Source organism: Rhodoplanes elegans (assembly GCF_016653355.1).
GTDB lineage: Bacteria > Pseudomonadota > Alphaproteobacteria > Rhizobiales > Xanthobacteraceae > Rhodoplanes > Rhodoplanes elegans.
The window spans coordinates 1-56,124 of sequence record NZ_NHSK01000067.1 but is presented as its reverse complement, the minus strand read 5'-3'; the positions used below and the strand labels follow the sequence as shown (position 1 = coordinate 56,124).

57 protein-coding genes (1 of these 57 only partly in view) are annotated in these 56,124 nt (G+C 68.7%); 54 read left to right on the top strand and 3 right to left on the bottom strand.

What is annotated here, in order from left to right; translation table 11 throughout:
* From CCR97_RS06895 to CCR97_RS06700, 40 genes are all read left to right on the top strand, one after another.
* Window positions 1-1,231: the 3' portion of an ATP-binding protein gene (locus CCR97_RS06895; protein WP_201159402.1), read on the top strand. It extends 224 nt beyond the left edge of the window; only the last 1,231 of its 1,455 coding nucleotides appear in the window; the start codon falls outside the window, past its left edge; it ends in the stop codon at window positions 1,229-1,231.
* Window positions 1,232-2,120: 889 nt separating this feature from the next.
* Window positions 2,121-2,636 (top strand): 50S ribosomal protein L10, encoded by a 516-nt coding sequence (gene rplJ, locus CCR97_RS06890; RefSeq protein ID WP_111357862.1) that lies wholly within the window; start codon window positions 2,121-2,123, stop codon window positions 2,634-2,636.
* A gap of 45 nt (window positions 2,637-2,681) precedes the next feature.
* Entirely contained in the window at window positions 2,682-3,056 is a 375-nt protein-coding gene (rplL, locus tag CCR97_RS06885; protein ID WP_111357860.1) for a 50S ribosomal protein L7/L12, read from the top strand.
* Between the two features lie 293 nt (window positions 3,057-3,349).
* Window positions 3,350-7,471: a DNA-directed RNA polymerase subunit beta gene (gene rpoB, locus CCR97_RS06880; RefSeq protein WP_111357859.1), complete on the top strand. Its 4,122-nt coding sequence runs from the start codon at window positions 3,350-3,352 to the stop codon at window positions 7,469-7,471.
* 168 nt (window positions 7,472-7,639) lie between these two features.
* Window positions 7,640-11,833, top strand: coding sequence for a DNA-directed RNA polymerase subunit beta' (gene rpoC, locus CCR97_RS06875; protein WP_201159401.1), 4,194 nt, complete (start codon window positions 7,640-7,642; stop codon window positions 11,831-11,833).
* Window positions 11,834-12,067: 234 nt separating this feature from the next.
* Window positions 12,068-13,747: an alpha-amylase family glycosyl hydrolase gene (locus CCR97_RS06870; RefSeq protein WP_244670314.1), complete on the top strand. Its 1,680-nt coding sequence runs from the start codon at window positions 12,068-12,070 to the stop codon at window positions 13,745-13,747.
* Window positions 13,748-14,218: 471 nt separating this feature from the next.
* The gene (rpsL, locus tag CCR97_RS06865; RefSeq protein ID WP_008385443.1) at window positions 14,219-14,590 is read left to right on the top strand and encodes a 30S ribosomal protein S12; all 372 of its coding nucleotides are present in this window, start codon (window positions 14,219-14,221) and stop codon (window positions 14,588-14,590) included.
* An 18-nt stretch (window positions 14,591-14,608) separates the two neighbouring features.
* A complete protein-coding gene (rpsG, locus tag CCR97_RS06860; RefSeq protein WP_111355893.1) occupies window positions 14,609-15,079 on the top strand; it encodes a 30S ribosomal protein S7 in 471 nt (156 codons plus the stop codon).
* 39 nt (window positions 15,080-15,118) lie between these two features.
* Complete coding sequence (fusA, locus tag CCR97_RS06855; protein ID WP_111355891.1) at window positions 15,119-17,191, top strand: elongation factor G; 2,073 nt, start codon at window positions 15,119-15,121, stop codon at window positions 17,189-17,191.
* A gap of 64 nt (window positions 17,192-17,255) precedes the next feature.
* Window positions 17,256-18,446, top strand: coding sequence for an elongation factor Tu (gene tuf, locus CCR97_RS06850; RefSeq protein ID WP_111355890.1), 1,191 nt, complete (start codon window positions 17,256-17,258; stop codon window positions 18,444-18,446).
* 109 nt (window positions 18,447-18,555) lie between these two features.
* On the top strand, window positions 18,556-18,864 hold the full coding sequence (rpsJ, locus tag CCR97_RS06845; RefSeq protein ID WP_008385434.1) for a 30S ribosomal protein S10: 309 nt from the start codon (window positions 18,556-18,558) through the stop codon (window positions 18,862-18,864).
* 37 nt (window positions 18,865-18,901) lie between these two features.
* The gene (gene rplC / locus CCR97_RS06840; protein ID WP_111355888.1) at window positions 18,902-19,654 is read left to right on the top strand and encodes a 50S ribosomal protein L3; all 753 of its coding nucleotides are present in this window, start codon (window positions 18,902-18,904) and stop codon (window positions 19,652-19,654) included.
* 1 nt (window position 19,655) lies between these two features.
* Complete coding sequence (rplD, locus tag CCR97_RS06835; RefSeq protein WP_111355886.1) at window positions 19,656-20,276, top strand: 50S ribosomal protein L4; 621 nt, start codon at window positions 19,656-19,658, stop codon at window positions 20,274-20,276.
* Window positions 20,273-20,572, top strand: a complete 300-nt coding sequence (locus CCR97_RS06830) for a 50S ribosomal protein L23 (protein WP_111355884.1) — start codon at window positions 20,273-20,275, stop codon at window positions 20,570-20,572. Before rplD ends, CCR97_RS06830 begins: the two co-directional genes overlap by 4 nt.
* 10 nt (window positions 20,573-20,582) lie before the next feature.
* Window positions 20,583-21,419: a 50S ribosomal protein L2 gene (gene rplB, locus CCR97_RS06825; protein ID WP_111355883.1), complete on the top strand. Its 837-nt coding sequence runs from the start codon at window positions 20,583-20,585 to the stop codon at window positions 21,417-21,419.
* Between the two features lie 11 nt (window positions 21,420-21,430).
* Window positions 21,431-21,709 carry a 30S ribosomal protein S19 gene (gene rpsS / locus CCR97_RS06820; protein WP_111355882.1) on the top strand — a complete coding sequence of 93 codons (279 nt, stop codon included), beginning with the start codon at window positions 21,431-21,433 and terminating at the stop codon, window positions 21,707-21,709.
* A 16-nt stretch (window positions 21,710-21,725) separates the two neighbouring features.
* Window positions 21,726-22,109, top strand: coding sequence for a 50S ribosomal protein L22 (gene rplV / locus CCR97_RS06815; protein ID WP_111355880.1), 384 nt, complete (start codon window positions 21,726-21,728; stop codon window positions 22,107-22,109).
* Between the two features lie 10 nt (window positions 22,110-22,119).
* Window positions 22,120-22,830 (top strand): 30S ribosomal protein S3, encoded by a 711-nt coding sequence (rpsC, locus tag CCR97_RS06810; RefSeq protein WP_111355879.1) that lies wholly within the window; start codon window positions 22,120-22,122, stop codon window positions 22,828-22,830.
* Window positions 22,831-22,868: 38 nt separating this feature from the next.
* On the top strand, window positions 22,869-23,282 hold the full coding sequence (gene rplP / locus CCR97_RS06805; RefSeq protein WP_111355877.1) for a 50S ribosomal protein L16: 414 nt from the start codon (window positions 22,869-22,871) through the stop codon (window positions 23,280-23,282).
* Window positions 23,283-23,296: 14 nt separating this feature from the next.
* Window positions 23,297-23,503 carry a 50S ribosomal protein L29 gene (gene rpmC / locus CCR97_RS06800; protein WP_111355874.1) on the top strand — a complete coding sequence of 69 codons (207 nt, stop codon included), beginning with the start codon at window positions 23,297-23,299 and terminating at the stop codon, window positions 23,501-23,503.
* Window positions 23,504-23,514: 11 nt separating this feature from the next.
* Window positions 23,515-23,760, top strand: coding sequence for a 30S ribosomal protein S17 (gene rpsQ / locus CCR97_RS06795; RefSeq protein WP_111355873.1), 246 nt, complete (start codon window positions 23,515-23,517; stop codon window positions 23,758-23,760).
* A 39-nt stretch (window positions 23,761-23,799) separates the two neighbouring features.
* Window positions 23,800-24,168: a 50S ribosomal protein L14 gene (gene rplN / locus CCR97_RS06790; RefSeq protein ID WP_111355871.1), complete on the top strand. Its 369-nt coding sequence runs from the start codon at window positions 23,800-23,802 to the stop codon at window positions 24,166-24,168.
* Complete coding sequence (rplX, locus tag CCR97_RS06785) at window positions 24,168-24,485, top strand: 50S ribosomal protein L24 (RefSeq protein ID WP_111355869.1); 318 nt, start codon at window positions 24,168-24,170, stop codon at window positions 24,483-24,485. The genes rplN and rplX overlap by 1 nt, the downstream gene beginning before the upstream one ends.
* Window positions 24,478-25,188 carry a 50S ribosomal protein L5 gene (gene rplE / locus CCR97_RS06780; RefSeq protein WP_111355868.1) on the top strand — a complete coding sequence of 237 codons (711 nt, stop codon included), beginning with the start codon at window positions 24,478-24,480 and terminating at the stop codon, window positions 25,186-25,188. The genes rplX and rplE overlap by 8 nt, the downstream gene beginning before the upstream one ends.
* A gap of 44 nt (window positions 25,189-25,232) precedes the next feature.
* The gene (gene rpsN, locus CCR97_RS06775) at window positions 25,233-25,538 is read left to right on the top strand and encodes a 30S ribosomal protein S14 (protein ID WP_111355866.1); all 306 of its coding nucleotides are present in this window, start codon (window positions 25,233-25,235) and stop codon (window positions 25,536-25,538) included.
* A 13-nt stretch (window positions 25,539-25,551) separates the two neighbouring features.
* On the top strand, window positions 25,552-25,944 hold the full coding sequence (rpsH, locus tag CCR97_RS06770) for a 30S ribosomal protein S8 (protein WP_111355864.1): 393 nt from the start codon (window positions 25,552-25,554) through the stop codon (window positions 25,942-25,944).
* An 11-nt stretch (window positions 25,945-25,955) separates the two neighbouring features.
* Window positions 25,956-26,489 (top strand): 50S ribosomal protein L6, encoded by a 534-nt coding sequence (rplF, locus tag CCR97_RS06765; RefSeq protein WP_111355862.1) that lies wholly within the window; start codon window positions 25,956-25,958, stop codon window positions 26,487-26,489.
* Between the two features lie 11 nt (window positions 26,490-26,500).
* Window positions 26,501-26,863, top strand: coding sequence for a 50S ribosomal protein L18 (gene rplR / locus CCR97_RS06760; protein WP_111355861.1), 363 nt, complete (start codon window positions 26,501-26,503; stop codon window positions 26,861-26,863).
* 39 nt (window positions 26,864-26,902) lie between these two features.
* Window positions 26,903-27,457 (top strand): 30S ribosomal protein S5, encoded by a 555-nt coding sequence (gene rpsE / locus CCR97_RS06755; protein ID WP_111355859.1) that lies wholly within the window; start codon window positions 26,903-26,905, stop codon window positions 27,455-27,457.
* A 17-nt stretch (window positions 27,458-27,474) separates the two neighbouring features.
* Window positions 27,475-27,666, top strand: coding sequence for a 50S ribosomal protein L30 (gene rpmD / locus CCR97_RS06750; protein ID WP_111355858.1), 192 nt, complete (start codon window positions 27,475-27,477; stop codon window positions 27,664-27,666).
* Between the two features lie 94 nt (window positions 27,667-27,760).
* Window positions 27,761-28,267 carry a 50S ribosomal protein L15 gene (gene rplO, locus CCR97_RS06745; RefSeq protein WP_111355856.1) on the top strand — a complete coding sequence of 169 codons (507 nt, stop codon included), beginning with the start codon at window positions 27,761-27,763 and terminating at the stop codon, window positions 28,265-28,267.
* A gap of 62 nt (window positions 28,268-28,329) precedes the next feature.
* Complete coding sequence (secY, locus tag CCR97_RS06740) at window positions 28,330-29,661, top strand: preprotein translocase subunit SecY (RefSeq protein WP_111355855.1); 1,332 nt, start codon at window positions 28,330-28,332, stop codon at window positions 29,659-29,661.
* Window positions 29,658-30,278 (top strand): adenylate kinase, encoded by a 621-nt coding sequence (locus CCR97_RS06735; protein WP_111355853.1) that lies wholly within the window; start codon window positions 29,658-29,660, stop codon window positions 30,276-30,278. The genes secY and CCR97_RS06735 overlap by 4 nt, the downstream gene beginning before the upstream one ends.
* A gap of 245 nt (window positions 30,279-30,523) precedes the next feature.
* Window positions 30,524-30,892: a 30S ribosomal protein S13 gene (gene rpsM / locus CCR97_RS06730; RefSeq protein WP_111355851.1), complete on the top strand. Its 369-nt coding sequence runs from the start codon at window positions 30,524-30,526 to the stop codon at window positions 30,890-30,892.
* A gap of 69 nt (window positions 30,893-30,961) precedes the next feature.
* Complete coding sequence (gene rpsK / locus CCR97_RS06725; RefSeq protein ID WP_111355850.1) at window positions 30,962-31,351, top strand: 30S ribosomal protein S11; 390 nt, start codon at window positions 30,962-30,964, stop codon at window positions 31,349-31,351.
* A gap of 103 nt (window positions 31,352-31,454) precedes the next feature.
* Complete coding sequence (locus CCR97_RS06720) at window positions 31,455-32,492, top strand: DNA-directed RNA polymerase subunit alpha (RefSeq protein ID WP_111355848.1); 1,038 nt, start codon at window positions 31,455-31,457, stop codon at window positions 32,490-32,492.
* 137 nt (window positions 32,493-32,629) lie between these two features.
* Window positions 32,630-33,049: a 50S ribosomal protein L17 gene (rplQ, locus tag CCR97_RS06715; protein WP_111355847.1), complete on the top strand. Its 420-nt coding sequence runs from the start codon at window positions 32,630-32,632 to the stop codon at window positions 33,047-33,049.
* 226 nt (window positions 33,050-33,275) lie between these two features.
* Entirely contained in the window at window positions 33,276-34,124 is an 849-nt protein-coding gene (locus CCR97_RS06710; protein ID WP_111355846.1) for a c-type cytochrome, read from the top strand.
* Between the two features lie 99 nt (window positions 34,125-34,223).
* Window positions 34,224-35,624 carry a Do family serine endopeptidase gene (locus CCR97_RS06705; protein WP_111355844.1) on the top strand — a complete coding sequence of 467 codons (1,401 nt, stop codon included), beginning with the start codon at window positions 34,224-34,226 and terminating at the stop codon, window positions 35,622-35,624.
* A gap of 43 nt (window positions 35,625-35,667) precedes the next feature.
* Complete coding sequence (locus CCR97_RS06700; protein WP_111355843.1) at window positions 35,668-36,999, top strand: replication-associated recombination protein A; 1,332 nt, start codon at window positions 35,668-35,670, stop codon at window positions 36,997-36,999.
* Here CCR97_RS06700 and CCR97_RS06695 read toward each other — a convergent pair.
* Complete coding sequence (locus CCR97_RS06695) at window positions 36,950-38,167, bottom strand: winged helix-turn-helix domain-containing protein (RefSeq protein WP_111355841.1); 1,218 nt, start codon at window positions 38,165-38,167, stop codon at window positions 36,950-36,952. The two genes, CCR97_RS06700 and CCR97_RS06695, sit on opposite strands and share 50 nt — an antisense overlap.
* 653 nt (window positions 38,168-38,820) lie before the next feature.
* On the opposite strand from CCR97_RS06695, the gene CCR97_RS06690 reads away from it, so the two are divergent.
* The 11 genes from CCR97_RS06690 (at window position 38,821) to CCR97_RS06640 (ending at window position 50,939) form a co-directional block, all read left to right on the top strand.
* Entirely contained in the window at window positions 38,821-40,164 is a 1,344-nt protein-coding gene (locus CCR97_RS06690) for an RluA family pseudouridine synthase (protein WP_338049061.1), read from the top strand.
* 227 nt (window positions 40,165-40,391) lie between these two features.
* Window positions 40,392-40,649 (top strand): hypothetical protein, encoded by a 258-nt coding sequence (locus CCR97_RS06685; RefSeq protein ID WP_170145762.1) that lies wholly within the window; start codon window positions 40,392-40,394, stop codon window positions 40,647-40,649.
* A gap of 147 nt (window positions 40,650-40,796) precedes the next feature.
* Complete coding sequence (locus CCR97_RS06680; protein ID WP_201159399.1) at window positions 40,797-41,318, top strand: YeeE/YedE thiosulfate transporter family protein; 522 nt, start codon at window positions 40,797-40,799, stop codon at window positions 41,316-41,318.
* Between the two features lie 33 nt (window positions 41,319-41,351).
* A complete protein-coding gene (locus CCR97_RS06675) occupies window positions 41,352-41,972 on the top strand; it encodes a YeeE/YedE thiosulfate transporter family protein (protein WP_111356534.1) in 621 nt (206 codons plus the stop codon).
* A 190-nt stretch (window positions 41,973-42,162) separates the two neighbouring features.
* Window positions 42,163-43,134, top strand: coding sequence for a sensor histidine kinase (locus CCR97_RS06670; RefSeq protein ID WP_170145761.1), 972 nt, complete (start codon window positions 42,163-42,165; stop codon window positions 43,132-43,134).
* Window positions 43,131-43,526 carry a response regulator gene (locus CCR97_RS06665; RefSeq protein WP_244670313.1) on the top strand — a complete coding sequence of 132 codons (396 nt, stop codon included), beginning with the start codon at window positions 43,131-43,133 and terminating at the stop codon, window positions 43,524-43,526. Before CCR97_RS06670 ends, CCR97_RS06665 begins: the two co-directional genes overlap by 4 nt.
* 190 nt (window positions 43,527-43,716) lie before the next feature.
* Window positions 43,717-46,566 (top strand): bifunctional transaldolase/phosoglucose isomerase, encoded by a 2,850-nt coding sequence (locus CCR97_RS06660; protein WP_111356532.1) that lies wholly within the window; start codon window positions 43,717-43,719, stop codon window positions 46,564-46,566.
* A 275-nt stretch (window positions 46,567-46,841) separates the two neighbouring features.
* Complete coding sequence (gene gnd / locus CCR97_RS06655; protein WP_111356537.1) at window positions 46,842-47,870, top strand: phosphogluconate dehydrogenase (NAD(+)-dependent, decarboxylating); 1,029 nt, start codon at window positions 46,842-46,844, stop codon at window positions 47,868-47,870.
* Window positions 47,867-49,390, top strand: coding sequence for a glucose-6-phosphate dehydrogenase (gene zwf / locus CCR97_RS06650; RefSeq protein ID WP_111356531.1), 1,524 nt, complete (start codon window positions 47,867-47,869; stop codon window positions 49,388-49,390). Before gnd ends, zwf begins: the two co-directional genes overlap by 4 nt.
* A gap of 170 nt (window positions 49,391-49,560) precedes the next feature.
* Window positions 49,561-50,307, top strand: coding sequence for a 6-phosphogluconolactonase (gene pgl, locus CCR97_RS06645; RefSeq protein ID WP_111356530.1), 747 nt, complete (start codon window positions 49,561-49,563; stop codon window positions 50,305-50,307).
* The gene (locus tag CCR97_RS06640) at window positions 50,304-50,939 is read left to right on the top strand and encodes an MBL fold metallo-hydrolase (RefSeq protein ID WP_111356529.1); all 636 of its coding nucleotides are present in this window, start codon (window positions 50,304-50,306) and stop codon (window positions 50,937-50,939) included. The genes pgl and CCR97_RS06640 overlap by 4 nt, the downstream gene beginning before the upstream one ends.
* Window positions 50,940-50,979: 40 nt before the next feature.
* Here the strand turns inward: CCR97_RS06640 and CCR97_RS06635 are convergent, their stop codons facing one another.
* Window positions 50,980-51,591 carry a DedA family protein gene (locus CCR97_RS06635; RefSeq protein WP_201159398.1) on the bottom strand — a complete coding sequence of 204 codons (612 nt, stop codon included), beginning with the start codon at window positions 51,589-51,591 and terminating at the stop codon, window positions 50,980-50,982.
* A 185-nt stretch (window positions 51,592-51,776) separates the two neighbouring features.
* Here CCR97_RS06635 and CCR97_RS06630 point away from each other — a divergent pair, with 185 nt between their 5' ends.
* The 3 genes from CCR97_RS06630 (at window position 51,777) to CCR97_RS06620 (ending at window position 54,906) form a co-directional block, all read left to right on the top strand.
* On the top strand, window positions 51,777-52,445 hold the full coding sequence (locus CCR97_RS06630) for a protein-L-isoaspartate O-methyltransferase family protein (protein WP_111356528.1): 669 nt from the start codon (window positions 51,777-51,779) through the stop codon (window positions 52,443-52,445).
* Between the two features lie 130 nt (window positions 52,446-52,575).
* Window positions 52,576-54,000 carry a TolC family outer membrane protein gene (locus tag CCR97_RS06625; protein WP_244670312.1) on the top strand — a complete coding sequence of 475 codons (1,425 nt, stop codon included), beginning with the start codon at window positions 52,576-52,578 and terminating at the stop codon, window positions 53,998-54,000.
* 171 nt (window positions 54,001-54,171) lie between these two features.
* Window positions 54,172-54,906, top strand: coding sequence for a PopZ family protein (locus tag CCR97_RS06620; protein ID WP_111356526.1), 735 nt, complete (start codon window positions 54,172-54,174; stop codon window positions 54,904-54,906).
* A gap of 32 nt (window positions 54,907-54,938) precedes the next feature.
* Here the strand turns inward: CCR97_RS06620 and CCR97_RS06615 are convergent.
* Window positions 54,939-56,124: MFS transporter (locus CCR97_RS06615; protein ID WP_201159397.1), on the bottom strand; the 1,186-nt coding region annotated here is incomplete at its 5' end.

The window sequence follows — 56,124 nt, the reverse complement described above, 5'->3', positions numbered from 1 at the left end:
CGCGACCGCGTTCCCGAAGTTCGACCTCGTGCGCACCGGGGCGCCGCCGCCGCCCGACCTCCCGCCGCCACCCGGTCCCGCGCAACGGCCCGGTGCCGCACCCCCAGCCGGCGGGCCGCCGCCCGAGGCGTCGCCCTGGGGGCTCGATCGCGAGCTGCGCGCCTTGCCGGCCGGCGTCACGGTCGTGGCCCTGGCGCCGGCGGAGCCCGGCGCGCCCCGGCGCGTCACGGTCCGGCTGCGGGACGGAACGGCCCTGTCGGCGACCGTGGCCCCGCGGCGGCGGCCGCCCTTCGGCCCCCTGCAGGTCTCGATCCTCATCCTGGCGAGCCTGGTCACCGTGCTGAGCGGCTGGGCGGCGCTCGCCCTCACGCGCCCGCTGCGCGCCTTCGCCACGGCGGCCGAGGCCTTCAGGCCCGACGGCGAGATCGTCCCGCTGCCCGAGCGGGGGCCGCAGGAGATTCGGATCGCGGCTCGTACGCTCAACGAGATGCGAGCGCGTGTTAAAGCGATGGTGGAGGAACGCTCCCGGATGCTGGCGGCGGTCGGGCACGACCTGCGCACCCCGATCACCCGGTTGCGGCTGCGCAGCGAGTTCATCGAGGACGACAGCCTGCGGACGCAGGCGCTGGCCGACCTCGACCAGATGCGGGGGATGGTCGAGTCGCTCCTCGTCTTCATGCGCAGCGGCCAGTCGGCGCGGGCCCCCGTCATGGTCGACCTGACCGCCAGCCTGACCACGGTGTGCGACCAGTTCGCCGATCTCGGCCACGCCGTCACCTATTCGGGGCCGGACCACGCCGCGATCATGGGACACCCCGACGACCTGCAGCGCGCGGTGACGAATCTCGTCGACAACGCAGTCCGTTACGCCGGACGGGCGACGGTGCGGTTGAACCTCGCGAGGGACCGGGTCGAGATCGACGTGGAGGACGACGGCCCCGGCATTCCGGCCGCCCAGAAGGCCGCGATGCTGCGTCCGTTCGCCCGCGGCGAGAGTGCCCGCAGCATGGACGGCACCACCGGGTTCGGGCTCGGCCTCTCGATCGCCCAGGTGGTGGCGGTGGCGCATGGCGGCACGCTCGCGCTCCTTGATGCGTGCCCGCACGGGCTCGTCGCTCGGATCACCCTGCCGGGCGAGACCATCGGTCCACCCCGGCCGGCCGCCCCGAGAGCCGGACACCCGGAGCTGCGGGACACGATCGCGACGTCGAAGGCCGCATTTCCGGATTAGCGCGGTGCGGGCATTCCTCCGGATGCGCAACTGAAACAATTCGACGGACTTCGGAAAGACCGGGACAAGGGGTGGCGTGCTAGACCGTACTCATACGCCTCCGGCGTTCCCGTGGCCACGCGCGGGTCGAGAGACTGGCCCCCGCCGCCTGCTCCGGCGGGGGCCGGTCCTTTTCGTGAGGTCGCGACACGCCCCTGCGCCATGCGCCGCTCATGCGCCCCTGCGCTCCCGGGCGAAAATCCCGCTCACACTCTATACATAATGGGCGCGTAGAAGGGGCCGGACGGGTGCAAGGCGCACGGCACGCGACACGCGCGGTCCGACGTGCTCGTCTCGATAGACCCCCGCCGGCTCGTCTGGTTGCCGTCCGGGTTCGATGTTTTGCGCCTCCGTCCGGTTCTCTCGGGAACCGGGGAGGAGGGGCTTGGCAAACCGCTTTCGACTCGTTAAATAGCCCCCACGGGCGTGCCGGCCCTTTGTCGGCGCGCCCTTGCGTGTTCTCGGAAAATCTGGCGGTACAGGACTCTGTTCCTTTTGGGCATCCGACGGGATCGATCTGAAGGGACCAGGGGACGGATCTGCCAACTCTCCGCGGCACGCGGCCGTTCCGTTCGAACGGTTGGTCCTGTCCGAGACTGCAGGTGCTTCCGCCCGCGCCCCACGGCAACGGCAGACGCTTAATTCCGCTCTGTAAGGGCCTGCACAGACGGGGAAGATCGGTTTCGGGGGAGACCCCGTACGGTTCCGACTCGGGTTGACCCGACGGCGCGCTCGCGCCCGAGGGGGACAGGGCAAGAAGCGCCGTCCCGGTGCCGCTTCGCGAGAGGCGGGGCAGGGGCGGTCGATGCAACCGGTGGCCCTCGCGGCCATCAACCAGAGAGAGCAAGACGTGGATCGAGCGGCAAAGAAAGAGCTCGTCACGACGCTGAACGAGGTCTTCAAGGCCTCCAACGTCGTGGTCGTGGCTCACTATGCCGGCCTGACCGTCGCCCAGATGCAGACCCTGCGCAAGCAGGCCAAGCAGGCTGGCGCGTCCGTGAAGGTCGCCAAGAACCGTCTCGCCAAGATCGCTCTTGATGGCACCGACGCGGCGATCGTCGCGCCCCTTCTGAAGGGGCCGACCGTGCTCACCTACTCGGGTGATCCGATCGCAGCGCCGAAGGTCGTCTCCGACTTCGCCAAGGCGAACGACAAGTTCGTCATCCTCGGCGGAGCGATGGGGAAGACCGCCCTGAACCCCGACGGCGTCAAGGCTCTCGCCACGCTGCCGTCCCTCGACGAACTCCGCGCGAAGATCGTCGGCCTCGTGCAGGCCCCGGCGACCAAGGTGGCCCAGCTCGTCAACGCGCCGGCCGGCAAGCTCGCGCGGGTGGTTCAGGCTTATGCCAGCAAGGGCGAGGCGTGACGCTCGCCAACCCGAACTAGTCGAAACCAACAAGGACTGACTGCAATGGCTGATCTGCAGAAGATCGTTGACGACCTGTCGAGCCTCACCGTGCTCGAGGCGGCCGAGCTGGCCAAGCTGCTCGAGGAGAAGTGGGGCGTGTCGGCGGCTGCCGCCGTCGCCGTCGCGGCCGGCCCGGCTGCCGCTGCCGCCGCTCCGGTCGAGGAGAAGACCGAGTTCAACGTCATCCTGGCCGCCGCCGGTGACAAGAAGATCGAGGTCATCAAGGAGGTGCGCGCGCTCACCGGTCTCGGCCTGAAGGAGGCCAAGGACCTGGTCGAGGGCGCCCCGAAGGCGGTCAAGGAAGGCGTCAACAAGGACGAGGCCGAGAAGATCAAGGCGACCCTCGAGAAGGTGGGCGCCAAGGTCGAACTCAAGTAATCGTGAGCTTTGTCAATCGATTCCGTTCCTATATTGCGGAGTCGACGCCGTCCGCACGGGTGGCACGAGGTTTGCGTGATCCGGGTCGCGCCGCGCTCCAGGGCGCTCCCGGGTCGACATGACGATCGAGCGGTCCGGGCAAGCCCGGGCCGCCCCACCTGAACGGCGGGCGCGCGGACGAGTCGCGGGAGACGTCGCGAAGAGCCCCCCGGCATGCCGCTTCCGGCAGCGCTCGCATGCGCCCGGAAGCCCCCCGCGGCCATTTCGGCCGGCGGAGGAAGCGAGAGGCCACGATGGCAGAGACGTTCACCGGTCGTAAGCGGGTTCGCAAGTTCTTCGGCAAGATTCAGGAAGTGGCGGAGATGCCGAACCTCATCGAGGTTCAGAAGGCGTCGTACGACCAGTTTCTGCTGATCCAGGAACCGAAAGGCGGGCGGCCGGACGAAGGGCTGCAGGCCGTCTTCAAGTCGGTTTTCCCGATCTCCGATTTCTCGAACACGGCGCAGCTCGAGTTCGTGCGCTACGAGTTCGAGCCGCCCAAGTACGACGTGGACGAGTGCCGCCAGCGCGGCATGACCTACGCGGCGCCCCTCAAGGTGACGCTGCGGCTGATCGTGTTCGACGTGGACGAGGAGACGGGCGCCAAGTCGGTCAAGGACATCAAGGAGCAGGATGTCTACATGGGCGACATCCCGCTCATGACCAACAACGGCACCTTCATCGTCAACGGCACCGAGCGCGTCATCGTCTCCCAGATGCACCGTTCGCCGGGCGTGTTCTTCGACCACGACAAGGGCAAGACCCACTCGTCGGGCAAGCTCCTGTTCGCCGCCCGCATCATCCCGTATCGCGGCTCCTGGCTCGACATCGAGTTCGACGCCAAGGACATCGTCTATGCGCGCATCGACCGGCGCCGGAAGATCCCGGTGACGTCGCTCATGTACGCGCTCGGCATGGACGGCGAGGAGATCCTCAACACCTTCTACAATCAGATCGTCTACAAGAAGACCAAGGACGGCTGGCGCGTGCCCTTCGACGCCAACCGGCTCAAGGGCTACAAGGCGATCAACGACCTCGTCGATGCCGACACCGGCAAGGTGGTGGTCGAGGCCGGCAAGAAGATCACGGTCCGCCAGGCGCGCCTGCTCCAGGAGAAGGGGCTGAAGGCGCTGCGGATGACCGACGAGGAGCTGATCGGCTCGTACATCGCCGAGGATCTCGTCAACGCCAACACGGGCGAGATCTACGTCGAGGCCGGCGAGGAGATCACCGAGAAGACCCTGAAGCTGCTCTCCGAGGTCGGCTACAAGGACGTCCCGGTCCTCGACATCGACCACGTCAACATCGGCGCCTACATCCGCAACACGCTCGCAGTCGACAAGAACATGCGGCGCGAGGACGCCCTGTTCGACATCTACCGGGTGATGCGGCCGGGCGAGCCGCCGACGATCGACACCGCGAGCGCCATGTTCCAGTCGCTGTTCTTCGACAGCGAGCGCTACGACCTCTCGGCGGTCGGCCGCGTGAAGATGAACATGCGCCTCGATCTCCAGTGCCCGGACACCATCCGGGTGCTGCGCAAGGACGACATCCTCGGCGTGATCAGGACGCTGGTGGATCTGCGCGACGGCAAGGGCCAGATCGACGACATCGACCATCTCGGCAACCGGCGCGTCCGCTCGGTCGGCGAGCTGATGGAGAACCAGTACCGCATCGGCCTCCTGCGCATGGAGCGCGCCATCAAGGAGCGGATGAGCTCGGTCGACATCGGCACCGTGATGCCGCAGGACCTGATCAACGCCAAGCCGGCGGCGGCGGCGGTGCGCGAGTTCTTCGGCTCGTCGCAGCTCTCGCAGTTCATGGACCAGACCAACCCGCTGTCGGAGATCACCCACAAGCGGCGCCTCTCGGCGCTCGGCCCGGGCGGTCTGACGCGCGAGCGCGCCGGCTTCGAGGTGCGCGACGTGCACCCGACCCACTACGGCCGCATCTGCCCGATCGAGACGCCGGAAGGCCCGAACATCGGCCTGATCAACTCGCTCGCCACCTATGCGCGGGTGAACAAGTACGGCTTCATCGAGGCCCCGTACCGGCGCGTCAAGGACGGGCGGGTCAGCGACGAGGTGATCTACCTGTCGGCCATGGAGGAGGGGCGCTACTACGTCGCCCAGGCCAACCAGCCGGTCGACGCCGAGGGCAAGTTCACCGAGGATCTGATCGTCTGCCGTCACGCCGGCGACGTGCTGATGATGCCGCCGGACCGCGTCGACTACATGGACGTGTCGCCCAAGCAGCTCGTCTCGGTCGCCGCGGCGCTCATCCCGTTCCTCGAGAACGACGACGCCAACCGCGCCCTCATGGGCTCGAACATGCAGCGTCAGGCCGTGCCGCTGGTGCGCGCCGAGGCGCCGTTCGTCGGCACCGGCATGGAGGGCGTGGTCGCGCGTGACTCGGGCGCCGCCATCGCGGCGCGCCGCACCGGCGTGATCGACCAGGTGGACGCCACCCGTATCGTGGTGCGCGCCACGGAAGATCTCGATCCGACCAAGTCGGGCGTCGACATCTACCGGCTGCAGAAGTTCCAGCGCTCGAACCAGAACACCTGCATCAACCAGCGTCCGCTGGTGAAGGTGGGCGACTCGGTGGCCAAGGGCGACATCATCGCCGACGGTCCGTCGACCGAGCTCGGCGAGCTCGCGCTCGGTCGCAACGTGCTCGTCGCGTTCATGCCGTGGAACGGCTACAACTTCGAGGACTCGATCCTGCTCTCCGAGCGGATCGTGAAGGACGACGTGTTCACGTCGATCCACATCGAAGAGTTCGAGGTGATGGCCCGCGACACCAAGCTCGGGCCGGAAGAGATCACGCGCGACATCCCGAACGTCTCGGAAGAGGCGCTGAAGAATCTCGACGAGGCCGGCATCGTCTACATCGGTGCCGAGGTCCATGCCGGCGACATCCTGGTCGGCAAGATCACGCCGAAGGGCGAGAGCCCGATGACGCCGGAGGAGAAGCTCCTGCGCGCCATCTTCGGCGAGAAGGCCTCCGACGTGCGCGACACCTCGCTGCGAGTGCCGCCGGGCGTCCAGGGCACGGTCGTCGAGGTGCGGGTGTTCAACCGCCACGGCGTCGAGAAGGACGAGCGCGCGCTCGCCATCGAGCGCGAGGAGATCGAGCGTCTCGCCAAGGACCGCGACGACGAGCAGGCGATCCTCGACCGCAACGTCTACGGCCGCCTCGCCGAGCTGCTCGACGGCAAGACCGCGATCGCCGGCCCGAAGGGCTTCAAGAAGGACTCCAAGATCGTCCGCGCCTCGCTCGACGAGTATCCGCGCTCGCAGTGGTGGCTGTTCGCCACCGCCGACGACCGGCTGATGAGCGAGATCGAGGCGATCCGGAAGTCCTACGAGGAGAGCAAGAAGGGCCTGGAGCAGCGCTTCCTCGACAAGGTCGAGAAGCTGCAGCGCGGCGACGAGCTGCCGCCCGGCGTGATGAAGATGGTCAAGGTCTTCGTCGCGGTGAAGCGCAAGATCCAGCCCGGCGACAAGATGGCCGGTCGTCACGGCAACAAGGGCGTGGTGTCGAAGATCGTGCCGGCCGAGGACATGCCCTTCCTGGGCGACGGCCAGCCGGTCGACATCGTGCTCAACCCGCTCGGCGTGCCGAGCCGCATGAATGTCGGGCAGATCCTCGAGACGCATCTGGGCTGGGCCTGCGCCGGCCTCGGCAAGCGCATCGGCGAGGCGATCGACGCGTATTACGGGCGCGCCGACCTGAAGCCGCTCAAGGAGACGCTCGACAAGGTCTACGGCGACGACAAGACCATCCAGTCGCTGGGCGAGGGCGAGCTCGTCGAGCTCGGCTCCAACCTGCGCAAGGGCGTGCCGATCGCCACCCCGGTGTTCGACGGTGCCAAGGAGCACGACATCGAGACCATGCTGAAACTTGCCGGGCTCGACAGCTCCGGGCAGGTGACGCTGTTCGACGGCCGTACCGGCGACCAGTTCGATCGCAAGGTGACGGTGGGCTACATCTACATGCTGAAGCTCCACCACCTGGTCGACGACAAGATCCACGCCCGCTCGATCGGCCCGTACTCGCTCGTCACCCAGCAGCCGCTGGGCGGCAAGGCGCAGTTCGGCGGACAGCGCTTCGGCGAAATGGAGGTCTGGGCGCTGGAGGCTTACGGGGCCGCCTACACGCTGCAGGAGATGCTCACCGTGAAGTCGGACGACGTCGCCGGCCGCACCAAGGCCTACGAGTCGATCGTGCGCGGCGACGACACCTTCGAGGCGGGCATCCCCGAGTCGTTCAACGTGCTCGTCAAGGAGATGCGCTCGCTCGGCCTCAACGTCGACCTGCACAACTCCAAGAACCAGCGCGGCCCGAACGACACCGCGGAGGCGGCCGAGTGACGGTTCAGCGGGCCGGGTGACACCCGGCCCTCCCGCCGCCGCGGCCCCCGCCGCGGCGCGGTGCCCGCGTGCGTTCGTCACGGGCGGTTTTCAAAGGAACGACTCGGCGGCGGCGGAACGATCTGCGGATCGGTTGTCGGTCGAACCCCACCAAGTGTGGAGACAGCTATGAATCAAGAGGTCATGAATCTTTTCGGGCCGCAGGTGCCGGCCCAGGTGTTCGACCAGATCCGTATCTCGATCGCGAGCCCGGAAAAGATTCTGTCGTGGTCCTACGGCGAGATCAAGAAGCCGGAGACCATCAACTACCGGACCTTCAAGCCGGAGCGCGACGGCCTGTTCTGCGCCCGCATCTTCGGTCCGATCAAGGACTACGAGTGCTTGTGCGGCAAGTACAAGCGCATGAAGTACAAGGGCATCATCTGCGAGAAGTGCGGCGTCGAGGTGACGCTGTCGCGGGTGCGGCGCGAGCGGATGGGCCACATCGAGCTCGCCGCTCCGGTGGCGCACATCTGGTTCCTGAAGTCGCTGCCGAGCCGCATCGGCCTGCTGCTCGACATGACGCTGAAGGATCTCGAGCGGATCCTGTATTTCGAGTACTACGTGGTGCTCGAGCCCGGCCTCACGCCGCTGCAGAATCGCCAGCTGCTCTCCGAGGAGGAGTATCTGCGGGCGCAGGACGAGTACGGGGCGGACAGCTTCACGGCGATGATCGGCGCCGAGGCGATCCGCGAGCTGCTCAAGGGCATGGACCTCGACAAGCTCGCGACGGATCTGCGCAAGGAGATCGCCGAGTCGACCTCCGACCTGAAGCCGAAGAAGCTCGCCAAGCGGCTCAAGCTGATCGAGGCCTTCACCCAGTCCGGCAACAAGCCGGAGTGGATGATCCTGACCGTCGTGCCGGTGATCCCGCCGGATCTGCGCCCGCTCGTCCCGCTCGACGGCGGCCGCTTCGCGACCTCGGACCTGAACGACCTCTATCGCCGCGTCATCAACCGCAACAACCGCCTCAAGCGGCTGATCGAGCTGCGCGCGCCGGACATCATCATCCGCAACGAGAAGCGGATGCTGCAGGAGGCCGTCGACGCGCTGTTCGACAACGGCCGCCGCGGCCGCGTCATCACGGGCGCCAACAAGCGCCCGCTGAAGTCGCTCGCCGACATGCTGAAGGGCAAGCAGGGCCGGTTCCGTCAGAACCTGCTCGGCAAGCGCGTCGACTATTCGGGCCGCTCGGTGATCGTCGTCGGTCCCGAGCTCAAGCTGCACCAGTGCGGCCTGCCCAAGAAGATGGCGCTCGAGCTGTTCAAGCCGTTCATCTACTCGCGGCTCGACGCCAAGGGCCTGTCGACCACGGTGAAGCAGGCCAAGAAACTCGTCGAGAAGGAGAAGCCGGAGGTCTGGGACATCCTGGACGAGGTCATCCGCGAGCATCCGGTGCTGCTGAACCGCGCCCCGACCCTGCACCGCCTCGGGATCCAGGCGTTCGAGCCGGTGCTGATCGAGGGCAAGGCGATCCAGCTGCATCCGCTGGTCTGCGCGGCCTTCAACGCCGACTTCGACGGCGACCAGATGGCCGTGCACGTCCCGCTGTCGCTCGAGTCGCAGCTCGAGGCGCGCGTGCTGATGATGTCGACCAACAACATCCTGCACCCCGCCAACGGCTCGCCCATCATCGTGCCGTCGCAGGACATCGTTCTCGGCCTCTACTACCTGTCTCTCGTTCGCGACAACGAGCCGGGGCAGGGCAAGGCCTTCTCCAACATGGCCGAGATCGAGCACGCGCTCGGCGAGCGCGCCGTCACGCTGCACACCAAGATCAAGTACCGCTGGATCGGCCTCGACGAGAACGGTGACGAGGTCGTGCGCATGTACGACACCTCGCCGGGTCGCGTGATCCTCGGCCAGGTGCTGCCGCGCCACCGCAAGGTTCCCTTCGACGTCGTCAACAAGCTGATGACGAAGAAGGAGATCTCCAACATGATCGACACGGTCTACCGCCACTGCGGCCAGAAGGAGACCGTGATCTTCTGCGATCGCATCATGGCGCTCGGCTTCCACCACGCGTTCAAGGCCGGCATCTCGTTCGGCAAGGACGACATGGTGGTGCCGCGCAAGAAGTGGGAGATCGTCGACAAGACCCGCACCGAGGCGAAGGACTTCGAGCAGCAGTTCCTCGAGGGCCTGATCACCCAGGGCGAGAAGTACAACAAGGTCGTCGACGCCTGGTCGAAGTGCACCGAGCAGATCGCCGACGAGATGATGCGCGAGATCTCGGCGGTCCGGAAGGACGAGACGACGGGCCGCGAGGTGCCGATCAACTCGATCTACATGATGGCCCACTCCGGAGCGCGCGGTTCGCCCGCCCAGATGCGCCAGCTCGCCGGCATGCGCGGCCTGATGGCCAAGCCGTCGGGCGAGATCATCGAGAGCCCGATCATCTCGAACTTCAAGGAAGGCCTGTCGGTTCTCGAGTACTTCAACTCGACCCACGGCGCCCGCAAGGGCCTCGCCGACACGGCGCTCAAGACCGCCAACTCGGGCTACCTGACCCGGCGTCTCGTCGACGTCGCGCAGGACTGCATCATCACGACCGACGACTGCGGCACGACGGGCGGCATCAAGGTGCGAGCGATCATCGACGCCGGCACCGTGGTGGCGTCGCTCGGCAGCCGCATCCTCGGCCGCACCGTGGCCGAGGACGTCCGCGACCCGGCCTCGGGCGACCTGATCGTGCCGCGCAACACGCTCCTCGACGAGCGTGACGTCGAGAAGATCGTGACGGCGGGCGTGCAGGAGCTGAAGATCCGCTCCGTGCTCACCTGCGAGACCACCTCGGGCGTGTGCGGCGCCTGCTACGGGCGCGATCTCGCCCGCGGCACGCCGGTCAACATGGGCGAGGCGGTCGGCGTCATCGCGGCGCAGTCGATCGGCGAGCCGGGCACCCAGCTCACCATGCGCACGTTCCACATCGGCGGCGCGGCGCAGATCTCGGAGCAGTCCTTCATCGAGTCGAACTTCGAAGGCACGATCCGGATCAAGAACCGCAGCATGGCGCGGAACTCCGACGGCGAGCTGATCGCCATGGCCCGCAACATGGCCGTGGTGGTGGTGGATCAGGACGGCACCGAGCGCGCCGTCCACCGCATCCAGTACGGCTCGCGCGTCAAGGTCGACGAGGGCGACAAGATCAAGCGCGGTCAGCGCATCGCCGAGTGGGATCCCTACACCCGGCCGATCCTGACCGAGGCGGAGGGCACCATCGGCTTCGAGGATCTGGTCGAAGGCCAGTCGATGTCCGAGACGCTCGACGAGTCGACCGGCATCGCCAAGCGCGTCGTCATCGACTGGCGGGCTTCCGGCCGCGGCCAGGATCTGCGTCCCTCGATCGTCATCAAGGACGACGAGGGCAAGGTGATGAAGCTGGCCCGCGGCGGCGACGCCCGCTACCAGCTCGCCGTCGATTGCATCCTCTCGGTCGATCCGGGCACCAAGGTGAAGGCCGGCGACGCCATCGCGCGCATGCCGACCGAGAGCGCCAAGACCCGCGACATCACCGGCGGTCTGCCGCGGGTGGCGGAGCTGTTCGAGGCGCGGCGTCCGAAGGAGGCCGCGGTCATCGCCGAGATCTCCGGCACGGTGCGGTTCGGGCGCGACTACAAGAACAAGCGCCGGCTCACCATCGAGCCGAACGAGAAGGACGTCGAGCCGCGCGAGTACCTGATCCCGAAGGGCAAGCACGTCCATCTGCAGGACGGCGACCTCATCGAGAAGGGCGACTACATCGTCGAGGGCAATCCCGCCCCGCACGACATCCTCGCCGTCAAGGGCGTCGAGGAGCTGGCGGCCTATCTGGTCAACGAGATCCAGGAGGTCTACCGGCTGCAGGGCGTGCAGATCAACGACAAGCACATCGAGGTGATCGTTCGCCAGATGCTGCAGAAGGTCGAGGTCGACGATTCGGGCGAGACCGACCTGATCCAGGGCGAGCAGATCGACTGGGTCGAGTTCGACGAGGTCAACGCCCGTGCCCACGAGGAGGGCAAGAAGGAGGCGAAGGCGCATCCGGTCCTGCTCGGCATCACCAAGGCCTCGCTGCAGACGCGGTCGTTCATCTCGGCGGCGTCGTTCCAGGAGACCACCCGCGTGCTCACCGAGGCGGCGGTCGCCGGCAAGGCGGACACGCTGGACGGGCTCAAGGAGAACGTCATCGTCGGCCGCCTGATCCCGGCCGGCACCGGCGCCCAGATGAATGTGCTCCGCGAGATCGCCAGCAAGCGCGACTCGCTGATCCTCGAGGAGCGCGAGAAGGTGTCGTCGGACAAGCCGCCGGAGCAGCCGGCGGCACTGCCCGCCGCCGAGTAAGCTACGCCGAGAAAGAGCCGCCCCTCGGGGCGGCTCTTTTGCTTCGGGGGTGGGCAAAGGCGCGGAACGCGCCGTGCCCACGCGGTCTCATATTGGCGCTGGAGTTTCGGTGGAGTCGACAGCGTGGGCACGGCGCGCCTGTGGCGCACCTTTGCCCACCCTACGAAACTGTGCTGCTCTGCAAAAATGCGGCGAACCGGGTGGCCCCGGCTGCGTTCGTCTACCGGTATGCCGATGGACGAAGAGGGGGCCGCCATGGACGCGCTGGCCGAGCACACCACATCCGAACACAGCACAGCCGGGCTCGCGCCCGGACGGCCGCCGTCGTGGTGGCAGACCGGGATTCTCTACCAGATCTACCCGCGCTCGTTTCAGGACTCGAACGGCGACGGGATCGGCGACCTCGCCGGCATCCTGCGGCGGCTGCCGCACCTGGTCGAGCTCGGCGTCGACGCGCTGTGGCTGTCGCCGATCTTCCCGTCGCCGATGGCGGACTTCGGCTACGACATCTCCGACTACACCGGCATCGATCCGATCTTCGGCTCGCTCGACGACTTCGACGCGCTGCTAAGGGCGGCGCATGCGCACGGCCTCAAGGTGCTGCTCGACCTCGTCCCCAATCACACCTCCGACCGCCACCCTTGGTTCGAGGAGAGCCGGTCGTCGCGCGACAACCCGAAGCGCGACTGGTACATCTGGCACGATCCAGCGCCCGACGGCGGGCCGCCGACCAACTGGCTGTCGGAGTTCGGCGGCAGCGCCTGGGAGTTCGACCCGGCGACCGGCCAATACTACTACCACGCCTTCCTGAAGGCTCAGCCCGACCTCAACTGGCGCAACCCGGCGGTGCGCGAGGCCGTCCACGACGTCATGCGGTTCTGGCTGAAGCGCGGAGTCGACGGCTTCCGGGTCGACGTGATCTGGCACCTGATCAAGGACGACGCCTTCCGCGACAACCCGCCGAATCCCGACTGGCAGCCGGGGCGGCCGCCGGTCGAATCGGTCGTGCCGCTCTACACCACCGACCGTCCCGAGGTGCACGACGTCATCGCCGGGATGCGCCGGGTGGTGGAGGAGTTCGACGAGCGGGTCCTGATCGGTGAGATCTACCTGCCGATCGAGCGCCTGGTCGCTTATTACGGGACGGACCTCTCGGGCGCCCATCTGCCGTTCAACTTTGCGCTACTGAACGCGCCCTGGGACGCCCGGCGAATCGCCCAGCTCGTCGAGGAGTACGAGGCGTCGTTGCCGAGCGGCGGCTGGCCGAACTGGGTGCTGGGGAATCACGACCGCCCGCGGGTCGGCAGTCGAATCGGTCGGGAGCAGCTCCGGGTCGCCGCGATGCTGCTGCTCACCTTGCGCGGGACGCCGACCATCTATTACGGCGAGGAGATCGGGATGGTCGACGTCGCCATCCCGCCGGACCGGGTGCGCGACCCGTACGAGAAGAACGTGCCGGGAATCGGCGTCGGCCGCGACGGCTGCCGCACGCCGATGCAGTGGGAGCGGGGCGAGTCGGCCGGCTTCACGGAGGCCGAGCCGTGGCTCCCGACGGCTGCCGATTCGGAGATTGAAAATGTTGAAAATCAACGGGATGACGCCGGTTCTTTGTTCAATCTCTACCGCCGCCTGATCGCTCTGCGCCGGCGCCGGCCGGCGCTGACCCGCGGCAGCTACGAGCCGATCGCGGCGAGCGGCGATCTCCTCGTCTATGTCCGCTCGCTCGACGCCGATCGCGTCATGGTCGCCCTCAATCTCGGCGCCGAGCCGGTCAGCCTCACGGTGCGGGGTGCCGTCTCGAACGGACGGATTCTGGTGTCGTCGTCGGCCGATCGTGACGGCGAGGAGGTCGTCGGAGAAATATACTTGCGCAGCCACGAGGGCGCCATCGTCGGTCTCGATCCGGCGCCGTGACGGGATCGCCCAGGATACGGGCAGCGCGGGGAAAAACCTCGCAGGCGTGAAGCCGTTGGCGCTTGACTTCACCCGGTGTGGCCGTTAAAACCCGCCCACTTTTCGGCAGGCGGTGAGCTTCGCTGATCGGAACGGCTTGTCTCGCGAATACGAATTCGGCGCCTTTAGGTCCGGGTTCGACGGCGAGACACTGCAGCCTCGACGATTGACGCTCAAACGCTGCCGCTGACACACGACTGTCAGTCCTGGGTACAAGACCGCGAGGCGGTGACGCCACGTGGTCCTCTGTCGATGGGGCGTCATCCCCTCCAGCGGGGGTTGGCGCGCGGTGCGTTTGCGCGTGAGCGCGAACGCGAACGTTTCGACGCGGGCGGGCATCCCGGCAACGGGGGCCTGTTAGGCGGGGAAACCCGCGATGTCGGGAAAAACCCGCTGGGCGGGGAACACCCGCAGGGAGACTGAAGGCGAGCGATGCCGACGATCAATCAGCTCATCCGTAATCCGCGGGTCCCGCAGCGGGCGCGCAAGAAGGTGCCGGCCCTCCAGCAGAGCCCGCAGAAGCGCGGCGTTTGCACGCGCGTCTACACGACGACGCCGAAGAAGCCGAACTCGGCGCTCCGCAAGGTCGCCAAGGTGCGCCTCACCAACGGGTTCGAGGTGATCGGCTACATCCCGGGCGAGGGCCACAATCTGCAGGAGCACTCGGTCGTCATGATCCGCGGCGGCCGCGTGAAGGACCTGCCGGGCGTGCGCTACCACATCCTGCGTGGCGTGCTCGACACCCAGGGCGTCAAGAACCGCAAGCAGCGCCGTTCGAAGTACGGCGCGAAGCGGCCGAAGTAAGAACCGGGAGAACACGACATGTCTCGTCGTCACCGTGCAGACAAGCGCGAAATCCTCCCGGATCCGAAGTTCGGGAACGTCGTCGTCACGAAGTTCATGAACTCGATCATGTACGCCGGCAAGAAGTCGGCCGCGGAGGCGATCGTCTACGGCGCCTTCGACATCATCGAGGGCAAGACCAAGAGCAACCCGCTGTCGGTCTTCCAGACGGCGCTCGACAACGTGATGCCGGCCATCGAGGTGCGCTCGCGGCGCGTCGGCGGCGCCACCTACCAGGTGCCGGTCGAGGTCCGCACCGACCGCCGCCAGGCGCTCGGCATCCGCTGGCTGATCTCGGCGGCGCGCGACCGCAACGAGAAGACCATGACGGAGCGGCTCTCGGCCGAGCTGCTCGACGCCTCCAACAACCGCGGCAACGCGGTGAAGAAGCGCGAGGACACGCACCGCATGGCGGAAGCGAACCGCGCGTTCTCGCACTACCGCTGGTGATGCGGGCGAAGCTCGAGAGACATTGAAGGAGATCCCCCCGTGGCGCGCCAGCATCCGATCGAGGACTACCGCAATTTCGGCATCATGGCCCACATCGATGCCGGCAAGACGACGACCACGGAGCGGATCCTCTACTACACCGGGAAGAGCCACAAGATCGGCGAGGTCCATGAGGGCGCCGCCACCATGGACTGGATGGAGCAGGAGCAGGAGCGCGGCATCACGATCACGTCGGCCGCGACGACCGCCTTCTGGCGGGGCAAGCGCCTGAACATCATCGACACGCCCGGGCACGTCGACTTCACCATCGAGGTGGAGCGTTCGCTCCGCGTGCTCGACGGCGCCGTATGCGTGCTCGACTCCAACCAGGGCGTCGAGCCGCAGACCGAGACGGTGTGGCGCCAGGGCGACAAGTACAAGGTCCCGCGGATCGTCTTCGCCAACAAGATGGACAAGATCGGGGCCGACTTCTTCAAGTGCCTCGACGACATCAAGACCCGCCTCGGCGCCAAGCCGGTGGCGATCCAGCTGCCGATCGGTGCCGAGAGCCAGTTTAAGGGCCTCATCGACCTGATCCGCATGGTCGCGGTGGTGTGGGACGACGAGACGCTCGGCGCCAGCTACAAGGACGTCGAGATCCCGGCCGACCTGCTCGACCAGGCCAAAGAATACCGCGAGATGATGATCGAGGCCGCCGTCGAGCTCGACGACGACGTGATGACGGCCTACCTCGAGGGCAACGAGCCCGACGAGGCGACGCTGCGCCGCCTGATCCGCAAGGCGGTGATCACCGGTGCGTTCTATCCGGTGCTGTGCGGCTCGGCCTTCAAGAACAAGGGCGTGCAGCCGCTGCTCGACGCCGTGGTGGACTTCCTGCCGTCGCCGATCGACGTGCCGGCCATCAAGGGCATCGACCCCAAGGGCAACGAGGTGGTGCGTCCGCCCGAGGACACCCAGCCGCTCGCCGCGCTCGCCTTCAAGATCATGGACGACCCGTTCGTCGGCACCATCACGTTCTGCCGGATCTACTCGGGCATCCTCCAGTCGGGCACGGGCGTCGTCAACTCGACGCGCGAGCGCAAGGAGCGCATCGGCCGCATGCTGCTGATGCACGCCAACAACCGCGAGGACATCAAGGAGGCCTATGCGGGCGACATCGTCGCGCTGGCCGGCCTGAAGGAGGCTCGCACCGGCGACACGCTGTGCGATCCGAACAACCAGGTCATTCTCGAGAAGATGGAGTTCCCGGACCCCGTCATCGAGATCGCCATCGAGCCGAAGTCGAAGGCCGACCAGGAGAAGCTCGGCGTCGCGCTCGCCAAGCTCGCGGCCGAGGACCCGTCCTTCCGCGTGTCGACCGACCAGGAGTCCGGCCAGACCATCCTCAAGGGGATGGGCGAGCTGCATCTCGACATCAAGGTCGACATCCTCAAGCGCACCTACAAGGTCGACGCCAATATCGGCGCGCCGCAGGTGGCCTATCGCGAGAAGCTGACCAAGTCGGTCACGATCGACTACGTCCACAAGAAGCAGACGGGCGGCTCCGGCCAGTTCGCCGGCGTGAAGATCCAGGTCGAGCCGGGCGAGCCGGGCTCCGGGTTCGCGTTCGAGAACGCGATCATCGGCGGCGCGGTGCCGAAGGAGTACATCCCGGGCGTCGAGAAGGGCCTCAACTCGGTCCTCGGCTCCGGCGTGCTCGCCGGCTTCCCGGTGGTCGACCTCAAGGTGTCGCTCATCGACGGCAAGTACCACGACGTCGACTCGTCGGCGCTCGCGTTCGAGATCGCGTCGCGCGCCGCGCTGCGCGAAGCCCTGCAGAAGGGCGGGTCGGTGCTGCTCGAGCCGATCATGAAGGTCGAGGTCGTGACGCCCGAGGATTACACGGGCTCGGTCATCGGGGATCTCAATTCCCGCCGCGGCCAGATCCAGGGCCAGGACATGCGTGGCAACGCCAACGTCGTGAACGCGATGGTGCCGCTCGCCAACATGTTCGGCTACGTCAACACCCTGCGGTCGATGTCGCAGGGACGTGCCACGTTCACGATGCAGTTCGACCACTACGAGCAGGTTCCGAACAACGTGGCTCAGGAGGTGCAGGCCAAGTTCGCCTGAGGGCGCGCGGCCTGACCACCACGACCGCAACGACAGAGACGACCAGAGGCAACGGAGAGTCCCGATGGCCAAAGAGAAGTTCGAACGTAACAAGCCCCACTGCAACATCGGCACGATCGGGCACGTCGATCACGGCAAGACGACGCTGACGGCCGCGATCACGAAGGTCCTCGCCGAGACGGGCGGCGCGACGTTCACGGCTTACGACCAGATCGACAAGGCTCCGGAAGAGAAGGCGCGCGGCATCACCATCTCGACCGCGCACGTCGAGTACCAGACCCAGAAGCGCCACTACGCGCACGTCGACTGCCCCGGGCACGCCGACTACGTGAAGAACATGATCACGGGCGCGGCCCAGATGGACGGCGCGATCCTGGTCGTGTCGGCCGCCGACGGTCCGATGCCGCAGACCCGCGAGCACATCCTGCTCGCCCGCCAGGTCGGCGTGCCGGCGCTGGTCGTGTTCATGAACAAGGTCGACATGGTCGACGATCCGGAGCTGCTCGAGCTCGTCGAGCTCGAGGTTCGCGAGCTCCTCTCCAAGTACAACTTCCCGGGCGACAAGATCCCGATCATCAAGGGCTCGGCCCTGATGGCGCTCGAGGGCAAGGACGAGAAGCTCGGCAAGAACGCGATCCTCGAGCTGATGGCGGCGGTCGACGACTACATCCCGCAGCCGGATCGTCCGAAGGACCAGCCCTTCCTGATGCCGGTCGAGGACGTGTTCTCGATCTCGGGCCGCGGCACCGTGGTGACCGGCCGTATCGAGCGCGGCGTCGTGAAGGTCGGCGAGGAAGTCGAGATCGTCGGCATCAAGCCGACCGTCAAGACCACGGTCACCGGCGTCGAGATGTTCCGCAAGCTGCTCGACCAGGGCGAGGCGGGCGACAACGTCGGCTGCCTGCTGCGCGGCACCAAGCGCGAGGACGTCGAGCGCGGCCAGGTGCTGTGCAAGCCGGGCTCCGTGAAGCCGCACACCAAGTTCAAGGCCGAGGCCTACATCCTCACCAAGGAGGAGGGCGGCCGCCACACGCCGTTCTTCACCAACTACCGCCCGCAGTTCTACTTCCGCACCACCGACGTGACCGGCGTCGTGCACCTGCCGGAAGGCACCGAGATGGTGATGCCGGGCGACAACATCGCCATGACGGTCGAGCTCATCGTGCCGATCGCCATGGAGGAGAAGCTGCGCTTCGCCATCCGCGAGGGTGGCCGCACGGTCGGCGCCGGCGTCGTCGCCAGCATCATCGAGTGAGCGGCGAATAGCGAATGGGGAGTAGCGAACGGCGTTCGCTACTCGCTACTCGCTACTCACTATTCGCCCCTCGCAGTCACTACTCGCGCCTATCGAGGCAGAGAAGACCATGAACGGCCAGAACATCAGAATTCGCCTCAAGGCGTTCGACCACCGGATTCTCGACGCCTCGACGCGCGAGATCGTGGCGACGGCCAAGAGGACGGGCGCGCAGGTTCGCGGGCCGATCCCGCTGCCGACCAAGATCGAGAAGTTCACCGTCAACCGCTCGCCGCACGTCGACAAGAAGAGCCGCGAGCAGTTCGAGATGCGCACTCACAAGCGGCTGCTCGACATCGTCGATCCGACCCCGCAGACCGTGGACGCCCTGATGAAACTCGACCTCGCCGCTGGCGTCGACGTCGAGATCAAGCTCTAAGGCGCGACACGGTAGAGCGCAGAAAGGGACGAGAACGATGCGTTCCGGTGTGATCGCACAGAAGCTCGGGATGACCCGCGTCTACACCGACGCGGGCGAGCACGTGCCCGTCACGGTGCTCCGGCTGGCCAAGTGCCAGGTCGTGGCTCACCGCACCATGGACAAGAACGGCTACGTCGCCATGCAGCTCGGCTCGGGCGCGAGGAAGCCGAAGAACACGCCCAAGGCCGAGCGTGGCCACTTCGCCGTGGCGAAGGTCGAGCCGAAGCGCAAGGTGGTCGAGTTCCGCGTGAACGACGACGCGCTGATCCCGGTCGGCGCCGAGATCACGGCCGATCACTTCGTGGTCGGGCAGTTCGTCGACGTCACCGGCACCTCGACCGGCAAGGGCTTCGCCGGACCGATGAAGCGGTGGAACTTCGGCGGCCTGCGCGCCTCGCACGGCGTGTCGATCTCGCACCGCTCGCACGGTTCGACCGGCGGCCGTCAGGATCCGGGCAAGACCTTCAAGAACAAGAAAATGGCCGGCCATCTCGGCGTCGAGCGGGTGACCACGCTGAACCTCAAGGTGGTTCAGACGGACGTCGACCGCGGCCTCATCCTCGTCGAGGGTGCGGTGCCGGGCGTCAAGGGCGGCTGGATCACGGTGCGCGACGCCGTGAAGAAGTCGCTGCCGAAGGACGCTCCGCGTCCGGGCAAGTTCCGTCTGCCGACCGAGGACGGTGCGGTGAATGGCGCGATCCCGGCCGGCGAGGCGACCGAGGCTGCGGCACCGGGCGAGGGAGCGTAAGATGGAATTCACGGTCACCACCCTCGACGGCGACACCGCTGGCTCGATCGATCTGTCGGCCGAGATCTTCGGTCTCGAGCCGCGCGCCGACCTGATCCAGCGCTGCATCGTCTGGCAGCTGTCGCGCCGCCAGGCCGGCACCCACGCGGTCAAGAACCGCGCGGAGATCTGGCGCACCGGCAAGAAGATGTACAAGCAGAAGGGCACCGGCAGCGCCCGTCACGGCTCCGCCCGCGTGCCGCAGTTCCGCGGCGGCGGCCGCGCCTTCGGCCCGCAGCCGCGCAGCCACGCGATCGACCTGCCCAAGAAGGTGCGCTCGCTGGCTCTGCGCCACGCGCTCTCGGCCAAGGCGAAGGACGGCGGCATCGTCGTGCTCGACAAGGCGGCACTCGACGACGGCAAGACGAAGACGCTCAAGGCGCGGTTCGAGAAGCTCGGGCTCGCCAACGCGCTGATCATCGACGGCGCCGAGCTCGAGTCGAAGTTCTCGCTGGCGGCCCGCAACATTCCGAACATCGACGTGCTGCCGATCCAGGGCATCAACGTCTACGACATCCTGCGTCGGAACAAGCTGGTGCTGACGCGGGCCGCGGTCGATGCGCTGGAGGCGCGCTTCAAATGAGCACCCGAGACCCGCGCCACTACGACGTGATCGTCAGCCCGATCATCACCGAGAAGGCCACCGTCGCGTCCGAGCACAACCAGGTGCTCTTCAACGTCCGCAAGACCGCCACCAAGCCGCAGATCAAGGACGCGGTGGAGAAGCTCTTCGACGTCAAGGTGAAGGCCGTCAATACGCTGATCCGCAAGGGCAAGCTGCGGCGCTTCCGCGGCGTGAAGGGCGAGACCTCGGACGTCAAGAAGGCGATCGTGACCCTCGAGGAGGGGCACCGGATCGACGTGACCACCGGGCTCTGAGGAAACGGCGATGGCACTCAAGACATACAAGCCGACCACTCCGGGCCAGCGTCAGCTCGTTCTGGTCGACCGTTCGGGCCTCTACAAGGGCAAGCCCGTCAAGGCGCTCACCGTCGGCAAGAGCTCGTCGGGCGGCCGCAACAACACCGGCCGCACCACGGTGCGGTTCCGCGGCGGCGGCCACAAGCAGTCGCTGCGTCTCGTCGACTTCAAGCGGGCGAAGCACGACCAGCCGGCGACCGTCGAGCGGATCGAGTACGATCCGGGCCGCTCGGCCTTCATCGCCCTGATCAAGTATCAGGACGGCGAGCTCGCCTACATCCTGGCGCCGCAGCGCCTCGCGCCCGGCGACACGGTCGTCTCCGGCGAGAAGGTCGACGTGAAGCCGGGCAACGCGATGCCGCTCTCCTCGATGCCGATCGGCACGATCGTGCACAATGTCGAGCTGAAGATCGGCAAGGGCGGCCAGATCGCCCGCTCGGCCGGCACCTACGCGCAGATCGTCGGCCGCGACCGCGACTACGTCATCCTGCGCATGAACTCGTCCGAGCAGCGCCTCGTGCACGGCCGCTGCATGGCGACCGTCGGTGCGGTGTCGAACCCGGACCACATGAACACCTCGATCGGCAAGGCGGGACGCTCCCGCTGGCTCGGTCAGCGGCCGCACAACCGCGGCGTCGCGATGAACCCCGTCGATCACCCGCACGGCGGCGGCGAAGGCCGCACCTCGGGCGGCCGGCATCCGGTGTCTCCGTGGGGCTTCCCGACCAAGGGCAAGAAGACCCGCAAGAACAAGAGCACCACCAAGTTCATCGTTTCCAGCCGCCACGCGCGGAAGAAGAAGTAAGGAAGCACGAGATGGCGCGCTCCGTCTGGAAAGGCCCGTTCGTCGACGGCTATCTGCTCAAGAAGGCGGAAGCCGCCCGCTCGTCCGGCCGTCACGACGTGATCAAGATCTGGTCCCGGCGGTCGACGATTCTGCCGCAGTTCGTGGGGCTGACCTTCGGGGTCCACAACGGCCACAAGCACGTCCCCGTGCTGGTGACCGAGGAGATGGTCGGGCACAAGTTCGGCGAGTTCTCGCCGAGCCGTACGTTCCACGGCCACTCCGGCGACAAGAAAGCCAAGCGGGCGTGAGGCGAGGGAACGAGAGATGAGCAAGACAGCACGTCCCCGCAGCCTCCCGGACAACGAGGCGAAGGCGGTGGCCCGGATGCTCCGGGTCTCCCCGCAGAAGCTCAATCTGGTCGCGCAACTCATTCGCGGCAAGAAGGTGCAGACTGCGCTCGCCGACCTCGAGTTCTCGCGCAAGCGCATCGCCCGCGACGTCCGCAAGTGCCTGCAGTCGGCGATCGCCAACGCCGAGAACAACCACGACCTCGACATCGACGACCTGGTCGTGTCGCAGGCCCACGTGGGCAAGGCGCTGGTGATCAAGCGCTTCGTTCCGCGCGGCCGTGGTCGCTCGGGCAAGATTCTGAAGCCGTTCTCGCACCTGACGATCGTCGTTCGTCAGGTCGAAGCCGCCGCATCCTGAGGAGAGCCCCATGGGTCAGAAGGTCAATCCGATCGGGCTGCGCCTCGGGATCAACCGTACCTGGGATTCGCGCTGGTTCGCCGGCAAGAACGAGTACGGCAAGCTGATGCACGAGGACATGGCGATCCGGACCGAGCTGCTCAAGCAGCTCAAGCAGGCCGCCGTCTCCCGCATTGTCATCGAGCGGCCGCACCGGAAGTGCCGCGTCACCATCCACTCGGCCCGGCCGGGCGTGGTGATCGGCAAGAAGGGCGCCGACATCGAGAAGCTCCGCCGCAAGGTCGCGGCGCTGACCAACTCGGACGTCGTGCTCAACATCGTCGAGATCCGCAAGCCCGAGCTCGACGCGCAGCTCGTGGCCGAGTCGATCGCCCAGCAGCTCGAGCGTCGCGTCGCCTTCCGTCGCGCCATGAAGCGCGCCGTGCAGTCGGCGATGCGTCTCGGCGCCGAGGGCATCCGCATCAACTGCTCCGGCCGACTCGGCGGCGCCGAGATCGCCCGCATGGAGTGGTACCGCGAGGGCCGCGTGCCGCTGCACACGCTGCGCGCCGACGTCGACTACGGCGTCGCCACGGCGTTCACCACCTACGGCACCTGCGGCGTGAAGGTGTGGATCTTCAAGGGCGAGATCCTCGAGCACGATCCGATGGCGCAGGACAAGCGCGCGGCCGAGGCCGACGCCAGCGGCGGCTCGAGCCGTCCGCGGCGCGACGCGGCGTGACGCGCGGTCGCACAAGGACATAAGAAAGGCGACGATCCATGCTGCAACCAGCGCGCACGAAGTTCCGCAAGGCGCACAAGGGCCGCATCAAAGGTGTTGCGACCAGCGGGACGACCCTGGCCTTCGGCCAGTTCGGCCTGAAGGCGATGGCGCCGGAGCGGATCACGGCCCGCCAGATCGAGGCGGCCCGCCGGGCCATGACGCGCCACATGAAGCGCGCCGGCCGGGTGTGGATCCGCATCTATCCGGACGTGCCGATCTCCAAGAAGCCGCTCGAAGTCCGAATGGGCTCCGGCAAGGGCGCGCCCGAGTACTGGGTGGCGCGCGTGAAGCCCGGCCGCATCCTGTTCGAGGTCGACGGCGTGACGAGCGAGATCGCCCGCGAGGCGCTCACGCTGGCGGCCGCCAAGCTGCCGATCAAGACGCGCTTCATCGAGCGCATCGCCGAGTAGGGAGCGGACACGCCATGGCCAAGATCGAAGACTTCCGCACCATGACGGTCGACCAGCTCGACGACGAGCTCCTGAAGCTGAAGAAGGAGCAGTTCAACCTGCGCTTCCAGAAGGCGACGGGTCAGCTCGAGAACACCTCGCGGGTGCGGCAGGTCCGCCGCGACATCGCCCGGATCAAGACGGTGGCGCAGACCAAGCGCGCAGCCGCCGGTACGAAGTAAGGAGAACGACGATGCCGAAGCGCATGCTGCAGGGTGTCGTGGTGGGCGACAAGCAGGACAAGACCGTCATCGTGCGGGTCGAGCGTCGTTTCACTCACCCCGTCATGAAGAAGACCGTCCGGCGCTCCAAGAAGTACCACGCGCACGACGAGACCAACCAGTACGCCGTGGGCGACACCGTGTGGATCGAGGAGCATCGTCCGATCTCCAAGCTGAAGCGGTGGTCGGTCGTCCAGGGCGAGAAGCGCGCGAAGTAAGGCCGCGCGCTCCATAACGAAAGAACAAGGCGGCTCATCATGATCCAGATGCAGACCAATCTCGATGTGGCGGACAATTCCGGCGCGCGCCGCGTCATGTGCATCAAGGTGCTGGGCGGCTCGAAGCGCAAGTACGCGACCATCGGGGACGTCATCGTGGTGTCCGTGAAGGAGGCGATCCCGCGCGGCCGCGTGAAGAAGGGCGACGTCATGAAGGCGGTCGTCGTCCGTGTGGCGAAGGACATTCGTCGTGCCGACGGCTCGGCGATCCGGTTCGACCGGAACGCCGCCGTCCTGATCAATGCCCAGATGGAGCCGGTCGGCACCCGCATCTTCGGACCGGTGCCGCGCGAGCTCCGCGCCAAGAACCACATGAAGATCATTTCGCTCGCCCCGGAGGTCCTGTGATGGCTGCGAAGATCCGCAAGGGCGACAAGGTCGTCGTTCTCACCGGACGCGACAAGGGCCGAACCGGCGAGGTGATCGAGGTCCGTCCGACCGAGAACCGCGCGCTCGTGCGCGGCGTCAACATGGTCAAGCGGCACCAGCGCCAGTCCGCCCAGCAGGAGGGCGGCATCATCTCCAAGGAGGCGCCCGTGCACCTGTCCAATCTCGCGGTCGCCGATCCGAAGGACGGTAAGCCGACCCGCATCGGGTTCAAGATTCTGGCGGACGGCAAGAAGGTCCGTTTCGCGAAGCGTTCGGGAGCCGAGATCAATGGCTGAGGACAAGAAGGACGCCAAGAAGGGCGCCAAGCCGGACGCGAAGGGCGCCAAGGGCGCGCATCCGGCCGCTCCGAATCCGAAGGCCGAGAAGGCCGCCGCCAAGGCCGCCAAGAGCGCCGCCCCGAAGGCGGCCGCCGCCGGCGAGGTCGAGGCGTCGAAGGGCCCGTCGCGCCTGCGGGTGCAGTACGACCAGACGGTCAAGCAGAAGCTGACCGAGCAGTTCGGCTACAAGAACAAGTTCGAGGTCCCGAAGATCACCAAGATCGTGATCAACATGGGCGTCGGCGAGGGTGTCGCGGACCGCAAGAAGGTCGAGCAGGCGGCCGCCGACCTGGCGATGATCTCGGGCCAGCGCCCGGTCATCACCAAGGCGCGCAAGTCGATCGCGACCTTCAAGGTCCGCGAGGGCCAGGCGATCGGCTGCAAGGTCACGCTGCGCAAGGACCGGATGTACGAGTTCGTCGACCGGCTGATCAACATCGCGCTGCCGCGCGTCCGCGACTTCCGCGGGCTCAATCCGAAGAGCTTCGACGGCGGCGGCAACTACACGCTCGGGGTGAAGGAGCACATCATCTTCCCCGAGATCGACTACGACAAGGTCGCCGAGGTGTGGGGCATGGACATCACGGTCTGCACCACGGCGCGCAGCGACGCGGAGGGCCGCGCCCTCCTGGCCGCTTTCAATTTCCCGTTCCGGCAGTGAGACGGACCGACAGCCCGTCTCAGACGCGGAGTTAGGAGCATCGAATGGCGAAGAAGAGCTCTGTCGAGAAGAACGAGCATCGGCGCAAGCTCGTCGCCCAGCAGGCGGCGAAGCGGGCCCGGCTGAAGGCCGAGGCCAACGACAAGGACAAGCCGATGGAGGAGCGGTTCGCCGCGACCCTGAAGCTCGCCGAGATGCCGCGCAACGGCTCGAAGACCCGCATCCGCAACCGTTGCGAGGTCACGGGGCGTCCGCGCGCCTATTATCGCAAGCTGAAGATGAGCCGCATCGCGCTGCGCGAGCTCGGTTCCAAGGGCCTGATCCCGGGCCTCCTCAAGTCGAGCTGGTGAGGAGGGCGTCGCCATGAACGATCCGATCGGCGATATGATCACCCGCATCCGCAACGCTCAGCTGCGCGCCAAGTCGAAGGTGTCGACTCCCGGCTCGAAGCTGCGCGCCAGCGTGCTCGAGGTCCTCAAGAGCGAGGGCTACATCCGCGACTTCTCGACCACCGAGCACGCCGACGGGCGGACCGAGTTCGAGATCGAGCTGAAGTATTTCGACGGCACCCCGGTGATCCGCGAGATCGCCCGCGTGTCGAAGCCCGGCCGCCGCGTCTACGCCTCCGTCAAGGCGCTGCCGCGGGTCAACAACGGTCTCGGTGTCGCCATCGTGTCGACCCCGAAGGGCGTCATGGCCGACCACGCCGCGCGCGACGCGAACGTGGGCGGCGAGATCCTCTGCACCGTGTTCTAAAGGGAGCCGGAATGTCTCGCATCGGCAAGAAGGCGGTGCCGGTCCCCTCCGGAGTGACCGCCAATATCGAAGGCCAGACCGTCAAGGTGAAGGGCCCCAAGGGTGCCCTCCAGCTCGTGCTTCCCGACGACGTCGTCGTGAAGATGGAGCAGGGCGCCGTGAAGGTCGATCCGCGCAACGAGACCAAGCGGGCGCGCTCCATGTGGGGCACCTCGCGGACCCTCGTGTCGAACATGTTCACGGGCGTGAGCAAGGGCTTCGAGCAGAAGCTCGAGATCGTCGGCGTCGGCTATCGCGCCGCCGTGCAGGGCAAGAACCTGCAGATCGCCCTCGGCTTCAGCCACGACGTCCTGTATCCGATCCCCGAAGGGATCGCGATCGTGACGCCCAAGCCGACCGAGGTCGTGATCAGCGGCATCGACAAGCAGAAGGTCGGGCAGGTCGCGGCCGAGATCCGCGCCTACCGGCCGCCGGAGCCCTACAAGGGCAAGGGCGTCAAGTACGCGGGCGAATACATCTTCCGCAAGGAAGGCAAGAAGAAATAGCGGAGCGCACGATGTCCAGGCTCAATATCAAGACGGCGCGGCGCACCAGCCGCGTCCGCCGGGCCATCAAGGCGGCGGCCGGCGACCGGCTGCGGCTTTCGGTGTTCCGCTCGTCCCAGCACATCTACGCGCAGGTCATCGACGACCTGAAGGGTGTGACCGTGGCCTCCGCCTCGACGCTGGAGAAGGACCTCCGGTCGAGCCTCAAGACCGGGGCCGACAAGGAGGCCGCCAAGGTGATCGGCAAGCTCGTCGCCGAGCGGGCCGTCGCTAAGGGCGTCAAGGACGTGGTCTTCGATCGCGGCGGCTACATCTATCACGGCCGCGTCAAGGCGCTGGCCGACGGCGCCCGCGAGGGCGGGCTGAATTTCTAAGGGCGATGACGGGCGATCGCCCGAGGGAGACGGTTTCACATGGCTCGTGAGCACGGACGCGACCGCGAGGAGCGGGACAGCGAGTTCACCGACAAGCTCGTCCACATCAATCGCGTCGCCAAGGTGGTGAAGGGCGGCCGGCGCTTCGGCTTCGCGGCGCTGGTCGTCGTCGGCGATCAGAAGGGCCGGGTTGGCTTCGGCCACGGCAAGGCCCGCGAGGTTCCGGAGGCGATCCGCAAGGCGACCGACGCGGCCAAGCGTGGCCTCATCCGGGTGCCGCTGCGCGAGGGCCGGACGCTCCACCACGACGTGGCGGGTCGCCACGGCGCCGGCAAGGTGTTCTTGCGCGCCGCGCCTGCGGGCACCGGCATCATCGCGGGCGGCCCGATGCGCGCCGTCTTCGAGACGCTCGGCATGCAGGACGTGGTGGCGAAGTCGCTCGGCTCGTCGAACCCGTACAACATGGTGCGGGCGACCTTCGACGCGCTCAAGCACCAGGACTCGCCGCGCTCCGTCGCCGCCCGGCGCAACATCAAGGTCTCGGCCCTGCAGTCGCGTCGCCGCGAGGGCGCCGACGAGACCGTCACCGATTGACGGCCGGGAGAACCAGCATGGCGAGCGAAACCAAGACCATCAAGGTCGAGCAGACCGGCAGCCCGATCCGCCGCCGGCATGATCAGCGCGAGACGCTGATCGGCCTCGGCCTCAACCGGATCGGCCGGGTGTCCGAGCTGAAGGACACCCCGTCGGTGCGGGGCATGATCAACAAGGTCCACCACCTGGTCCGGGTGGTCGAAGAGTGATTTCGGTCGCGGCCGGGGCAGGTCCCCGGCCGGTCCGGCTGCCCGGCGAGGGCGCCGCAGCACCCGCGCGACCCCGAAGACTTGAGGAATCGTCATGAAGCTCAACGAGATCGCCGACAAGGCCGGGGCCCGCAAGTCGCGCATCCGCGTCGGCCGCGGCATCGGCTCCGGCAAGGGCAAGACCGGCGGCCGCGGTGGCAAGGGCCAGACCGCGCGCACCGGCGTCGCCATCAAGGGGTTCGAGGGCGGCCAGATGCCGTTGCATCGGCGCCTGCCGAAGCGCGGCTTCAACAACATCTTCGCGCTCGACCTGAACGAGGTGAATCTCGGCCGGGTCCAGCTCGCGGTCGACAAGGGCCGGCTCGATGCGGGCGCGGTCGTCGACGTCGCGGCGCTGGTCAAGGCCGGCGTGCTGCGGCGCGCCCGCGACGGCGTCCGGCTGCTCGGCAACGGCGCCGACACGCTGACCGCGAAGCTCCAGTTCGAGGTCTACGGCGCCACCGCCTCGGCGGTCGCCGCGGTCGAGAAGCTCGGCGGCACCGTCAAGGTGCTGGCGCCGCGCCAAGAGGCCGCTGAATCGACGGGCGAACAGGCCGGCTGATCCCCATATAGCGGGACGCGCCGACCGGTCGTACCGGCAAGGGCGGCAACCGGAGCCTCGACATGGTTTCTGCAGCAGAGCAACTCGCGGCGAACATCAACTTCTCGGCCTTCGCCAAGGCCGAGGAGCTCAAGAAGCGTATCTGGTTCACGCTCGGGGCGCTGCTCGTCTACCGGCTCGGCACCTACATCCCGCTGCCCGGCATCGATCCGGGGCAGTGGGAGCAGATCTTCCGCACCCAGGCGGGCGGCATCCTGGGCATGTTCAACATGTTCGCGGGCGGCGGCATCCACCGGATGGCGATCTTCGCGCTGAACATCATGCCGTACATCTCGGCCTCGATCATCGTCCAGCTGCTGACGACGGTCTCGCCGACGCTCGAGAACCTGAAGAAGGAAGGCGAGCAGGGCCGCAAGGTCATCAACCAGTACACCCGCTATCTCACCGTGATCCTGTCGGTCTTCCAGGCCTACGGCATCTCGGTCGGGCTCGAGGGCGCCGGCTCGGTGGTGACCGATCCGGGCTGGTTCTTCCGCATCTCCACGGTGATCACGCTCACCGGCGGCACCATGTTCCTGATGTGGCTCGGCGAGCAGATCACGGCGCGCGGCATCGGCAACGGCATCTCGCTGATCATCATGGCCGGCATCGTCGCCGAGCTGCCCGGCGCGCTCGTCGGCATGTTCGAGCTCGGCCGCCAGGGCGCGATGTCGACCGGCGTGATCCTGCTCATCATGGTCATGTCGGTCGTCGTGATCGGCTTCATCGTGTTCATGGAGCGGGCGCAGCGCCGGCTGCTGATCCAGTATCCGAAGCGCCAGATCGGCAATCGCATGTTCGAGGGGCAGACCTCGCATCTGCCGCTCAAGCTCAACACCTCGGGCGTCATCCCGCCGATCTTCGCCTCGTCGCTGCTCCTGCTGCCGACCACGGTCGCCAACCTGAACGCGGGGCAGGGGCCGGAGTGGCTCAACGTGATCACCACGCAGCTCGGCCACGGCCGTCCGCTGTTCCTGGTGATGTATATCGGGTTGATCGTCTTCTTCGCCTTCTTCTACACGGCGATCGTGTTCAACCCGACCGAGACGGCCGACAATCTCAAGAAGCACGGCGGCTTCATCCCGGGCATCCGCCCCGGCGAGCGCACCGCCGAGTACATCGACCACGTCCTGTCGCGCATCACCGTGGTCGGCGCCGCCTATCTGTCGGTCGTCTGTCTGATCCCGGAGATCCTGATCTCCTACGCCGCGGTGCCGTTCTACTTCGGCGGCACCTCGCTGCTGATCGTCGTCTCGGTCACCATGGACACGGTCGCCCAGATCCAGGGCTATCTTCTGGCCCACCAGTACGAAGGCCTGATCAAGAAATCCAAGCTGAGAGGTCGACGTCGATGAGACTGATTCTTCTCGGACCGCCGGGCGCCGGCAAGGGAACCCAGGCCCAGCACCTGGTCGAGGCATGGAAGATCGTCCAGCTCTCGACCGGCGACATGCTGCGCGCCGCGGTCAAGGCGGGCACCCCGGTCGGCCTCAAGGCCAAGGACATCATGGCGCGCGGCGAGCTGGTGCCGGACGAGGTCGTGGTCGCCATCGTGGCCGACCGGATCGGTGAGCCCGATGCCGTCAACGGCTTCATTCTCGACGGCTTCCCGCGCACCGTGCCGCAGGCCGAGGCGCTGGAGACGATGCTGGCCGAGAAGGGCCTGCAGCTCGACGCCGTGGTCGAGCTGAAGGTCGACGAGAAGGCGCTGCTCGACCGGGTCGAGAAGCGGGTTCGCGAGATGACGGCGCGCGGCGAGCCGCTGCGGGCCGACGACAATGCCGAGGCTCTCAAGACCCGGCTGGAGGCCTACCGGTCCCAGACGGCACCGCTCGCGGCGTACTACGAGGGCAAGGGCAAGCTGCGGACGATCGACGGCATGGCGCCCATCGCGGACGTCAGCAAGGCGATCGACGCAGTGTTGAAGACGGCGGCCGGGGACAGCCGATCCACCCCGGCGGCGGTACGATAAGGCGGGCCGGACGGTCCGGATCCGGCGGCGGCCGGGCCGGTGGCGTCCGGACACGCGCCGGTTGGCGCGCAGTGGTTGACGGGTTCCGCAGGAATCCTTACATACTGCGTTCCCAGTCGGAAGAACTCATGGACGGCGCCGCGCCCCGGAGGTCGGGGAATGGCGTCGTTTTCGCGCTTATCGGCGGCGCGTGACCGAATCGGAACAGACCGGCCGGTGAGCCGGGGGAAGAAGGAGCTGCGGCCTTGGCCCGTATCGCTGGCGTCAATATTCCGACCAACAAGCGCGTGCTGATTGGTCTGCAGTACATCCACGGGATCGGGCCGGCGAAGGCCCAGGAGATCATCGAGAAGGTCGGGATCCCGGTCGAGCGCCGGGTGTCGCAGCTGACCGACAACGAGGTCCTGCAGATTCGCGAGGTGATCGACCGCGACTACCTCGTCGAGGGCGATCTGCGGCGCGAAGTCTCCATGAACATCAAGCGGCTGATGGATCTCGGCTGCTATCGCGGCCTGCGCCATCGGCGCGGCCTGCCGGTGCGCGGCCAGCGCACCCACACCAATGCGCGGACCCGCAAGGGCCCGGCGAAGCCGATCGCCGGCAAGAAGAAGTAAGCGAGACCGCAGGTCTTCAGGGATACTTGACGGGCCGGGCGTCGAGGCCGGGCCGCAGAAGGATCGACAATGGGAAAAGAAGCCACGCGCGTCCGCCGTCGCGAGCGCAAGAACATCGCCTCGGGCGTCGCGCATGTGAACGCCTCGTTCAACAACACGATGATCACGATCACGGACGCCCAGGGCAACGCGATCGCGTGGTCGTCGGCCGGCACGATGGGCTTCAAGGGCTCGCGCAAGTCGACCCCGTACGCGGCCCAGATCGCCGCCGAGGACTGCGCCCGCAAGGCCCAGGAGCACGGCATGCGCACCCTCGAGGTCGAGGTCGCCGGTCCCGGCTCGGGCCGTGAGTCGGCGCTGCGCGCGCTGCAGTCGGCGGGCTTCACGATCACCTCGATCCGCGACGTGACGCCGATCCCGCACAACGGCTGCCGCCCGCGCAAGCGGCGTCGCGTCTGACGTCTTTTCATCGCTCCGGCGGGCCGACGCGGTCCGCCGCCGCCATTTTCGTCCCGCGGGCGGAGCGGGACGCGCGGCGTGAATGCCCCCGCGCCACCTACCGATGGGTGATGACGTGACAATTCAGAAGAACTGGCAAGAGCTGATCCGGCCGAACAAGCTGCAGGTCACCCCGGGCGCCGATCCCAAGCGCCTCGCGACCGTCGTCGCCGAGCCGCTCGAGCGTGGTTTCGGCCTCACCCTCGGCAACGCGCTGCGCCGCATCCTGCTGTCCTCGCTGCAGGGCGCGAGCGTGCAGTCCGTGCACATCGACGGCGTTCTGCACGAGTTCTCCTCGATCGCCGGCGTGCGCGAGGACGTCACCGACATCGTGCTGAACATCAAGGACATCGCCATCAAGATGCAGGGCGAAGGCCCGAAGCGCATGGTGGTGAAGAAGCAGGGCCCGTCGGTCGTCACGGCCGGCGACATCCAGACCGTCGGCGACGTGGTGATCCTGAACCCCGAGCTGATCCTGTGCCATCTCGACGAGGGCGCCGAGATCCGCATGGAGTTCACGGTCAACACCGGCAAGGGCTATGTCCCGGCCGAGCGCAACCGGCCCGAGGACGCGCCGATCGGCCTGATCCCGGTCGACAGCCTCTACTCGCCGGTCAAGAAGGTCTCCTACAAGGTCGAGAACACCCGCGAGGGCCAGATCCTCGACTACGACAAGCTCACCCTGTCGATCGAGACCAACGGCGCGGTGACGCCCGAGGACGCGCTCGCCTATGCGGCCCGCATCCTGCAGGACCAGCTCAACGTCTTCGTCAACTTCGAGGAGCCGAAGCGGGCCGAGCAGCCGATGCTGCTGGCCGACGATCTCGGCGGCATCCCGCCGGCCTTCCTCAAGAAGGTCGACGAGCTCGAGCTGTCGGTGCGTTCGGCCAACTGCCTGAAGAACGACAACATCGTCTATATCGGCGACCTCGTTCAGAAGACCGAGGCGGAGATGCTCCGCACGCCGAACTTCGGGCGCAAGTCGCTCAACGAGATCAAGGAGGTGCTGGCGCAGATGGGCCTGCATCTCGGCATGGAAGTGCCCGGCTGGCCGCCCGAGAACATCGAGGAGCTCGCCAAGCGCTTCGAGGACCACTACTGACAACCGCCCGTCATGGCCGGGCTCGTCCCGGCCATCCACGTTCTTCCGTCGACGTCGAGACTCGTTCGAGGCCAAGACGTGGATGCCCGGCACAAGGCCGGGCATGACGACCGAGAGACCGAGAGAAGGAAAAGGCCATGCGCCACGGCTCCGCCCACCGGAAGCTCAACCGCACCTCCGAGCATCGGCGCGCCATGTTCGCCAACATGGCGGCGGCGCTGATCAAGCACGAGCAGATCGTCACCACGCTGCCGAAGGCGAAGGACCTGCGTCCGATCGTCGAGAAGCTGGTCACGCTCGGCAAGCGCGGCGACCTGCACGCGCGCCGCCAGGCGGTCGCCGAACTGCGCGACATCGCCATGGTGAAGAAGCTCTTCGAGGTGATCGGCCCGCGCTACAAGGACCGCCAGGGCGGCTACACCCGCGTCCTCAAGGCCGGCTTCCGCTACGGCGACTCTGCCCCGGTCGGGGTCATCGAGTTCGTCGACCGCGACGTCACGGCCAAGGGCAAGGACTCCGGCCCGACCGCCGAGGTCGGCGAGGCCGAGGCGGCCTGATCATTTCGGACGGGCGCGCGTCGTCGCGCCTCTCGTCTCGACGAAACGAACGCGCCCAGACCTCGTCCGCGGCGCGTTTTTTCGTGCCTGCGCGGCTTTTCCCGCGCCACACCGTCGCCGGCCCGCACGGCTGGAGCGGAAAGGCATTTACGAACGAAGCTCGATCGCCGAACCTCTCGGTCATAAGCCGCACAAATGAATCATTGCGGCACAGGGGAGATCAGCGATGCTCGGACGACAGACGGTGCTTGCCGTCGCCGTGTTGGTGGCTGGGACCTCCGGGGCGGCGACGCAGGGCGCGGTCGAGCGCGGCGCCTACCTCGTCAACACCGTGATGACCTGCCACAACTGCCACACACCGATCGGGCCGAACGGCCCCGACTTGGCGCGGGCCTTCTCGGGCGGCACGCCGGTCTTCGACACGCCGGCGTTCAGGGTGCGCGGCTCCAACATCACCCCGGACAAGCAGAACGGCATCGGCACCTGGAGCGAAGCCGACATCGAGAAGGCGTTGCGCGACGGTGTCCGGCCGAACGGCGTCCCGCTCGCCCCGCCGATGCCGACCGGCTTCTACGGCGTGCTGACGTCGGCCGACGGCAAGGCGATCGCCGTCTATCTCAAGAGCCTGAAGGCGTCGCCCAACAAGGTCGAGGCCCCCGTCTACAATTCGCATTTCGAGCGCGAGCTCTTCCCGGGCGCCGACAAGCCGGCCGACCCGGCCGCGCTGCAGGCCGACAAGGTGAAGCTCGGCGAGTACCTCGTCACCATCGCCCATTGCATGGAGTGTCACACGCCGCGGATCGACGGGAAGCTCGACTTCTCCGCGGTCGGCGCCGGCCGGCAGGAGTTCGCCGGACCGTGGGGCACGTCGATCGCCCGCAACATCACGTCGCACCCGCAGAAGGGGCTCAAAGCCTGGACCGACGACGAGATCAAGCGGGCCATCACCCAAGGCGTGTCGCGCGACGGCTCCAAGCTCAAGCCGCCGATGGGCTACGGCTTCTACGCCCGGATGACGGCGGGCGACCTCGATGCGGTGGTCGCCTATCTGCGCACCCTGCCGCCGCGGGAGTGAGGGCGGGGCGAGCGGCGCCCCGGACTTGGTCGTCGCGGCCCTTCATTTGAGCGGTTCGAGGCTCTATGGTTCGCGGGATTTCGACTTGGGAGTCGCACCATGACGTCCATCCTGCGTTCGGGTCTCGGTTCGCTCGCCGTGGTTCTCGCCGTGCTGGCGGCCGGGCCGGCGGCGGCCGAGGAGGGCCGCGTCCCGACCTCGGTGCAGGAGATGAAGCTCTCCTTCGCCTCGGTGGTGAAGCGGGTCGCGCCGGCGGTCGTCAACGTCTATGCGGCGCGCGTGGTGGAGAACCGCCACCCGCTGATGGACGACCCGGTGTTCCGCCGCTTCTTCGGCGGCCGCCCCCAGGAGCAGGTGCAGCGCTCGCTCGGCTCCGGCGTGATCGTCGATCCGAGCGGTCTCGTGATGACCAACAATCACGTCATCGAGAACATGGACCAGGTGAAGGTCTCGCTCGCCGACAAGCGCGAGTTCGAGGCCGAGATCGTGCTCAAGGACGCCCGCTCCGATCTCGCGGTGCTGCGCCTGAAGGAGGTCTCCGAGAAATTCCCGGCGATCCCGTTCGGCGACTCCGACGCGCTCGCGGTCGGTGACCTGGTGCTCGCCATCGGCAATCCGTTCGGCGTCGGCCAGACCGTGACGCACGGTATCGTCTCGGCGGTCGCCCGTACCCAGGTCGGCATCACCGACTATCAGTTCTTCATCCAGACCGACGCCGCCATCAATCCCGGTAACTCGGGCGGCGCGCTCGTCGATCTGTCCGGCAAGCTGATCGGCATCAACACGGCGATCTTCTCGCGCTCCGGCGGCTCGCAGGGCATCGGCTTCGCGATTCCCGCCAACATGGTGCGGGTGGTGCTCGCCTCCGCGCAGGGCGGGTCGAGCGTGGTGCGCCGGCCGTGGCTCGGCGCCAAGCTGCAGGCCGTGACGGCGGAGATCTCCGAGGCCTTCGGGCTCAAGCGACCGTCCGGCGCGCTGGTCGGCACGGTCGTCGCCAAGAGCCCGGCGGAGCGCGCCGGCTTGCGAACCGGTGATCTGATCGTCGCCATCGACGGCACCGAGGTCGACGACCCGAACGCCTTCGACTACCGCTTCGCCATGAAGGCCACGGGCGGCCAGGCCCAGGTCGGCGTCCTGCGCAGCGGCCGCGAGATCCGCGTCGCGATCCCGCTCGAGACCGTGCCGGACGGGCCGCGCGACGCCCGCCCGATCCGGTCGCGCTCGCCCTTCCAGGGCATCACGGCGGCCAACCTGTCGCCGGCGCTCGCCGAGGAGCTGCGGCTCGACGTCACCCTGCAGGGCTGCGCCGTCGTCGAGGTGCAGGAGAACTCGACGGCCCGCGGCCTCGGCTTCCGCAAGGGCGACGTGGTGATCGCCATCAACGGCGAGAAGATCGTCACGAGCCGCGATCTCGAACGCGTCGCCGGCCAGCAGAACCGCCTCTGGCGCATCACCATCCTGCGCGAGGGCAAGTCGCTCTCGGTGGTGTTCGGCGGGTAGAGATCGACGACGACCGACCCCGACGGCCGGTCGAGAAGGACGCATGGCCACTCGCGCCAAGAAGCCCGACTCCCCCTCGCTGTTCGCGGCCGCCGGCCTCGATCACGACGCGCCGCGTCCGCTCGCCGACAAGCTGCGGCCGCAATCGCTCGCCGAGGTCGTCGGGCAGGATCATCTGCTCGGGCCGGACGGCGCGCTGACCCGGATGATCGAGACGCGCTCGCTCGGCTCGCTGGTGTTCTGGGGCCCGCCCGGCACCGGCAAGACCACGGTGGCGCGGCTGCTGGCGCACGCGACCGACCTCGAGTTCGTCCAGATCTCCGCCGTGTTCTCCGGCGTCGCCGATCTGAAGAAGGTCTTCGACGCCGCCCGCGAGCGGCGCGAGACGGGGCAGGGGACGCTGCTGTTTGTCGACGAGGTGCATCGCTTCAATCGCGCCCAGCAGGACTCCTTCCTGCCCGTGATGGAGGACGGCACCGTCGTGCTGGTCGGCGCGACCACCGAAAATCCGAGCTTCGAGCTCAACGCCGCTCTCTTGTCGCGCGCCCGCGTGCTGGTGTTCCGCTCGCTCGATCCGGCCGCAGTTGAAAAGCTCCTGGCGCGGGCCGAGGCGGTCGAGGGCAAGCCGCTGCCGCTCGACGCCGATGCGCGGGCCGCGCTGATCCGCATGGCCGACGGCGACGGCCGCGCCTCGCTGACGCTCGCCGAGGAGGTCTGGCGCGCCGCCCGGAAGGACGAGGTGTTCGACCTCGCGACGCTGAAGGAGATCGTCCAGCGCCGCGCGCCGATCTACGACAAGAGCCAGGACGGCCACTACAACCTGATCTCGGCCCTGCACAAGTCGGTGCGCGGCTCCGATCCCGACGCGGCGCTCTACTGGTTCTGCCGCATGGTCGACGCCGGCGAGGACCCGCTGTTTCTCGCCCGCCGCATCGTCCGCATGGCGGTCGAGGACATCGGCCTCGCCGACCCGCAGGCGCTGGTCGTCGCCAACGCGGCGAAGGACGCCTACGACTTCCTCGGCAGCCCGGAGGGCGAGCTCGCCATCGCCAACGCCGTGATCTACGTCGCCACCGCGCCGAAGTCGAACGCCGCCTACAAGGCCTACGGGGCCGCGATGCGGGCCGCCAAGCAGGGCGGCTCGCTGCTGCCGCCCAAGCACATCCTCAACGCGCCCACCAAGTTGATGCAGCAGGAGGGCTACTCCGCGGGCTACGCATACGACCACGACGCCCCGGACGCCTTCTCGGGCCAGGACTACTTCCCCGAGGCGATGGGACGCCAGGAGTTCTATCGTCCGGTCGAGCGCGGCTTCGAGCGCGAGATCAGGAAACGTCTGGAGTGGTGGGCGAAGCTGCGTCGGGAGCGGGGCTGAGAATCGGCTCCTCGCGGGCGAGCTGGAAGCGCTCGAAGCGATGCAGCTCCTCCTCGACGCGCCGCTTGTGCGCCCGCGCGGCGCCGCGGCCGACCCAGGTCCATTGCTGCACCAGGAGCTTGCCGGCGGAGCGGTCGGTCTTGAGGTCGATCGCCGCGACCACCTCGTCGTCGACCAGGACCGGCAGGGCGAAGTAGCCGAGCACGCGCTTGTCCTTCGGCACATAGGCCTCGAACCGGTGCTCGTAGCCGAAGAAGAGCTTCAGCCGCTTGCGCTGGATGACCAGCGGATCGAACGGCGACAGCAGATGCACGGTCGGCTCGGCGCCGTCCGTCGCGGCGTCGAGCGTGTCAGGACGAGCCCAGTGCTCGACCTTCTCGGCGCCGGCGAGGACCACCGGCACCAGCTCCTTCTTGCGCAGACGCGTCTCGATCAGGCTCCGCACCACTGGCTTGCTGGCGGCGTCGAGGTGGCAGATCGAATCGAGGCTCACGAGCGCTTGCGTGCGCAGCGCGCGGTCGAGCCGGTAGGCGATCGTCTCGCGCTCCGACGCCGGTCGCGGCAGCCGCTCGAAACCGAAGTGCCGCTCCATCAGGTCGTAGGTCTTCAGCATCCCGGTCCGCGCCGAGATCGTCACCTGACCGGAAAAGAAGGCGGTCTGCAGCGCGCGCTTTGACGGCTTGCGGCTCGCCCATGGATGGACCTTGTCGACCAGCACGTCGTCGTCGATGTCGCGCATGGTCAGCGGCCCCTCGGCACGCAGGCGCGCGAGCATCGTTCTGATCTCCTGCGGGCTCGCGGGGCCGAACCAGCCGCCCGGCGCGGCGCGATGGCGTTTCATTGCCGCCGTGAAGAACCGCATGTCGCGGGTCGGCACGTAGGAGAGGGCGTGCGTCCAGTATTCGAACACGTTCTTGTCGACGCTCTGGGCCTGCTGCAGGTGGCTGCGCCGATAGGCCGGGATGCGAGTGTAGAGGATGTGATGGTGGCAGCGCTCGATCACGTGGATCGTGTCGATCTGCACGTAGCCGAGATGCTCGACGGCGAGGCGGGTCGCCACGGCGTCGTCGCCGAAGGGGGCGCGGCGATCGAGACGCTGGGCGGCGAGCCAGAGGCGTCGCGCCCGGCGGATGTCGAGGGGCGTGGCCAGGGGGGTACGGGCAGGCATCGCCCCGAGTCCTAGCCCATGCGGGGCGGCGACACGAGAGGGGGCGGTCGGGCCCCCGCGGCGCCCGGCGGCCGGAGCGCCGGACAGCCCGACCATTCCGGTGCTTGCTCAACGCGTCGAAATTCGCGACACCAGCGTTCAACAGGCACGGCACCGTCGCCTCGGCTGTCGGCATCGGTCCGGCTCGAGCGGTCGCGTACGGTCATCCGGGGGACGCGCTCGCGCCCCCGCATTCATCCGATCCGAGGTAGGACATGGCACGAGGAAGCGGTGGACCGCGGCAGCCCGGCGGCGGACGGCGGATCTCTGGACCGCGTGATCACGACCGCGCCGGCGGGCCGGGACGGGGAGAGCCGGGGCGTGGCCGCGCCGGAGGCCCGGGGAAGGGCCCCGGCAAGTTCGGCGGCGGCAAGTTCTCGGGCCGGCCGGGTGACGCAGGGCGGCCGGGCGACAAACCGAAGGGCACCCGCGGGGCGAGCCGGCCGGGCGGGACGGGATTCGGCGGCAAGCGGGCCACCGGCGAGGGCGGCCGCGGGCCGCGCCGGGATCGCGACGAGGGGCGGGAGAAGGCCGGCTACGGCCAGTTCCGCCGCGACGACCGTCCGCTCACCGGCCGCAACAAGAAGGAGCGTGCCGCGCCCGACCGGCGCTTCATCAAGACCGGCAAGCGCCGGGAGGCGGAGCCGGAGGCGCCGGCGTTCGACGAGGGTTTCGACGAGCGTCGCGAGGAGGGTCGGTTCGCCGAGCGTCGTTTCGACGACGCGCGGTCTCCCGGCGAGCGGCCGCGCGGCGGCCGGGCCCGTCCGGAGCGTCGCGACGATCGCGAGGGCCCGCAACGCCCGGCTCGCGCGCGCCCTCCGGCGGCGGCGCGCGACGCGGCTCCGCGCCCCCGGCGCGAGCGTGACACCGACGCGCGCGAGAGGTTCGAGCGCGACACCGTCGATCGCGACGAGGCGTCCGACGCCGCGCCCGAGACCGAGGTCGAGTCGAGCGCTCCGCCTCCGACGGCCGTGCAGACCCTGGTTGTCACGGCCGACGAATCCGGCATGCGGGTCGACCGCTTCTTCGAGGCGCATTTCCCGGGGCTGTCGTTCAGTCACATCCAGCGCATCGTCCGCAAAGGCCAGGTGCGGGTGAACGGCAAGCGCGTCGACACCAAGGACCGTCTGGAGGAGGGCCAGTCGGTGCGCGTGCCGCCGCTGCGGCTCGACGCCCCGAAGACCTCCGGCGCGTCGTCCGAGGCCGACGAGAAGACCCGCGCCTTCCTGAAGTCGATCACGCTCTACGAGGACGCCGACGTTCTCGTGCTCAACAAGCCGATGGGGCTCGCCGTGCAGGGCGGCTCCGGCACGACGCGCCATGTCGACGGCATGCTGGAGGTGCTGCGCGATCAGCGCGGCCAGCGGCCGCGCCTCGTCCACCGGCTCGACAAGGACACGGCCGGCTGCCTGCTGATCGCCAAGACGCGCTTCGCCGCCTCGACGCTCGCCGGCAGCTTCCGCTCGCGCTCGGCCCGGAAAGTCTACTGGGCGCTCGCCGCCGGCGTGCCGAAGCCGCGCCAGGGCCGCATCTCGACCTTCCTGATCAAGGAGGAGCGCGAGGACGAGAGCGTGATGCGTATCGCCAAGCACGGCGAGGAGGGGGCGAGCCACGCCGTCACCTACTACGCCGTGGTGGAGACGGCGGCGCAGCGACTCGCATGGCTGTCGCTCAAGCCGGTGACCGGGCGCACGCATCAGCTCCGTGCTCATCTGGCGCATATCGGCCATCCGATCGTCGGCGATCCGAAATACTTCTCGATCGAGAACTGGGAGCTGCCGGGCGGCATCCAGAATCGCCTGCATCTGATGGCGCGGCGTCTGGTGATTCCGCATCCGCGCCAGGGCGTCATCGACGTCACGGCGCCGCTGCCGCCCCACATGGTGCAGTCGTTCAATCTGCTCGGCTTCGACGCGACCCGCTACGATCCGATCGAGGACGCGCCCGACGAGGACTGACGAGCTCGGCCGCGGCGGAGCGCGTCACGTCACGTCACGTCGCGGCGCGTTCGCTGCTTCGCACCATCAGGGCTCTTGATGGAAGATCACCCAATAACGTTGCGTGGTCTTACGAATCGCAGTCGAACGGACTATTCACGCTCTAACGAATGGTTAACGTGATCCTGCCGGTTCTCGGGTGTGTCGTGACGATGTGAGGCGTTCCCCGGCGCCGGCTTCCGTAGACAATGCAGAACGACGTGAACGTGCGCGCGCTCCTCGTGCGCACGGGAGGCATTTCCATGCTCGGCTCCCGACTGGATACGACAAGCCCGGATGCCGACGACGGCGCCATGGTCGCGCGGGTGACGCTCGCGGTCGGGCGGCTGCGGGTGTCGACGGAGACGCGAGCCCCCGACGCGGTCGCGCCCCAACTGCCTCTCGGTCGGTCGCCGAGCGCCGATCTCGATCCCGATCTGGGCGTCAGGCTTCCGCGGTTCCCCTGAGGTTCGCTGCGGCGCCCGCCGGGGTCTTCGCGCACGCCGCCGCCGGGTCGACAGCCTTCATAACGGCGCCCTTGATTTCATAATTGCGAATATGAGAAAGTGTCCGGGACGGCGCAGCCGGTGCGCCGCACTCCCGGAGCATTTCGCATGATCGCGCTCACCGACCGTGCCTGGTCGCCCTATGTCGCCGGGGCCCTCATCGGCCTCCTGCAGATCCCGGCCTTCCTGCTGATCGACACCGCGCTCGGCGCTTCGTCGTCCTTCGTCACGATCGGCGGCACCCTCGCCGGGCTCGTTGATCCGTCGATCCTGAAGATCGACTATGTGGCCAAGCACGTCGCCGCGACCGCCAAGAACTGGTGGCAGGTGGCGCTCGTCGTGGGCGTCGCGATCGGCGCCTTCCTGTCGGCGTTTCTCTCCGGCTCCCTGCGCCGCGGCGTGTCGCCGATCTGGACGCGGGCGCTCGGCACCCCGTCGCGTCCGGTGCGCTGCGCGGTCGCCTTCGTGGCGGGCTTCCTGATGCTGTTCGGAGCGCGCCTCGCCGACGGCTGCACGTCGGGCCACGGGCTCTCCGGAGTCGCCCAGCTCGCCGTCGGCTCGACCGTCGCGGTCGCCGCCATGTTCGTCGGCGGCATCGCCACCGCGATGCTGCTGCTGCGCCGCATCTGATCCGTCCGGACGATCCGAGAGGAGGAGAGTTCCATGTCGCTGTTCGTCGCCGTGCCGGTCGGTCTCGCCATGGGCGTGGTGTTCGGCTTCCTGCTGGAGAAGGGGCGCGTCTTCGAGCCCGGCATCATCGTCGGGCAGATGCAGATGCGCAGCTTCGTCATGCTCAAGATGTTCCTCACCGCGGTCGCGACCGGCGCCGTGGTGCTCGCCGTCCTGCACGGGCTCGGCATCGTCAAGCTGCAGCCCAAGGCGGCCCTCTACGCCGCCGACGTGGTCGGCGGCCTGATCCTCGGCATCGGCATCGCGCTCGCCGGCGCCTGCCCGGGAACGACGCTCGCCCAGATCGGCGCCGGCTATCGCGACGCGATCTTCACGCTCGTCGGCGGTCTCGCCGGGGCCGTGACCTTCTCGTATGCCGAGCCGTGGCTCAAGACGACGTTCCTCGGTCAGGGGCAGGGCAAGATCACCTTCGCGGACCTGCTCGGCGTCCCGTACTGGAGCGGCGCGCTGGCGCTGGCTGCCGCGCTGGTCGCGGTGCTGATCGGGCTCGAGCTGTGGCGGCCGTGGCGCGCCGAGATCGGTCGCAACGCCGACGGCGACCTCGACGCGCCGGCCGAGCGGTCCTCCGGCCCCCGGATCGTCCCCGCCGAATAGGATTAAGCCGGCGGCTAAGGGGTGGCCCGGAGATGGAACCATTTCCGGGCTGGCGCGTTGTCGGCGCGGCCATGGTCCTGCCAGGATCGCGCCCCGTGAAGGACACCGAATGGATGCCGCTGTGAGCATGCCCGCCGTAGGCGGTCGAGGATCCCCGGTCGCATCCGGAAAGCTCAGCTCCTGGAAGGAGATGCTCGACGCGCTCCCGGTCGCGGCCTATCTCTGCGACGGCGCCGGCGCGATCGTCCACTGCAACCGCCGGGCGGCCGAGATGTGGGGCCGCTCTCCGGTGGTGACCGACGACTCCCCGGCCGCTTGGCCGCCACGCGCGGTGCGGGACACCGACCCGGCCCATCACCACCTCGGCCTCGCCGACACCCCGGTCGGCCAGTTCATGCGCACCGGCCAGCCGGTGCGGGACCGCGAGATCGTGCTGGAGCGCTCCGACGGCGGGCGGGCCATCGTGCTCGCCAATGTCGAGCCGATCACCGAGGACGGCACTCTGGTCGGGGCCGTCGGCTGCTTCCAGGATATCACCGAGCGCAAGCGCGCCGACCATCAGCAACGCGCGCTTCTCAACGAGCTCAATCACCGGGTCAAGAACGCGCTGGCGACGGTGCAGTCCTTCGCCGATCACACGATCCGCAAATGCGGCCTGCCGCGCGAGGCGCAGGACGATTTCGAGGGCCGTCTCGTCGCGCTGAGCCGGGCGCACGACCAGCTCACCCGCGGCCGGTGGGAGCCGATCGATCTCGGCACCATCGTCGAGAGCGCCGTCGGGCCGAACTGCGGCGGTCGCCCGGACCGGCTGCGCGCCGCCGGCGACACCATCCGGCTGGGCGCCCAGGCGGCCCTCACCCTCTCGCTGGTGTTCCACGAGCTCGCCGCCAACGCCGCCCGGCACGGCGCGCTGTCGGTCGCGGCCGGCCACGTCACGGTCGCCTGGAGCGTCGAGGACCGCGGCGAGGTGCCGACCGTCCGGATCGTCTGGGAGGAGCGCGGCGGCCCGCCCGTGCAGAAGCCTCCCGCCCAGGCCGGCTTCGGCTCGCGGCTCGTCCGCGAGGGCCTCGCGCGCCAGTTGCACGGCACCACCGTGCTTGACTGGGATCCCTCCGGGCTGCGATGTACGATGGATATTCCATTGTCGTCGACGCCGGGATGATGTCGGACGAAAACGAAGACCCGTCCTATCCGAGCTTCGGTCGTCTGAACGTCCTCATCGTCGAGGACGAGGCCATCATCTCGTTCCTCATCGAGGACGTCCTGCGCGAGCTCGGCTGCAAGGTCGTGCGCAACGTCGCCTGCATCGAGGACGCCTTCGCGGCGCTCGACGAGGAGGCCCCCGACGTCGCCGTGCTCGACGTCAATCTCGACGGGGTCGAGGTCTATCCGGTCGCCGAGCGGCTGCGGGCCCGCGGCATCCCCTTCGTCTTCACCACCGGCTACGGGGTCGACGGGCTGGCGCCCGACTGGGCCGACCGGCCGGTCGTCCAGAAGCCGTTCCGCTCCGAAAGCCTCGCCCGGGCGCTCGAAGCCGTTCTCGCGGAAGCGTGACCGGGCCGCGCCGGCAGGCCGCCCGGAGACCCTGGCCGCGCCGCGGTCGCGGACCCAATATCGCCCGGGTAGTCGTTGTGGCGTCCGCCCGAAGGTCTAAGATCGGCCCGAGCTTCGCGCCGCCCCGGCCGCGGCGGACGTCGGGTCCGTCGTCGGGCCGGCCGGCATCCGTAAACCGTGGATCTGGATCATGTCCCTTTTGAAAGCGCTGCACGCCCAGGGTCAGGCCGTGTGGCTCGATTTCGTCGCCCGCGGCTTCGTCGAGAAGGGTGACCTCGCCCGGCTGGTCGCCGACGACGGCGTCCGCGGCGTCACCTCCAACCCGGCGATCTTCGAGAAGGCGATCGGCGGCTCGTCCGAGTACGACGACGCCATCCGGGCGGCGCTGTCGGACGGCGACCGCAGCGTCGTCGATCTCTACGAGGCGCTCGCGATCGCCGACATCCAGAAGGCGGCCGACGTGCTGCGCCCGGTGTACGACGCCACCGGCGGAGCCGACGGCTATGTCAGCCTGGAGGTGTCGCCCTATCTGGCGCTCGACACCGAGGCGACCGTCGCCGAGGCGCGGCGCCTGTGGGCCGACGTCGCCCGGCCGAACCTGATGGTGAAGGTGCCGGGCACGGCGCCGGGCGTGCCGGCGGTGCGCACGCTGATCGGCGAGGGCATCAACGTCAACGTGACGCTCCTGTTCGCCCGCCGCGTCTACGAGGAGGTCGCCGACGCCTACATGGCCGGGCTCGAGGACCTCGCGGCCAAGGGCGGCGACGTGTCGAAGGTCGCGAGCGTCGCGAGCTTCTTCGTCAGCCGCATCGACAGCGCCGTCGATGCGCAGCTCGAGGCGAAGGCGGCGGCCGCGACCGACCCGGCCGAGAAGGCGCGCATCGAGGAGCTCCTCGGCGAGATTGCGATCGCCAACGCCAAGCTCGCCTATCGCAGCTACGAGCAGATGATCGTCGGCGCGCGCTGGAAGGCCCTCGCCGCCAAAGGCGCGCGGCCGCAGCGGCTCCTGTGGGCGTCGACCGGCACCAAGAACAAGGCCTACAGCGACGTTCTCTATGTCGACGAGCTGATCGGACCCGACACCGTCAACACGGTGCCGCCGGCGACGCTCGACGCCTTCCGCGACCACGGCACCCCGGCCGCGACCCTGCAGCGCGGCGTCGACGAGGCCGAGGCGGCGCTCGCCGCGCTCGACCGGCTCGGCATCTCGCTCGACGCCGTCACGGACCAGCTCGTCACCGAGGGCGTGCAGCTGTTCGCCGACGCCGCCGACAAGCTCTTGGGCGCCGTCGCCCAGAAGCGCGCCGAGGTGCTCGGCGACCGCATCAACGCGCAGGCGATCGCGCTGCCGCGCGATCTCGCCGAGGCGGTGGCGAAGGAGACGGAGCGCTGGCGCGCCGGCGGCCTGATCCGTCGCCTGTGGGCCAGGGACGCGAGCGTGTGGACCGGCGCCGACGAGGCGAAGTGGCTCGGCTGGCTGACCGGCACGGTCGAGGGCCGCGCGAAGCTTTCCGACTACCAGGCCTTCGCGGCCGACGTGAAGGCTTCGGGCTTCACCGACGTGCTGCTCCTCGGCATGGGCGGCTCGAGCCTCGGCCCGGAGGTGCTGGCCGAGGTGTTCGGGCCGCAGCCCGGCTTCCCGAAGCTGCGCATCCTCGACTCGACCGACCCGGCGCAGGTGCGCGCCACCGAAGCCGCCGTGAAGCTCGCCACCACGCTGGTCATCGTGTCGAGCAAGTCGGGCTCCACCACCGAGCCGAACGTGATGCTCGCCTACTTCTTCGACCGGCTGAAGAAGACGGTCGGCGACAAGGCCGGCAGCCACGTCGTCGCCGTGACGGATCCGGGCTCGTCGCTGGAGAAGGTGGCGACGCGCGACGGCTTCCGAAAAATCTTCCACGGCGAGCCGACGATCGGCGGCCGCTACTCGGTGCTGTCGCCGTTCGGCCTGGTGCCGGCGGCCGCCGCCGGCATCGACGTCGAGGCCTTCCTCGACTCGGCCGACGTGATGGTGCACGCCTGCGGGCCCGACGTGCCCCCCGCCGCCAATCCCGGCGTTCAGCTCGGCCTCGTGCTCGGGCTCGCCGCCAAGGCGGGACGTGACAAGATGACGATGTTGGCCTCGCCGGCGCTGGCCGACTTCGGCGCCTGGACCGAGCAGCTCGTCGCCGAGTCGACCGGCAAGAACGGCAAGGCGATCATCCCGGTGGACGGCGAGCCGCTCGGCTCGGTGGTGTGCTACGGCAAGGATCGCATCTTCGTCGACCTGCGGCTCGCCTCGGATGCTGCCTCGCCGCACGACGCCGAGATCAAGGCGCTGGAGCACGCCGGCCACCCGGTGGTGCGCATCACGTTGCGCGACCGCGCCGCCATCGCCCAAGAGTTCTTCCGCTTCGAGATCGCCACCGCGGTGGCCGGCGCCGTGATGGGCATCAACCCGTTCGACCAGCCCGACGTGGAAGCTTCCAAGATCAAGACTCGCGAGCTCACCGCGGCGTTCGAGGCGACCGGCAAGCTGCCGCCCGAGACCCCGGTGGCGTCGAGCGGCTCGTTCGACGTCTTCACCGATCCGAAGAACGCCGAGGCGCTGCGCGCGGCTGGTGCCGGGGCCGATCCGGCGAGCTGGCTGAAGGCGCATCTCGCCCGGGTGAAGCCGGGCGACTACGTCGCGCTGCTCGCCTACGTGGCCCGCAACCCCGCCCATATCGGGACCCTGCAGGCGATGCGGCTCGCGGTGCGGGCGCACAAGACGGTGGCGACCTGCGTCGGCTTCGGCCCGCGCTTCCTGCACTCGACCGGTCAGGCCTACAAGGGCGGCCCGGACACCGGCGTCGTCCTGCAGATCACGGCCGACGATCATCCCGATCTCGCGATCCCCGGGCAGACCGCGAGCTTCGGCATCGTCAAGGCGGCGCAGGCGCGCGGCGACTTCGGCGTGCTCTCCGAGCGCGGCCGGCGGGCGCTGCGCATCCACATCAAGACCGACGTCGGGGCAGGCCTCTCGGCCCTCGCCGCGGCGGTGGAGCAGGCGCTGAGCTGACCGCTCGGAGCTGGAAAGAAGTCGCTACACCGGAGCCACGAAACACGAACTCTCACCGTCACCCTGAGGTGCCCGGCGAAGCCGGGCCTCGAAGGGCGACGGTTTGGGAGTCGGAGGCCGGCATCCTTCGAGGCTCGTGCTCGGCGACTGTCGTCGCCGGGCACGAGCACCTCAGGATGACGGATCGGGTTCAGGGCGTGGATGTCGTCGATCGCTGTTCCGAGCGGGACTTAGGTTCGTCCGGAACGACCACCCTGATGGAGAAGGAGCACGCGATGCAGATCGGGATGATCGGGCTCGGGCGGATGGGCGGCAACATCGTGCGCCGGCTGATGCGCGACGGCCATTCGGCCGTCGTCTACGACCGTGACGCACGCGCCGTCTCGGCGCTGGTGAGCGACGGCGCGGTCGGCGCCGGCGACATCGAGGATCTGCTCAGGAAGCTCGAAGCGCCGCGCGTCGTCTGGGTGATGCTGCCGGCCGGCCCGATCACCGAGGGCACCATCGAGACGCTGTCCGGCCTGCTCTCCGCCGGCGACGTCGTCATCGACGGCGGCAACACGTTCTGGAAGGACGACATCCGCCGCGCCCGCTGGCTCAAGCAGCGCGGCGTCCACTATGTCGACGTCGGCACCTCGGGCGGCGTGTGGGGGCTCGAGCGCGGCTACTGCATGATGATCGGCGGCGACAAGGAGGTGGTGAAGCGGCTCGACCCGATCTTCGCCACGCTGGCGCCCGGCGCCGGCGACATCCCGGCGACGCCCGGACGCGCCGACCGCGACGGCCGGCCGGAACGCGGCTATCTGCACGCCGGACCGAGCGGGGCCGGGCATTTCGTCAAGATGATCCACAACGGCATCGAGTACGGCCTGATGCAGGCCTATGCGGAGGGCTTCGACATCCTGAAGAACGCCGGCTCCGAGGCGCTGCCCAAGGAGGAGCGCTTCAACTTCGACCTCACCGACATCGCCGAGACGTGGCGGCGCGGCAGCGTGATCACGTCGTGGCTGCTCGACCTCACCGCCTCGGCGCTCACCCGCGATGCCGAGCTCGGCGACTACACGGGTTATGTCGAGGACTCGGGCGAGGGGCGGTGGACCATCATGGCGGCCGTCGACGAGGCGGTGCCGGCCGACGTGCTCTCCGCCGCGCTCTATGCGCGGTTCAGATCGCGACGTGATCACACCTTCGGCGAAAAAATCCTCTCGGCGATGCGGCAGGGTTTTGGTGGTCACATCGAGGCCAAGGCATTGGCGCAGCAGCCTGTGGCGCCGACGGCGTCGGCCAAGAAGGTCGAAGCGTGACGGCGAAGAACGGCGCGCGGATCGTTCCCCCGGCGGACCCGTGCTGCTTCGTCGTGTTCGGTGCGTCAGGCGACCTGACCCACCGGCTCCTCGTGCCGGCCCTCTACAATCTCGCCGCGGCAAACCTGCTGCCCGAGGCGTTCTCCATCGTCGGCGTCGCCCGCGCCGAGATGTCGATCGAAGCCTTCTGCGAAGGCCTTCGTGAGGCGCTGTCCAAGTTCGCCACTCGAAAGGTCGAGCCGGACGTGGTCGAGCGGCTGCTCGCCTGCGTCACCTATGTGCAGGGCGGCCCCGAGGACGAGGCGTCGTTCGACCGCCTCGCCGAGCGGCTGCGCGCGATCGAGGAGAAGCGCGGCACCCGCGGCAACCGGCTCTATTATCTCGCGACGCCGCCGACCGCCTTCGCGCCGATCGCCCGCGCGCTCGGCCGCACCGGGCTCGCGGCCGAGGAGAACGGCGCGTGGCGGCGGCTGATCGTGGAGAAGCCGTTCGGCACCGATCTCGCCTCGGCGCAGGCGCTCAACCGCGAGCTTCTCGCCGTGTTCGAGGAGCACCAGATCTTCCGCATCGACCACTATCTCGGCAAGGAGACGGTGCAGAACATCATGGTGATGCGGTTTGCCAACGGCCTGTTCGAGCCGATCTGGAACCGTGATCACATCGACCAGGTGCAGATCACGGTCGCCGAGACGCTGCCGGTCGGCCGGCGCGGAAAGTTCTACGACGCGACCGGCGCGCTGCGCGACATGGTGCCGAACCATCTCTTCCAGCTCCTGTCGCTGGTCGCCATGGAACCGCCGTCGCGCTTCGACGCGCGCGCGGTGCGCAGCGCCAAGGCCGCCGTGCTCGACGAGATCAAGATCGAGACGACCGATGAGGCGCTGCGGCGCTCGGTGCGGGCCCAGTATCTCGCCGGGACGGCCGGACGCGAGACGGTGCCGGACTATCGCGCGACGCCGGACGTCGCGCCCGGCAGCACGACCGAGACCTATGTGGCGCTCGGTCTCACGATCGACAACTGGCGCTGGGCCGGGGTGCCGTTCTTCCTGCGCACCGGCAAGGCGCTGTGCGCGAGGCGAAGCGAGATCGCGATCAAGTTCAAGCAGGCGCCGCTGTCGATGTTCCGCCACATGCCGGTAGAGCATCTCACCGAGAACTTCCTCACCATCGGGATCGCGCCGGAGGAGGGGATCTCGCTGCAGTTCAACGCCAAGGTCCCGGGCCCGTCGGTCGCCATCGACGGCGTCGACATGACGTTCCGCTACAAGGATCACTTCGAGGCGGCGCCGTCGACCGGCTACGAGACGCTGATCTACGACTGCATGATCGGCGACGCGATCCTGTTTCAGCGCGCCGACGGCGTCGAGGCGGGCTGGCGCGCCGTGCAGCCGTTCCTCGACGCCTGGAAACAGGCCGGTCGGGATGGCCTCGCGACCTACACGGCCGGCACCGACGGCCCGGAGGAGGCGCATCGTCTGGTCGGCGACCACGGCCGCCGCTGGCGCCCGATCTGCGGGTGACGTTGGGCTGCGCGGCATCCAGGGTCGCGGTCATTCCGGGGCGCGGACCGCGAGGTCCGCGAGCCCGGGATCCATACCCCCGGTGTCGGTGGCTCACGAGAGACAGGCGGTATGGGTCCCGGGCTCGGCGCAGACGCGCTGCCCCGGGACGACAGGATCGAGATGATCAGATGACTCTCCACGACCTCACCATATTCGACTCCCGCGACGCCCTCGTCGCCGCCGCGGCGGAGCGCATCGCCGCGATCCTCGCGGGAATCGGTGCGCGCGGCGCCGTCTGCCTCACCGGCGGCTCGACCATCGTGCCGATTTATCAGGCGCTGGCCGCGACGCCGTTGCGTGAAAAAATCCCGGTCGATCGCATCGACTGGTTCTTCGGCGACGACCGCTTCGTGCCGGCCGGGCACGCGTTGAGCAACGCCGCGCAGGCGCAGGACGCGCTGCTCGGCCCGGCCGGCGTGCGCCCCGAGCGCATCCACGCGATGCCGACGCACGCCGCGACGCCGCAGGCGGCGGCCGACGCCTATGCCGGAACGCTCGCCGCGTACTACGGTGCCGACCGGCTCGACCCCGCTCGGCCGCTGTTCGACCTCGTGCTGCTCGGCATGGGGGCCGACGGCCACGTCGCCTCGCTGTTCCCGGGACAGCCCGCCGCGGAGGAGGGCGCCCGCTGGGTGGTCGGCGTCGACGAGGCCGGCCATCCGCCACACGTGCCGCGGGTGAGCCTCACCCTGCCGGCGCTTGCGTCGAGCCGCGCCTTGCTGTTCATCGTCGCCGGACCGGACAAGCGTCCGGCGCTGTCGCGCGTCATCGCCGGCGACGACCTGCCGGCGGCGCACGTGCGCTCCGTCGGGCCGGTCCTGTGGCTGGTGGACCGCGCCGCGGCGCCCGAGACGCGCATCGAGGACCTTCCATGACCCGCGCCCGCGCCGCCATCGTTCCCGTCACACCCTTTCAGCAGAACTGCACGCTCCTGTGGTGCGAGGCGACCAAGAAGGGCGTCGTGGTCGATCCGGGCGGCGATCTCGACCAGATCGAGGCGGCGATCGCCAAGGCCGGCATCGCGGTCGAGGGCATCTGGCTCACCCACGGCCACATCGATCACGCGGGCGGCGCCGCCGAGCTGAAGGAGCGCCTCGGCGTGCCGATCACCGGCCCGCATCGCGATGACCTCTTCCTGCTGGAGCGCCTTGCCGAGACCGGTCGCGGCTACGGCATCGAGGCCCGCGACATGGTGCCGGATCGCTGGCTCGAAGAGGGCGAGACCGTGTCGGTCGGCGAGCTCACGCTCGAGATCCTGCACTGCCCCGGCCATTCGCCCGGCAGCGTCGCCTATGTGGACCGCAGCCAGGGTTTTGCGCTGGTCGGCGACGTGCTGTTCCGCGGCTCGATCGGCCGCACCGACCTGCCGGGCGGCGACTACGATACGCTGATCCGCTCGATCACCGAGAAGCTGCTGCCGCTCGGCGACGACCTCGCCTTCGTGTGCGGCCACGGGCCGACTTCGACGATCGGCCACGAGCGGGCGACCAACCCGTTCCTGCGCTGACCCCGGCGTAGTGCGGCGCGCCCGCGGGCCGTCGCGCGGGTCACCCGGTCCGGCGTCGCCACCAGACGGCGCCGCCCACCAGCACCACGACCGCGACCGTGATCGCGAAGGCCGGCCAGAACCGCCGGGCGGTGCCGAGCAGCGCGTCGGCATGCTCGCCGGCGACGTAGCCGAGCGTCATCCAGGCGCCGACCCACAGCGCCGCCCCGATCGCGTTGAACACCAGGAAGCGAGGCCACTCCATGCCGAGCGTGCCGGCGACGATGCCGTTGAGCTGGCGCAGCACGGCGACGAATCGGGCACCGGCTACGGTGACGGGGCCCCAGCGGGCGAACGCCGCCTCGACGGTCGCGAGCCGCGCCGCGTCGAGCCCGATCGCCGCGCCGAATCGCAGCACCAGGGCGCGTCCGCCGTAGCGGCCGATCAGGTAGCCGACATTGTCGCCCGCGACGGCGCCGGCCCAGGCCCCGACCATCAGGGTCGGCAGGGACAGCTCGCCGCGCCCGGCCAACACCGAGGCGAACACCAGCAGGGTCTCGCCGGGCAGCGGCACGCCGAACGATTCGAACAGGATGATCACGGCCACGGCGCCGGCGCCGTAGTCCCGGATCAGCGGCTCCAGCGCCGCGGCGAGATGGGTCAGGACCGACACGCGGGGGTCTCCGTCGTCGTCACCAGCCGCCGCAGCATGGCCGAACCGGTGCGCCGACGCGACCCGAGGGACGTGGCAAACCGGCAGGGCGACGCCGCAGAACAGGGTCGCCTTGCCTTTTCCGGGGGCCTGTTCCACAACACCGCCGTCCGCGTCCGGCCGGGGACGCAAGCGGAGCCGCACCCATGGATTTCGCTGCCGCACGCCGCAAGATGGTCGACAACCAGGTGCGACCGAACGGCGTCACCGATCGCAGCCTCGTCACGGCGCTGCTCGAGGTGCCGCGCGAGCACTACGTCCCGGCCGCCAAGGCGGCGATGGCCTACATGGACGGCGACCTGCCGGTGGCCGTGGTCGCCCACGGCAAGCCCGACCGCTGCCTGCTCAAGCCGATGGTGCTCGCACGGATGATCCAGGCGCTCGAGCTCGCCGAGACCGATCGGGTGCTCGATATCGCCTGCGGCACCGGCTACTCGACCGCCGTGCTCGCCCGCCTCGCCGCCCGCGTGGTCGGGCTGGAGGAGACGCCGGCGCTCGCCGAATCGGCGTCGAAGCTGCTCGCCTCCGCCGGGGTCGCCAATGCCAGCGTGGTCGCCGGCCCGCTGGAGGCCGGATGGCCGGCCGACGGCCCTTACGATGCCATCCTGATCAACGGCACGGTCGACAGCGTGCCGCGCCCGCTGCTCGCCCAGCTCGCCGAAGGCGGCCGGTTGATCGCCGTGGTCGGGACCAAGGCGCCCGGCGAGGTGATTCTCTACCGGTCGGTTAATCGCGAGCCCAGCGGCCTGCCGGTGTTCGATGCCGCGGCGCCCGTTCTGCCCGCCTTTGTCACCCCGCCGACCTTTGTTTTCTGACGGAAATTTGGCGTAGCCCGGGCTGTGGCGCGATTGCGCCACCGCGCATCTTTTTCGCCGCCGGGGTTCCCACCGCAGTGACCGGTTCCTATTCTGATGCCGCTCCGGCGTGATTAGCGCCGGGAGGCAAATGCGTGTCGTGAGGTCGGGGTTGGTCATGCAGGTGGCGACGAGGTATCGGCAGCGGCTCGGTGCAGCGGTGATCGCCGCGACACTGGCGGCTGGCGCCGGGTCGGCGCTCGCCGACACGCTGCCGGGGGCGCTCGCCCAGGCCTATCAGAACAACCCGCAGCTCAACTCGCAGCGCGCCATCGTCCGCGCCACCGACGAGAACGTCCCGACCGCGCTGTCCGGCTACCGGCCGAGCATCTCGGCGAGCGCCAGCGTCGGCCGCCAGTATCAGCGGACCGAGAATCAGCAGGGCGGCCTCACGGTCGTCACCGAAGGGGACTTCACGCCGCGTGGTGTCGGCATCACCGGCACGCAGACGCTGTTCAACGGCTACCAGACCGGCAACCGCGTGCGTCAGGCCGAGGGCCAGGTCTCGGCGGCGCGCGAGACGCTGCGGCTGATCGAGCAGAACGTCCTGCTCAACGGCGCCACGGCCTACATGAACCTGCTGCGCGACACGGCGATCCTCGATCTCCAGCGACGCAACGTCGAGGTGCTGCAGGAGCAGCTCCGCCAGACCCGCGACCGCTTCGCGGTCGGCGAGGTGACCCGCACCGACGTCGCCCAGTCCGAGTCGCGTCTCGCCGCCGGCCGCTCGCAGGTGTCGCAGGCCGAATCGAACTACACGTCCTCGAAGGCGACCTATCGCCAGGTGATCGGTGTCGAGCCCGGCAAGCTCGCGGCCGCCACGCCGGTCGACAGGCTGTCGCCCGGCACGCTGCCGGCCGCGGTCGACACCGGCCGGGCCCAGAACCCGAGCGTCACGGCGGCGATGTTCGGCATCGACGTCCAGGCCCTGCAGGTCAAGATCAACGAGGGCACGCTGCTGCCGACCCTGACCGCCACCGCGAACGTGCAGCAGAGCTGGGACGTCAGCCCGACGACCCCCAACCAGTTCAGCGCCTCGGTGATCGGCCAGCTCTCGGTGCCGCTCTACCAGGGCGGCGCCAACTACGCCCAGATCCGCTCCGCCAAGGAGACGCTCGGCCAGAAGCGGCTCGATCTCGACACGGCGCGCGACCAGGCGCAGGCCAACGTCGTCCAGGCATGGGGCCAGCTCACCGCCGCCAAGGCGCAGATCGAGGCCACCCAGGCGCAGGTGTCGGCGGCCGAGATCGCGCTCAACGGCGTGCGCGAGGAGGCCCGGGTCGGCCAGCGCACCACGCTCGACGTCCTCAATGCCCAGCAGGAGCTGGTCAACGCCCGCGTCGCGCTGGTCACGGCGCAGCGCGACCGCGTCGTCGCCTCCTACACGCTGCTCTCGGCGGTCGGGCGGCTGTCGCCCGTGGTGCTCGGCCTGCCCACCTCGATCTACGACCCGGTCACGCATTATCATCAGGTTCGTGACGCCTGGGCCGGAACCCGCACGCCCGACGGGCGCTGACCCTCGGGGCGTGCAGGTGCACTATGCGGACGCAGCGACCTGGGCGTAATGTCGTTGGATTGCTTGCAGATGGCGGCATGCTCTTCATACTGCGTGAAAGTTCCGGGGCGATGATTCGACCCCTTTGATCGTCGGCTCGACCGGGAGCGACCGGAAACGGGAACGGATCGCATGAACCAACCGGCAAAGGCGCAAGAGCCGTCGATGGAGGAGATCCTGGCCTCGATTCGCCGGATCATCGCCGACGACGACACCAGCAAGCCCGCTGCTCCGGCCAAGGCCGAATCGAAGCCCGAGGCGAAGCCCGCACCGGTCGCCGTCGCGCCGGCGCCCGCTCCGGCGCCTGCTGCGCCCGCCAAGGCGCCCGACGCGACCAACAGCCAGGACGACATCGACGCGCTGTTCGCGAGCTTCGATTCGACGCCCGAGCCGGAGCCCGAGGAGGAGCAGCCTCCGCCACCGCCGCCGCCGGCCCCCGAGCCGGTCGCCGTGGCGCCGCCTCCGCCACCTCCGCCGCCGGCACCGCCCGCGCCCCCGGTCGCCCGCGCGCCGGTCGACGAGGTGCTGCAGCTCACCGAATCGATGCGCACGGCGCCGCCCGGCCTGCGCAAGGTCGACGGCCAGCCCGACGTCGTGTTCAGCGAGCGCGCCGGCTGGGACGAGGCGCCGGCCAGACCGGTCGAGGAGGGGCGGCCGCTCTTGTCGGCGACCACCTCGGCGGCGGTCGATTCGGCCTTCAACACGCTCGCCCACACGGTGCTGGTGCAGAACGCCCGCACCCTGGAGGACCTCGTTCGCGAGATGCTGCGGCCGATGCTCAAGGCGTGGCTCGACGACAATCTCCCGCAGATGGTCGAGCGGCTGGTCCGGGCCGAGATCGAGCGCGTCTCCCGCGGCCGGAACTGATCCCGCCCCTGTGTGTGCGACGTCCGCCGGGCTCAGACCGCCCGGGCGCGGCCGCGCAGCTTGGCCGCGAACCACAGCCCGATCAGCGGCAGCAGCACGGCCGTGACCAGGAACACGGGACGCGCGCCGAAGCGGTCGTAGACGGGCGCCCACACGGCGACCCCGAGCGGCTGGCCCAGGAACAGCGACGACGAGAACAGCGCCACGCCGGTGCCGCGCGCCTCCGGCGACATCTGCGTCGCATTGGTCTGCAGGGTGTTGTGCAGCATGTAGAAGCCGAGCCCGAGCAGCATCACGCCGAACGGCGCGAGCCACCAGCGCGGCGTCAGCGCGAGGATCGCGTAGGCGAGCCCGAGCGTGGCGCCGCCGCCGATCGACAGGCCGACCTGGCCGAGCCGGCCGACCAGAACCCGCACCGCGCTCGCATAGATCAGCCCGCCGAGCCCGAAGCTGCCGAGCACCACGCCGACCAGCGTGAAGCTCAGCCCGAAGCGGGCGACGAGATCGGCGCCCACATAGGCGAGCCCGCCGAACATCAGCGCCCCTTCGACGAACACGATCAGCATCAGGGTGCGGGCCCAGCGGTTGCGCAGCACGATGCCGTAGCCGGCGATCATGCCGATGCGCGGACCGTCGTCGCCGCGCGCCTTCGTGAGCGGATTGCGGCGCGCCTCGATCGCGAGCGCCAGCGCCGCCACCATGAAGATGCCGCCCAGCACCACGAACACGGCGCGCCAGCCGAACGCGTCGCCGACGATGCCGCCGGCCGCCTGGCCGAACAGCTGGCCCATCACCTGGCCGCCGAGATAGCGGCCGAGCACCTGCTGGCGGCGCTCGTACGGGACGGTGTCGCCGATATAGGCCATGCCGAGCGGGATGATGCAGGCGGCGGCGGCGCCGCAGGCGAGCCGCATCGCGGTGAGCCCGGCGAGCGTGTTCGTCAGCGCGCAGGCGAGCACCAGGAGCGAGGCGAGGGCGGCCGCGATCGTCACGGTGCGGTACTTACCGAAGCGGTCGCCGACCGGTCCGCTGACGAGCTGCAGCGTCCCGTGCACGACCAGATACGACGACACCACCACCGAGGCGGCACCGACCGTCACGGCGAAGTCCGCGGCGATCTGCGGCAGCACGGTGTCGGCGGCCCGCACCTGCGCCTGGCTGGCGAAGGCGGCGAGCGACAGCACGGCGATCGGGCGGGTGAAGGAGGGGGAGGCGGGC

Coding starts and splice junctions, on each gene's coding strand:
- secY (WP_111355855.1), top strand. CDS start 28,330: ATGGTTTCTGCAGCAGAGCAACTCGCGGCGAACATCAACTTCTCGGCC.
- rplC (WP_111355888.1), top strand. CDS start 18,902: ATGCGTTCCGGTGTGATCGCACAGAAGCTCGGGATGACCCGCGTCTAC.
- CCR97_RS06640 (WP_111356529.1), top strand. CDS start 50,304: ATGACCCGCGCCCGCGCCGCCATCGTTCCCGTCACACCCTTTCAGCAG.
- rpsJ (WP_008385434.1), top strand. CDS start 18,556: ATGAACGGCCAGAACATCAGAATTCGCCTCAAGGCGTTCGACCACCGG.
- CCR97_RS06870 (WP_244670314.1), top strand. CDS start 12,068: ATGGACGAAGAGGGGGCCGCCATGGACGCGCTGGCCGAGCACACCACA.
- gnd (WP_111356537.1), top strand. CDS start 46,842: ATGCAGATCGGGATGATCGGGCTCGGGCGGATGGGCGGCAACATCGTG.
- rpsQ (WP_111355873.1), top strand. CDS start 23,515: ATGCCGAAGCGCATGCTGCAGGGTGTCGTGGTGGGCGACAAGCAGGAC.
- rplL (WP_111357860.1), top strand. CDS start 2,682: ATGGCTGATCTGCAGAAGATCGTTGACGACCTGTCGAGCCTCACCGTG.
- rpmD (WP_111355858.1), top strand. CDS start 27,475: ATGGCGAGCGAAACCAAGACCATCAAGGTCGAGCAGACCGGCAGCCCG.
- rpsH (WP_111355864.1), top strand. CDS start 25,552: ATGAACGATCCGATCGGCGATATGATCACCCGCATCCGCAACGCTCAG.
- CCR97_RS06620 (WP_111356526.1), top strand. CDS start 54,172: ATGAACCAACCGGCAAAGGCGCAAGAGCCGTCGATGGAGGAGATCCTG.
- tuf (WP_111355890.1), top strand. CDS start 17,256: ATGGCCAAAGAGAAGTTCGAACGTAACAAGCCCCACTGCAACATCGGC.
- CCR97_RS06720 (WP_111355848.1), top strand. CDS start 31,455: ATGGGTGATGACGTGACAATTCAGAAGAACTGGCAAGAGCTGATCCGG.
- rplN (WP_111355871.1), top strand. CDS start 23,800: ATGATCCAGATGCAGACCAATCTCGATGTGGCGGACAATTCCGGCGCG.
- CCR97_RS06695 (WP_111355841.1), bottom strand. CDS start 38,167: ATGCCTGCCCGTACCCCCCTGGCCACGCCCCTCGACATCCGCCGGGCG.
- rplX (WP_111355869.1), top strand. CDS start 24,168: ATGGCTGCGAAGATCCGCAAGGGCGACAAGGTCGTCGTTCTCACCGGA.
- CCR97_RS06630 (WP_111356528.1), top strand. CDS start 51,777: ATGGATTTCGCTGCCGCACGCCGCAAGATGGTCGACAACCAGGTGCGA.
- CCR97_RS06710 (WP_111355846.1), top strand. CDS start 33,276: ATGCTCGGACGACAGACGGTGCTTGCCGTCGCCGTGTTGGTGGCTGGG.
- rplF (WP_111355862.1), top strand. CDS start 25,956: ATGTCTCGCATCGGCAAGAAGGCGGTGCCGGTCCCCTCCGGAGTGACC.
- rpsC (WP_111355879.1), top strand. CDS start 22,120: ATGGGTCAGAAGGTCAATCCGATCGGGCTGCGCCTCGGGATCAACCGT.
- rpsS (WP_111355882.1), top strand. CDS start 21,431: ATGGCGCGCTCCGTCTGGAAAGGCCCGTTCGTCGACGGCTATCTGCTC.
- rpsN (WP_111355866.1), top strand. CDS start 25,233: ATGGCGAAGAAGAGCTCTGTCGAGAAGAACGAGCATCGGCGCAAGCTC.
- CCR97_RS06660 (WP_111356532.1), top strand. CDS start 43,717: ATGTCCCTTTTGAAAGCGCTGCACGCCCAGGGTCAGGCCGTGTGGCTC.
- rplE (WP_111355868.1), top strand. CDS start 24,478: ATGGCTGAGGACAAGAAGGACGCCAAGAAGGGCGCCAAGCCGGACGCG.
- rplP (WP_111355877.1), top strand. CDS start 22,869: ATGCTGCAACCAGCGCGCACGAAGTTCCGCAAGGCGCACAAGGGCCGC.
- CCR97_RS06830 (WP_111355884.1), top strand. CDS start 20,273: ATGAGCACCCGAGACCCGCGCCACTACGACGTGATCGTCAGCCCGATC.
- CCR97_RS06680 (WP_201159399.1), top strand. CDS start 40,797: ATGATCGCGCTCACCGACCGTGCCTGGTCGCCCTATGTCGCCGGGGCC.
- rplQ (WP_111355847.1), top strand. CDS start 32,630: ATGCGCCACGGCTCCGCCCACCGGAAGCTCAACCGCACCTCCGAGCAT.
- CCR97_RS06685 (WP_170145762.1), top strand. CDS start 40,392: ATGCAGAACGACGTGAACGTGCGCGCGCTCCTCGTGCGCACGGGAGGC.
- rpmC (WP_111355874.1), top strand. CDS start 23,297: ATGGCCAAGATCGAAGACTTCCGCACCATGACGGTCGACCAGCTCGAC.
- rpsK (WP_111355850.1), top strand. CDS start 30,962: ATGGGAAAAGAAGCCACGCGCGTCCGCCGTCGCGAGCGCAAGAACATC.
- CCR97_RS06705 (WP_111355844.1), top strand. CDS start 34,224: ATGACGTCCATCCTGCGTTCGGGTCTCGGTTCGCTCGCCGTGGTTCTC.
- rplD (WP_111355886.1), top strand. CDS start 19,656: ATGGAATTCACGGTCACCACCCTCGACGGCGACACCGCTGGCTCGATC.
- CCR97_RS06670 (WP_170145761.1), top strand. CDS start 42,163: ATGCTCGACGCGCTCCCGGTCGCGGCCTATCTCTGCGACGGCGCCGGC.
- rpoC (WP_201159401.1), top strand. CDS start 7,640: ATGAATCAAGAGGTCATGAATCTTTTCGGGCCGCAGGTGCCGGCCCAG.
- rplO (WP_111355856.1), top strand. CDS start 27,761: ATGAAGCTCAACGAGATCGCCGACAAGGCCGGGGCCCGCAAGTCGCGC.
- rpsE (WP_111355859.1), top strand. CDS start 26,903: ATGGCTCGTGAGCACGGACGCGACCGCGAGGAGCGGGACAGCGAGTTC.
- rpsG (WP_111355893.1), top strand. CDS start 14,609: ATGTCTCGTCGTCACCGTGCAGACAAGCGCGAAATCCTCCCGGATCCG.
- rpsL (WP_008385443.1), top strand. CDS start 14,219: ATGCCGACGATCAATCAGCTCATCCGTAATCCGCGGGTCCCGCAGCGG.
- CCR97_RS06735 (WP_111355853.1), top strand. CDS start 29,658: ATGAGACTGATTCTTCTCGGACCGCCGGGCGCCGGCAAGGGAACCCAG.
- pgl (WP_111356530.1), top strand. CDS start 49,561: ATGACTCTCCACGACCTCACCATATTCGACTCCCGCGACGCCCTCGTC.
- CCR97_RS06700 (WP_111355843.1), top strand. CDS start 35,668: ATGGCCACTCGCGCCAAGAAGCCCGACTCCCCCTCGCTGTTCGCGGCC.
- rplB (WP_111355883.1), top strand. CDS start 20,583: ATGGCACTCAAGACATACAAGCCGACCACTCCGGGCCAGCGTCAGCTC.
- rpoB (WP_111357859.1), top strand. CDS start 3,350: ATGGCAGAGACGTTCACCGGTCGTAAGCGGGTTCGCAAGTTCTTCGGC.
- rplR (WP_111355861.1), top strand. CDS start 26,501: ATGTCCAGGCTCAATATCAAGACGGCGCGGCGCACCAGCCGCGTCCGC.
- CCR97_RS06665 (WP_244670313.1), top strand. CDS start 43,131: ATGATGTCGGACGAAAACGAAGACCCGTCCTATCCGAGCTTCGGTCGT.
- rplV (WP_111355880.1), top strand. CDS start 21,726: ATGAGCAAGACAGCACGTCCCCGCAGCCTCCCGGACAACGAGGCGAAG.
- CCR97_RS06625 (WP_244670312.1), top strand. CDS start 52,576: ATGCGTGTCGTGAGGTCGGGGTTGGTCATGCAGGTGGCGACGAGGTAT.
- CCR97_RS06675 (WP_111356534.1), top strand. CDS start 41,352: ATGTCGCTGTTCGTCGCCGTGCCGGTCGGTCTCGCCATGGGCGTGGTG.